This window comes from Tenacibaculum finnmarkense genomovar ulcerans (genome assembly GCF_900239495.1).
In the GTDB taxonomy this organism is placed as follows: domain Bacteria; phylum Bacteroidota; class Bacteroidia; order Flavobacteriales; family Flavobacteriaceae; genus Polaribacter; species Polaribacter ulcerans.
In genome coordinates this window covers 152,216-209,886 of the sequence record NZ_OENE01000048.1, presented here as the reverse complement: position 1 = coordinate 209,886, position 57,671 = coordinate 152,216, and the positions used below count along the sequence as shown (strand labels likewise).

Annotated in this window: 52 protein-coding genes (2 of these 52 running past the window's edge); 25 read left to right on the top strand and 27 right to left on the bottom strand. The window is 31.0% G+C overall.

Translation table 11 applies throughout. The features are described 5' to 3' along the window. Both DPIF8902391_RS11325 and typA read left to right on the top strand, forming a co-directional pair. A protein-coding gene (locus DPIF8902391_RS11325; RefSeq protein WP_058885250.1) for a proline dehydrogenase family protein crosses the window boundary here: on the top strand, nt 1-633 show its 3' portion. 531 nt of this gene lie to the left of the window's left edge; the window shows 633 of its 1,164 coding nt (coding positions 532-1,164); its start codon lies beyond the left edge, outside the window; it ends in the stop codon at nt 631-633. 148 nt (nt 634-781) lie between these two features. Next, nucleotides 782-2,554 carry a translational GTPase TypA gene (typA, locus tag DPIF8902391_RS11320; RefSeq protein WP_058885249.1) on the top strand — a complete coding sequence of 591 codons (1,773 nt, stop codon included), beginning with the start codon at nt 782-784 and terminating at the stop codon, nt 2,552-2,554. A 47-nt stretch (nt 2,555-2,601) separates the two neighbouring features. On the opposite strand, the gene DPIF8902391_RS11315 is transcribed toward typA, so the two are convergent. Then, nucleotides 2,602-3,840 (bottom strand): AbiH family protein, encoded by a 1,239-nt coding sequence (locus DPIF8902391_RS11315; protein WP_172505887.1) that lies wholly within the window; start codon nt 3,838-3,840, stop codon nt 2,602-2,604. Nucleotides 3,841-4,127: 287 nt separating this feature from the next. Between DPIF8902391_RS11315 and hisG the strand changes: the two genes are divergently transcribed. The 10 genes from hisG to DPIF8902391_RS11265 all read left to right on the top strand — a co-directional run bounded on the left by hisG (nt 4,128) and on the right by DPIF8902391_RS11265 (nt 13,520). Continuing rightward, nucleotides 4,128-4,985, top strand: coding sequence for an ATP phosphoribosyltransferase (gene hisG, locus DPIF8902391_RS11310; protein WP_172505886.1), 858 nt, complete (start codon nt 4,128-4,130; stop codon nt 4,983-4,985). 36 nt (nt 4,986-5,021) lie between these two features. Beyond that, complete coding sequence (gene hisD / locus DPIF8902391_RS11305; protein WP_172505885.1) at nt 5,022-6,311, top strand: histidinol dehydrogenase; 1,290 nt, start codon at nt 5,022-5,024, stop codon at nt 6,309-6,311. Between the two features lie 14 nt (nt 6,312-6,325). After that, the gene (gene hisC, locus DPIF8902391_RS11300; protein WP_172505884.1) at nt 6,326-7,360 is read left to right on the top strand and encodes a histidinol-phosphate transaminase; all 1,035 of its coding nucleotides are present in this window, start codon (nt 6,326-6,328) and stop codon (nt 7,358-7,360) included. Nucleotides 7,361-7,397: 37 nt separating this feature from the next. Further along, nucleotides 7,398-8,531, top strand: a complete 1,134-nt coding sequence (hisB, locus tag DPIF8902391_RS11295) for a bifunctional histidinol-phosphatase/imidazoleglycerol-phosphate dehydratase HisB (protein WP_172505883.1) — start codon at nt 7,398-7,400, stop codon at nt 8,529-8,531. Nucleotides 8,532-8,543: 12 nt separating this feature from the next. Beyond that, complete coding sequence (gene hisH / locus DPIF8902391_RS11290) at nt 8,544-9,125, top strand: imidazole glycerol phosphate synthase subunit HisH (RefSeq protein WP_172505882.1); 582 nt, start codon at nt 8,544-8,546, stop codon at nt 9,123-9,125. Nucleotides 9,126-9,135: 10 nt separating this feature from the next. Further along, entirely contained in the window at nt 9,136-9,849 is a 714-nt protein-coding gene (gene hisA / locus DPIF8902391_RS11285) for a 1-(5-phosphoribosyl)-5-[(5-phosphoribosylamino)methylideneamino]imidazole-4-carboxamide isomerase (RefSeq protein ID WP_172505881.1), read from the top strand. Then, complete coding sequence (gene hisF, locus DPIF8902391_RS11280; RefSeq protein WP_172505880.1) at nt 9,843-10,595, top strand: imidazole glycerol phosphate synthase subunit HisF; 753 nt, start codon at nt 9,843-9,845, stop codon at nt 10,593-10,595. The genes hisA and hisF overlap by 7 nt, the downstream gene beginning before the upstream one ends. A gap of 2 nt (nt 10,596-10,597) precedes the next feature. Then, on the top strand, nt 10,598-11,188 hold the full coding sequence (gene hisIE, locus DPIF8902391_RS11275) for a bifunctional phosphoribosyl-AMP cyclohydrolase/phosphoribosyl-ATP diphosphatase HisIE (RefSeq protein ID WP_244951354.1): 591 nt from the start codon (nt 10,598-10,600) through the stop codon (nt 11,186-11,188). A 23-nt stretch (nt 11,189-11,211) separates the two neighbouring features. Next, entirely contained in the window at nt 11,212-12,363 is a 1,152-nt protein-coding gene (locus DPIF8902391_RS11270; RefSeq protein WP_172505878.1) for a class I SAM-dependent methyltransferase, read from the top strand. A gap of 239 nt (nt 12,364-12,602) precedes the next feature. Further along, the gene (locus DPIF8902391_RS11265) at nt 12,603-13,520 is read left to right on the top strand and encodes an EamA family transporter (protein ID WP_172505877.1); all 918 of its coding nucleotides are present in this window, start codon (nt 12,603-12,605) and stop codon (nt 13,518-13,520) included. 158 nt (nt 13,521-13,678) lie between these two features. Here DPIF8902391_RS11265 and DPIF8902391_RS11260 read toward each other — a convergent pair whose 3' ends face one another. Genes DPIF8902391_RS11260 through DPIF8902391_RS11220 form a run of 9 tightly spaced genes read right to left on the bottom strand, consistent with a single transcriptional unit; the run spans nt 13,679 to nt 22,612 of the window. After that, nucleotides 13,679-14,515, bottom strand: coding sequence for a DUF1853 family protein (locus DPIF8902391_RS11260; RefSeq protein ID WP_172505876.1), 837 nt, complete (start codon nt 14,513-14,515; stop codon nt 13,679-13,681). 14 nt (nt 14,516-14,529) lie between these two features. Then, the gene (gene miaA / locus DPIF8902391_RS11255; protein ID WP_172505875.1) at nt 14,530-15,432 is read right to left on the bottom strand and encodes a tRNA (adenosine(37)-N6)-dimethylallyltransferase MiaA; all 903 of its coding nucleotides are present in this window, start codon (nt 15,430-15,432) and stop codon (nt 14,530-14,532) included. Nucleotides 15,433-15,447: 15 nt separating this feature from the next. Beyond that, nucleotides 15,448-16,266, bottom strand: coding sequence for an ion transporter (locus DPIF8902391_RS11250; RefSeq protein WP_172505874.1), 819 nt, complete (start codon nt 16,264-16,266; stop codon nt 15,448-15,450). A gap of 38 nt (nt 16,267-16,304) precedes the next feature. Next, the gene (locus DPIF8902391_RS11245; RefSeq protein WP_058885236.1) at nt 16,305-17,399 is read right to left on the bottom strand and encodes an exonuclease domain-containing protein; all 1,095 of its coding nucleotides are present in this window, start codon (nt 17,397-17,399) and stop codon (nt 16,305-16,307) included. A gap of 30 nt (nt 17,400-17,429) precedes the next feature. Beyond that, a complete protein-coding gene (locus tag DPIF8902391_RS11240) occupies nt 17,430-18,095 on the bottom strand; it encodes a YggS family pyridoxal phosphate-dependent enzyme (RefSeq protein ID WP_058885235.1) in 666 nt (221 codons plus the stop codon). Nucleotides 18,096-18,148: 53 nt separating this feature from the next. Then, a complete protein-coding gene (locus DPIF8902391_RS11235) occupies nt 18,149-19,387 on the bottom strand; it encodes a DUF1015 domain-containing protein (RefSeq protein ID WP_058885234.1) in 1,239 nt (412 codons plus the stop codon). Nucleotides 19,388-19,400: 13 nt separating this feature from the next. Further along, nucleotides 19,401-20,357: an NAD(P)-dependent oxidoreductase gene (locus tag DPIF8902391_RS11230; protein WP_058885233.1), complete on the bottom strand. Its 957-nt coding sequence runs from the start codon at nt 20,355-20,357 to the stop codon at nt 19,401-19,403. A gap of 60 nt (nt 20,358-20,417) precedes the next feature. Further along, nucleotides 20,418-21,494, bottom strand: coding sequence for a 3-phosphoserine/phosphohydroxythreonine transaminase (serC, locus tag DPIF8902391_RS11225; protein ID WP_172505873.1), 1,077 nt, complete (start codon nt 21,492-21,494; stop codon nt 20,418-20,420). A 56-nt stretch (nt 21,495-21,550) separates the two neighbouring features. Next, nucleotides 21,551-22,612, bottom strand: a complete 1,062-nt coding sequence (locus DPIF8902391_RS11220) for an acyl-CoA reductase (protein ID WP_172505872.1) — start codon at nt 22,610-22,612, stop codon at nt 21,551-21,553. Nucleotides 22,613-22,683: 71 nt separating this feature from the next. Between DPIF8902391_RS11220 and DPIF8902391_RS11215 the strand changes: the two genes are divergently transcribed. Beyond that, a complete protein-coding gene (locus tag DPIF8902391_RS11215; RefSeq protein WP_172505871.1) occupies nt 22,684-23,034 on the top strand; it encodes a 4Fe-4S binding protein in 351 nt (116 codons plus the stop codon). A 493-nt stretch (nt 23,035-23,527) separates the two neighbouring features. On the opposite strand, the gene DPIF8902391_RS11210 is transcribed toward DPIF8902391_RS11215, so the two are convergent. Both DPIF8902391_RS11210 and DPIF8902391_RS11205 read right to left on the bottom strand, forming a co-directional pair. Continuing rightward, on the bottom strand, nt 23,528-26,383 hold the full coding sequence (locus DPIF8902391_RS11210; RefSeq protein WP_058885229.1) for a TonB-dependent receptor: 2,856 nt from the start codon (nt 26,381-26,383) through the stop codon (nt 23,528-23,530). A 388-nt stretch (nt 26,384-26,771) separates the two neighbouring features. Continuing rightward, nucleotides 26,772-27,638: an alpha/beta fold hydrolase gene (locus DPIF8902391_RS11205; protein ID WP_172505870.1), complete on the bottom strand. Its 867-nt coding sequence runs from the start codon at nt 27,636-27,638 to the stop codon at nt 26,772-26,774. A 123-nt stretch (nt 27,639-27,761) separates the two neighbouring features. Between DPIF8902391_RS11205 and DPIF8902391_RS11200 the strand changes: the two genes are divergently transcribed. Beyond that, nucleotides 27,762-28,571 carry a M48 family metallopeptidase gene (locus tag DPIF8902391_RS11200; protein ID WP_058885226.1) on the top strand — a complete coding sequence of 270 codons (810 nt, stop codon included), beginning with the start codon at nt 27,762-27,764 and terminating at the stop codon, nt 28,569-28,571. A 66-nt stretch (nt 28,572-28,637) separates the two neighbouring features. Next, on the top strand, nt 28,638-29,933 hold the full coding sequence (locus tag DPIF8902391_RS11195; protein WP_058885225.1) for an MFS transporter: 1,296 nt from the start codon (nt 28,638-28,640) through the stop codon (nt 29,931-29,933). 221 nt (nt 29,934-30,154) lie between these two features. Here DPIF8902391_RS11195 and DPIF8902391_RS11190 read toward each other — a convergent pair whose 3' ends face one another. From DPIF8902391_RS11190 to DPIF8902391_RS11140, 13 genes are all read right to left on the bottom strand, one after another. Further along, nucleotides 30,155-31,807 carry an RluA family pseudouridine synthase gene (locus DPIF8902391_RS11190; RefSeq protein WP_172505869.1) on the bottom strand — a complete coding sequence of 551 codons (1,653 nt, stop codon included), beginning with the start codon at nt 31,805-31,807 and terminating at the stop codon, nt 30,155-30,157. A gap of 105 nt (nt 31,808-31,912) precedes the next feature. Continuing rightward, complete coding sequence (locus DPIF8902391_RS11185; protein WP_058885223.1) at nt 31,913-33,685, bottom strand: AMP-dependent synthetase/ligase; 1,773 nt, start codon at nt 33,683-33,685, stop codon at nt 31,913-31,915. Nucleotides 33,686-34,227: 542 nt separating this feature from the next. Further along, the gene (thrC, locus tag DPIF8902391_RS11180) at nt 34,228-35,544 is read right to left on the bottom strand and encodes a threonine synthase (protein WP_058885222.1); all 1,317 of its coding nucleotides are present in this window, start codon (nt 35,542-35,544) and stop codon (nt 34,228-34,230) included. Between the two features lie 68 nt (nt 35,545-35,612). Further along, entirely contained in the window at nt 35,613-36,545 is a 933-nt protein-coding gene (locus tag DPIF8902391_RS11175; protein WP_172505868.1) for a homoserine kinase, read from the bottom strand. Nucleotides 36,546-36,584: 39 nt separating this feature from the next. After that, a complete protein-coding gene (gene thrA / locus DPIF8902391_RS11170; RefSeq protein WP_172505867.1) occupies nt 36,585-39,026 on the bottom strand; it encodes a bifunctional aspartate kinase/homoserine dehydrogenase I in 2,442 nt (813 codons plus the stop codon). Between the two features lie 286 nt (nt 39,027-39,312). Then, nucleotides 39,313-39,693: a YchJ family protein gene (locus tag DPIF8902391_RS11165; RefSeq protein WP_172505866.1), complete on the bottom strand. Its 381-nt coding sequence runs from the start codon at nt 39,691-39,693 to the stop codon at nt 39,313-39,315. 18 nt (nt 39,694-39,711) lie between these two features. Next, nucleotides 39,712-40,080 carry a hypothetical protein gene (locus tag DPIF8902391_RS11160; protein WP_172505865.1) on the bottom strand — a complete coding sequence of 123 codons (369 nt, stop codon included), beginning with the start codon at nt 40,078-40,080 and terminating at the stop codon, nt 39,712-39,714. Nucleotides 40,081-40,202: 122 nt separating this feature from the next. Beyond that, nucleotides 40,203-41,420 (bottom strand): sulfate reduction electron transfer complex DsrMKJOP subunit DsrP, encoded by a 1,218-nt coding sequence (gene dsrP, locus DPIF8902391_RS11155; RefSeq protein ID WP_172505864.1) that lies wholly within the window; start codon nt 41,418-41,420, stop codon nt 40,203-40,205. Between the two features lie 202 nt (nt 41,421-41,622). Continuing rightward, nucleotides 41,623-41,772 (bottom strand): 4Fe-4S dicluster domain-containing protein, encoded by a 150-nt coding sequence (locus DPIF8902391_RS12530; RefSeq protein WP_244951353.1) that lies wholly within the window; start codon nt 41,770-41,772, stop codon nt 41,623-41,625. Next, on the bottom strand, nt 41,724-42,455 hold the full coding sequence (locus DPIF8902391_RS11150; RefSeq protein WP_244951352.1) for a 4Fe-4S dicluster domain-containing protein: 732 nt from the start codon (nt 42,453-42,455) through the stop codon (nt 41,724-41,726). The genes DPIF8902391_RS12530 and DPIF8902391_RS11150 overlap by 49 nt, the downstream gene beginning before the upstream one ends. A 37-nt stretch (nt 42,456-42,492) precedes the next feature. Next, a complete protein-coding gene (locus tag DPIF8902391_RS12525) occupies nt 42,493-42,852 on the bottom strand; it encodes a molybdopterin-dependent oxidoreductase (protein WP_242037281.1) in 360 nt (119 codons plus the stop codon). Then, nucleotides 42,849-43,325 carry a twin-arginine translocation signal domain-containing protein gene (locus tag DPIF8902391_RS12520; RefSeq protein ID WP_242037280.1) on the bottom strand — a complete coding sequence of 159 codons (477 nt, stop codon included), beginning with the start codon at nt 43,323-43,325 and terminating at the stop codon, nt 42,849-42,851. Before DPIF8902391_RS12520 ends, DPIF8902391_RS12525 begins: the two co-directional genes overlap by 4 nt. 7 nt (nt 43,326-43,332) lie before the next feature. Next, nucleotides 43,333-43,569: a hypothetical protein gene (locus DPIF8902391_RS11140; protein WP_058885215.1), complete on the bottom strand. Its 237-nt coding sequence runs from the start codon at nt 43,567-43,569 to the stop codon at nt 43,333-43,335. A 470-nt stretch (nt 43,570-44,039) separates the two neighbouring features. Here DPIF8902391_RS11140 and DPIF8902391_RS11135 point away from each other — a divergent pair, with 470 nt between their 5' ends. Together DPIF8902391_RS11135 and DPIF8902391_RS11130 are read left to right on the top strand one after the other, a co-directional pair. Beyond that, nucleotides 44,040-44,543, top strand: coding sequence for a c-type cytochrome (locus tag DPIF8902391_RS11135; protein ID WP_058885214.1), 504 nt, complete (start codon nt 44,040-44,042; stop codon nt 44,541-44,543). A 188-nt stretch (nt 44,544-44,731) separates the two neighbouring features. Beyond that, the gene (locus DPIF8902391_RS11130; RefSeq protein ID WP_172505863.1) at nt 44,732-46,528 is read left to right on the top strand and encodes a hypothetical protein; all 1,797 of its coding nucleotides are present in this window, start codon (nt 44,732-44,734) and stop codon (nt 46,526-46,528) included. Nucleotides 46,529-46,676: 148 nt separating this feature from the next. On the opposite strand, the gene DPIF8902391_RS11125 is transcribed toward DPIF8902391_RS11130, so the two are convergent. Together DPIF8902391_RS11125 and DPIF8902391_RS11120 are read right to left on the bottom strand one after the other, a co-directional pair. Beyond that, nucleotides 46,677-47,918, bottom strand: coding sequence for a hypothetical protein (locus tag DPIF8902391_RS11125; RefSeq protein WP_172505862.1), 1,242 nt, complete (start codon nt 47,916-47,918; stop codon nt 46,677-46,679). Nucleotides 47,919-48,095: 177 nt separating this feature from the next. Next, nucleotides 48,096-49,328: an alginate export family protein gene (locus DPIF8902391_RS11120; protein ID WP_172505861.1), complete on the bottom strand. Its 1,233-nt coding sequence runs from the start codon at nt 49,326-49,328 to the stop codon at nt 48,096-48,098. A 210-nt stretch (nt 49,329-49,538) separates the two neighbouring features. Between DPIF8902391_RS11120 and DPIF8902391_RS11115 the strand changes: the two genes are divergently transcribed. The 8 genes from DPIF8902391_RS11115 to DPIF8902391_RS11080 form a co-directional block, all read left to right on the top strand. Continuing rightward, nucleotides 49,539-49,952: a response regulator gene (locus DPIF8902391_RS11115; protein ID WP_058885211.1), complete on the top strand. Its 414-nt coding sequence runs from the start codon at nt 49,539-49,541 to the stop codon at nt 49,950-49,952. Between the two features lie 7 nt (nt 49,953-49,959). Further along, complete coding sequence (locus DPIF8902391_RS11110; RefSeq protein WP_058885210.1) at nt 49,960-50,499, top strand: heme NO-binding domain-containing protein; 540 nt, start codon at nt 49,960-49,962, stop codon at nt 50,497-50,499. Then, nucleotides 50,499-52,589, top strand: a complete 2,091-nt coding sequence (locus DPIF8902391_RS11105) for a PAS domain S-box protein (protein WP_172505860.1) — start codon at nt 50,499-50,501, stop codon at nt 52,587-52,589. The genes DPIF8902391_RS11110 and DPIF8902391_RS11105 overlap by 1 nt, the downstream gene beginning before the upstream one ends. Before the next feature lie 3 nt (nt 52,590-52,592). Beyond that, complete coding sequence (locus DPIF8902391_RS11100; protein ID WP_172505859.1) at nt 52,593-53,729, top strand: FIST signal transduction protein; 1,137 nt, start codon at nt 52,593-52,595, stop codon at nt 53,727-53,729. Then, nucleotides 53,729-54,772: a sensor histidine kinase gene (locus DPIF8902391_RS11095; protein WP_172505858.1), complete on the top strand. Its 1,044-nt coding sequence runs from the start codon at nt 53,729-53,731 to the stop codon at nt 54,770-54,772. Before DPIF8902391_RS11100 ends, DPIF8902391_RS11095 begins: the two co-directional genes overlap by 1 nt. Nucleotides 54,773-54,774: 2 nt before the next feature. Beyond that, nucleotides 54,775-55,092, top strand: coding sequence for a hypothetical protein (locus DPIF8902391_RS11090; protein WP_058885206.1), 318 nt, complete (start codon nt 54,775-54,777; stop codon nt 55,090-55,092). 4 nt (nt 55,093-55,096) lie between these two features. Next, nucleotides 55,097-55,813, top strand: a complete 717-nt coding sequence (locus DPIF8902391_RS11085) for a LytR/AlgR family response regulator transcription factor (protein WP_058885205.1) — start codon at nt 55,097-55,099, stop codon at nt 55,811-55,813. Nucleotides 55,814-55,977: 164 nt separating this feature from the next. After that, nucleotides 55,978-57,671, top strand: partial view of a T9SS type A sorting domain-containing protein gene (locus DPIF8902391_RS11080; protein WP_244951351.1) — the 5' portion only. It continues 856 nt past the right edge of the window; only the first 1,694 of its 2,550 coding nucleotides appear in the window; the start codon lies at nt 55,978-55,980; its stop codon lies off the right edge, out of view.

Here is a 57,671-nt window from a genome sequence, read left to right as displayed (position 1 = left end):
TTAATTGACGCAGAAGAAAGTTGGATGCAAGATGCCGCCGATGATTTAATTGAAGAATTAATGGAAACGTATAATAAAGACAAAGCAATTGTTTTTAATACGCTACAAATGTATCGCCATGATCGTATGGATTATTTACGTGGTTTACATCAAAGAGCCCACCAAAAAGGATACCATATTGGTTTGAAAATAGTACGTGGTGCTTACATGGAAAAAGAACGTGAAAGAGCGGAAGAAAAAGGCTATAAATCGCCAATATGTAAAGACAAACAAGCTACTGATGACAACTATAACGAAGCAGTTCGTTTTATGATGGAGCACAAAAATATGGCTATTTTTGCAGGAACTCATAATGAAGAGAGTTCTTATTTATTGATGAATTTGGCAAAAGAATACAGTATAAAAGCAACGGATAATCGCATGTGGTTTGGGCAGTTATACGGTATGAGCGATCATATTAGTTTTAACTTATCTAAAGAAGGTTATAATGTAGCAAAGTATGTTCCTTTTGGCCCGGTACGTGACGTGATGCCTTATTTAATCCGTAGAGCCGAAGAAAATACTTCGGTAGCAGGGCAAACATCAAGAGAGCTTAATTTGATAAAAATAGAGCGAAAACGACGTAAGTTGTAAAGTTATTAATAGAATTAATTCCAAATATATTACCTAGTGCTTTTAGAGAATATGAGCAATATTTAGACAAAGAATAATAATTCATCGACTATTTACAGTATATTTATATATAAAACACTAGTTTTGCAACTTTAAAAAACGACCAAGAATGCAACCAATTAGAAATATTGCTATTATAGCCCACGTTGACCACGGTAAGACCACTTTGGTAGATAAAATTATAGATCAAGCAAAAATATTAGACGATCGTAAAGAACGTACTGATTTATTGTTAGATAATAACGATTTAGAACGTGAAAGAGGGATTACAATTCTTTCTAAAAACGTATCAGTAAACTATAAGAACACAAAAATCAACGTAATTGATACCCCTGGTCACGCCGATTTCGGAGGTGAAGTAGAGCGTGTATTAAAAATGGCTGATGGTGTTTTATTATTAGTTGATGCATTTGAAGGACCAATGCCACAAACTCGTTTTGTATTAGGTAAGGCCTTAGAATTAGGATTAACTCCTATTGTTGTAGTTAACAAAGTAGATAAAGAAAACTGTACTCCTGACATCGTACACGAAAAAGTTTTTGACTTAATGTTTGCTTTAGAAGCTACTGAAGAGCAATTAGATTTTACTACTATTTACGGTTCTGCAAAGAACAACTGGATGAGTACTGACTGGAAAAATGAAACTGATAACATCGTACCTTTATTAGATGCTGTATTAGAATCTATTCCTGCAACTAAGTATAACGAAGGAACACCACAAATGCAAATTACTTCTTTAGATTTTTCTTCTTTTACAGGAAGAATTGCTATTGGACGTATTTTCCGTGGAGATTTAGAAGCTGGTAAAGATTACATGTTATGTAAAGCTGACGGTACTACTAAAAAAGTAAGAATTAAAGAATTACACGTATTCGAAGGAATGGGTAAAGTTCAGGTAGATAAAGTTCCTTGTGGAGATATTTGTGCAATTACAGGTATTGATGGATTCGAAATTGGTGATACGATTGCTGATTTAGAAAACCCAGAAGCATTACCAAGAACAGAAATTGACCAACCTACTATGAGTATGTTGTTTACAATTAATAACTCTCCTTTCTTCGGAAAAGAAGGTAAATTTGTAACTTCTCGTCATATTCGTGACAGACTGTTTAAAGAATTAGAAAAGAATTTAGCTTTAAAAGTTGAAACTACTGATTCTGAAGATAAATTTAACGTTTTTGGACGTGGAGTATTACATTTATCTGTATTAATAGAAACAATGCGTCGTGAAGGATATGAATTACAAGTGGGAAGACCACAAGTAATTATCAAAATGATTGATGGTAAGAAACATGAGCCAATGGAAACATTGTCTATCGATGTACCAGAAGATGTTGCTTCAAAAGCGATTAACTTAGTATCTTTAAGAAAAGGAGATATGTTAGTTATGGAGCCAAAAGGAGATTTACAACATTTAGAATTTTCTATCCCTTCTCGTGGATTAATTGGTTTAAGAAACAAGATTTTAACAGCAACTGGAGGTGCAGCAATTATCAACCACAGATTTAGTGAATATGGTCCTTATAAAGGAGACTTTACTGAAGAAGTAAAAGGAGCTATCGTTTCTGCTGCAACTGGTAAAGCTACTGCTTATGCGTTAAACCGTTTACAAGATAGAGGTAAGTTTTTTATTGATGTAAATCAAGAAATTTATGTTGGACAGGTAATTGGTGAAAACAGTAAATCTGATGAGATGGCTGTAAACTTAATTAAAGGAAAGCAATTAACAAACATGCGTAAATCTGGTACAGATGATGCTATGAAAATTGCTCCGAAAATTGATTTTTCTTTAGAGGAAAACATGGAATACATTAAAGCTGATGAGTACTTAGAAGTTACTCCATTAAGTTTACGTATGCGTAAAATTAACTTTAAAGCATAATTTTAAAAATTATATTTTAAAATTTTTATATAAAAAACCACCTATTTTTAGGTGGTTTTTCGTTTTCGTGTTTTAAGAGTAATGTGATTACTTTTTATTATAAATAACTCTTTTTCTCTTTTTTGAATTTTAGTATAATCATAATTAGCCATTACAGGAAAATTAATAGACCATTCAAAAGGAATCACTTTTTCTCTTAAAGAAGCTTCTGAATCAAATATTCTAGCAAGATTTGCGTATAATTCAAATAAATTATCTTCTTTTAATTGTTCAGTTTCTAAGTCGGAACGTTTTAATAATTCAATATTTTCACAAGAATCAGTATCTAAAATGGTTTTTAAAATAGTTTTATCTGTTCCTCCTAATGAATGACCGATTACTAAAACATCATATCCATCTTTAAAAGTAGCTAATTGATTAAGTACTTTTCTGTAATTTTTGCTTTTTAAATAATCAAAAGTTTTAAAATATTTTAGAAAATTATTATTTTTACTAGCTTTCATTTGTTGATACATTTCGTCTGTATCATCTCCGTAACCAAAAATAATATCTTCGGATAAACTATTGTGAATGTGTATGTTATTTCTGCCTAAAGAAGAGTTTGTATAGTTTTCTATTGTATTTGTATAATTAAAATTAATGAAAGAGACATTTTTTCTGTCTATAAAATGATTTTCAAAAGAATTACTTACAGAAGTATTACGTGTTGGTTTTATTTTATCTTTTAAATATTTTTTTAAAGCTTCTTTTATTTCTTGGAAATCAAGATTTAAAGCATCAATTCTTTCTACAAAAAGAGGCTGATCTTCATCATTGTATTTATCATGGAATATATTTAAAAGCTCATCGTAATATGCTTGTTCAATATCGAACCAGTTTTCAAAGGAATTTGAATATAGTTTCGCTAAAAAGGAATTTGTTAATATATTTTGTAATAAATATAATTTATCATTAATACTTTTTTTAATTTCTTGGTTTTTTTTAGTTATTAATATTTTAATAAAAATCTGTAATTCAGTGTCTTTTTTATCTTTTATTAAATTTATTGATAGCTTTTTTTGAAAACTCTCCATACTTGGATTTTCTTTTAAAAAGGTAACCTCTTTTATTTTTTTCTTAAAATTATTGTTAATAATGGTAGATTTATCTATGTTTTTTGTAATTTCATTAAGAATAACTTCTTCTAAATAATAATTTGCAAAATCATTATAACTTGTTTTTAATCCGTGGGCTAAATCAAAGCCATTACCGATAATTACAATTAAATTTCTACTCTTTTCTTTCATAATTTTTTAAGTAAATATAATTAACAATTACCAACATTTTGTTTAATTTTAATTTTTCCTTGTGAGATAAAAAAAAAAGACAAATATTTGTAGTATCAAAATAAGAACATGAATTTTAATCAATTACATCATCATCATCATATTTGCACTCAAGCGAACTGAAGATGTATTGACTAAAAACAACACATATTTTAAACCCGTTTGAGTAAATCAAACGGGTTTTTTCATTTCTAAAAATAGAAGTTTACTACACCTTATACATTTACTCAAACTAATTAATCAACAAAATGAGTAAATTAAAAATTGCAATTCAGAAATCAGGAAGATTAAACGAAGATTCATTAAGTCTTTTAAAAAGTTGTGGTATTTCTATCGATAATGGAAAAGATCAGCTAAAAGCTTCTGCAAGTAACTTTCCTTTAGAAGTTTTTTATCTTCGAAATGGCGATATTCCACAGTATTTAAAAGATGGCGTTATTGATATTGCTATTATCGGTGAAAATTTATTAATCGAAAAAGGAGGCGATATTGAGTTTATTGAAAAATTAGGATTTTCTAAATGTAAAGTGTCGTTGGCAATTCCAAAATCAGAGGAATATACAGGATTGTCTTATTTTCAAGATAAGAGAATTGCTACTTCATATCCAAAAACTGTTCAACGTTTTTTAGCTTCAAAAAATATTACTTCTCAATTACATATTATTAACGGTTCTGTTGAAATTGCTCCAAATATCGGCTTGGCAGACGGTATTTGTGATATTGTATCAAGCGGATCTACTTTATTTAAAAATAACTTAAAAGAAGTAGAAGTTATCTTAAAATCGGAAGCTGTTTTAGCGGTTTCTCCAAAATTAGAAGCATCCCAAAAAGAAATTTTAGACAAGTTACAATTCAGAATTCAATCGGTTTTAAAAGCAAGACGCTCAAAATATATTTTATTAAACGCTCCTAATGATAAACTAGAAAAAATCATCAATATTTTACCAGGAATGAGAAGCCCAACGGTATTGCCTTTATCAGAAAAAGGCTGGAGTTCGGTACATTCAGTTTTAGATAAAAATGAATTTTGGGAGGTTATAGACGAACTTAAAAAGAATGGAGCAGAAGGTATTTTAGTATGCCCGATTGAAAAAATGGTTGTTTAAAAAGGGGTGTTTAATAAAAATTCAAGAAGAGATAACATGAAAATTATAAAATATCCAGCAAAAAAAGATTGGGCATCGTTGTGTAAAAGAGCGATTTTAAATCAAAATAATTTACAAGAAACGGTTCAAACTGTTTTAAATGATGTCAAAATCAATCAAAATAAAGCCTTAACAAAATATGCAAAATTATTTGATAAAGTTTCTTTAACATCTTTTGAAATAAATCAACAAGAAATTGAAGAAGCTGATAAATTAGTCAGTTCAGCGTTAAAAGAAGCAATTCAATTAGCAAAAAGTAATATTGAAATTTTTCATACTTCTCAAAAAGAAGAAGAAAAGAAAGTAATAACCACCAAAGGTGTTACTTGTTGGCGTAAAAGTGTGGCTATTGAAAAAGTTGGTTTGTATATTCCTGGAGGTTCTGCGCCGTTATTTTCAACAATTTTGATGCTCGCCATTCCTGCAAAAATAGCAGGTTGTAAAGAAATCGTATTGTGTACGCCTCCAAATAAAGAAGGAAAAGTGCATCCTGCAATTTTATATACGGCTCAATTAGTTGGCGTTACCAAAATTTTTAAAGTTGGCGGGGCTCAGGCAATCGGAGCAATGGCGTATGGTACAGAAACAATTCCTAGTGTGTATAAAATTTTAGGGCCGGGAAATCAGTATGTAACCAAGGCGAAAGAATTAGTGCAACAACAAGGAATTGCCATTGATATGCCCGCAGGACCAAGTGAAGTTTTAGTAATTGCAGACCAAACTTCAAACGCTAAATTTGTGGCTTCTGATTTATTATCGCAAGCCGAACACGGAGCGGATAGTCAAACGGTTTTACTAACAACTTCAACAGAAATTGCTCAAAATATACTTATTGAAGTAAACACACAATTAAAAGAATTATCTCGAAGAGAAATTGCCGAAAAAGCACTCGAAAATAGCTTTGTCATCATTTTAAATTCTTCCGATGAAATGATTTCTTTTAGTAATGAATATGCGCCTGAACATTTAATTATAGCTTCTGAAAATGCATCAACATATATTGATAAAATTAGCAATGCAGGTTCGGTTTTTTTAGGAAATTATAGCTGTGAAAGTGCAGGAGATTATGCTAGTGGAACAAATCATACGTTACCAACAAACGGATATGCAAAAAATTATAGCGGTGTTTCTTTAGATAGTTTTATCAAAAAAATTACGTTTCAACAAGTAACAAAACAAGGAATAGCTACTATCGGAAAAGCAATAGAATTAATGGCAGAAGCCGAAGGTTTACAAGCACACAAAAATGCTGTTACTTTACGATTAAAAGATATTGAGAGAAATTAAAATAAGAAAATAAGATGTTTAATTTAGATAAAATAGTTCGCCAAAATATAAAGAAATTAAAAGCATACTCATCAGCAAGAGATGAATTTAAAGGAATTGCAGAAGTGTATTTAGATGCAAATGAAAATCCTTTTGGCGATTTAAATAGATATCCAGACCCAAAGCAAACAAAAATTAAAAAACGATTATCAGAGATTAAAAAAGTTGCTGAAAATCAAATTTTTATAGGAAATGGTAGTGATGAAGTAATTGATTTAGCCTTCAGGATTTTCTGTGAACCATCAAAAGATAAAGCCTTAACATTTTCGCCTACGTATGGAATGTACGATGTTTCTGCAGGTATTAATGATGTTGAGTTGATTAAACAACTTTTGGTAAATGATTTTCAAATAAGTTTGAACCAATTAGAACCATATTTAGATATGGAGGATGTGAAAATTATATTTATTTGTTCGCCAAATAATCCAACAGGTAACTGTTTTGATGATGAAACGATTGAATATATATTAGAAAATTTTAATGGAGTAGTACTAATTGATGAAGCTTATATTGATTTTAGCTCAAGAGCTTCTTATAGTACTAAATTAGAGAAATATCCAAATTTAATTGTCAGTCAAACTTTCAGTAAAGCTTGGGGATTGGCAGGAGTAAGAGTAGGTGCAGCATACGCAAATCGGCAGGTTATCGATTTGTATAATAAAGTAAAACCACCGTATAATGTGAGTGCTTTAAATCAAGAAGCTGTAATAGCATCTTTAGATAATTTAGCTCAGTTTGAAATCAATAAAAATAATATTATCAACGAAAAAGAAACGTTGATAAATGAATTGAAAAAGATTGATTTTGTAAAAAAAATATATCCAACTGAAGCTAATTTTATTTTAATCGAAGTAACAAATGCAGATTTAATTTATAATAAATTAGTTTCTGAAAAAATAATTATCAGAAATAGAACAACATTAATTGATAATTGTTTGCGAATTACCGTAGGAAAATCCGAAGAAAATCGAAAACTAATAAAAACATTAGCAAACCTCACAGGTTTTTAAAACCTGTAAGGTTTCTTATCAGAATAGAAGAAAAAACATGAAAAAAGTATTATTTATAGATAGAGACGGAACTTTAATTAAAGAACCAGCAGACCAGCAAACAGATTCATTCGAGAAATTAGAATTTTATCCGAAGGTATTTCAAGGATTAAGTAAAATAGCCAAAGAATTAGATTTCGAATTAGTTTTAGTTACAAATCAAGATGGATTAGGAACAGAAGTATATCCAGAAAATACTTTTTGGCCAGTACATAACTTTGTTATGAGAACTTTAAAAGAAGAAGGAATTGTTTTTTCAGAAGAAATTATTGATATCACTTTTGCAAAAGACAATCAGCCAACAAGAAAACCAAACACAGGTTTGTTAACTAAGTTTTTTTCTGAAGAATATGACTTGTCAAACTCATTTGTTATTGGAGATCGTTTAACAGATGTTGAATTAGCTAAAAATTTAGGAGCAAAAGGGATTTATATCAATGATGAAACTTTTTTAGGTACTGATGAAATTACCGTTAAAAGAAGTGAATTAGATGATTTTATCGCTCTAGAAAGTAGCGATTGGAATGCTATTTATGAGTTTTTAAAATTAGAAGAAAGAACTTCTGAAATTGTTAGAAATACCAATGAAACTAAGATTGATATTAAATTAAATCTTGATGGAACAGGTAAAAGTAACATTAGTACAGGAATTGATTTTTTCGATCATATGTTAGATCAAATTGCACGTCATGGGCAAATGGATTTAGATATTCAAGTTAAAGGAGATTTAGAAGTTGATGAACACCATACTATTGAAGATACTGCAATTGCGTTAGGGGAAGTTTTTAATACTGCTTTAGGTAACAAATTAGGAATAGAACGTTACGGATTTTGTTTACCAATGGATGATTGTTTAGCACAAGTAGCTATTGATTTTGGTGGTAGAAATTGGTTAGTTTGGGAAGCTGATTTTAAAAGAGAAATGATTGGTAAAATGCCAACAGAAATGTTTTTTCACTTTTTTAAATCGTTTACTGACGGTGCAAAATGTAATTTAAATATAAAGGCCGAAGGTGATAATGAACATCATAAAATAGAAGCCATTTTTAAAACATTTGCCAAAGCAATAAAAGTAGCTGTAAAAAGAGACAGTAGTAAAATGATTTTACCATCAACAAAAGGAATGCTATAATTCATAATTAATATGATTGCAATAATAAAATATAACGCCGGTAATATACGATCGGTTCAAAATGCGATTACTCGTTTAGGGTATGATAGCATTATAACCGATAATCCTTCGGAAATTTTAAAGGCTGATAAAGTAATTTTTCCTGGTGTTGGTGAAGCTAGTTCAGCAATGGCATATTTAAAAGAGCGTAAATTAGACGAGCTTTTAGTATCGTTAAAACAACCTGTATTAGGTATTTGTTTAGGGTTACAGTTAATGGGAGCTTCATCAGAAGAAGGAAATACCACTTGTTTAGGAATTTTTAATACGGTAACAAAACAATTTCCTCCTTTAAAAAAAGTTCCGCATATGGGATGGAATAGTTTTTCAGAAATAAAATCATCAAAAATAATAGAAAACTTAACTATTACTGATGATGTTTATTACGTACACGGTTTTTATGCAGAAGTTTGTGAAAACACTATAGCAACCTGTAATTATATACAGCCTTTTAGTTCAATAATGCAAAAAGATAATTTTTATGCAATGCAATTTCACCCAGAAAAATCAGCAAGTGTGGGTGAAAAATTATTGAAAAATTTTTTAGAATTATAAAATAGTAAAGATGAGAATTATACCAGCTATAGATATTATTGAAGGAAAATGTGTACGCTTAACTAAAGGTGATTACGCAACCAAAAAAGTATATAACGAAAACCCTATTGAAGTAGCAAAGGAGTTTGAAGACAACGGAATAGAATATTTACATTTAGTTGATTTAGACGGAGCAAAATCACAACATATTGTAAATTATAAGATTTTAGAACAAATAGCAGCCAAAACAAATTTAAAAATAGATTTTGGTGGAGGTTTAAAATCTGATGAAGATTTACGTATTGCTTTTGATAACGGAGCAAATCAAATAACTGGAGGTAGTATTGCAGTTAAAAATCCTGATGTTTTTACAGGATGGATAAATAAGTATGGAGGTGATAAAATTATTTTAGGTGCCGATTGTATCAACAGAAAAATAGCAACTCACGGATGGTTAGAAACATCAGAAGTTGATGTTGTTGATTTTATCAAACAATACGAAGAAATAGGTGTAAAAAATACTATTTGTACAGATGTTGCTAAAGATGGAATGTTACAAGGAGCATCAGTTGATTTGTATAAAGAAATTTTAAGTAAAAGTGATGTAAATTTAATTGCTAGTGGAGGTGTTGCTAGTATTGATGATTTAATTCAGTTAAAAGAAATAGGTTGCGAAGGTACTATTTTAGGAAAAGCAATTTATGAGGGGTATGTAACTTTAAAAGAATTACAAAAGTTATGTTAAAAAAAAGAATAATACCTTGTTTAGATATTAAAAACGGAAGAACTGTAAAAGGTGTTAATTTTGTTGATATTAAAGATGCTGGAGATCCGATTGAATTAGCAAAACAATATGTAAAAGATGGCGCTGATGAGTTAGTATTTTTAGATATTACAGCTACTTTAGAAAATCGAAAAACATTAGTTGATTTAGTTGAGCAAATAGCACAAGAAATAAACATACCATTTACAGTTGGAGGAGGAATTAGTACTGTTGAAGATGCATCGAAATTAATTCAAGCAGGAGCTGATAAGGTGAGTATTAACTCATCGGCAGTAAAAAATCCGCAGTTAATTACTGATTTAAAAAACAGATTCGGTAGTCAGTTTGTAGTAGTTGCTATTGATACTAAACATGTAAATGATACATGGAAAGTATTTACTAAAGGAGGTACTCATGAAACCGAATTAGAAACCGTATCGTGGGTTAAAGAAGTTGAAAAATTAGGCGCAGGCGAAATTTTATTAACTTCAATGAATAGTGATGGAACTAAGGCAGGTTTCGCCTTAGATATTACAAATTCGGTTAGTAAAGCAGTAAATATTCCTGTAATTGCTTCAGGAGGCGCAGGGAAAGAAGTACATTTTAAAGATGTATTTACAAAAACTCAAGCAAGTGCAGGACTGGCCGCAAGTATTTTTCACTTCGCAGAAATACCGATTCCAAAATTAAAAAAATATTTAAAAGAACAAAATATAGCAGTAAGATGAATATAGAATTGAATATAGATTTTACAAAATCAGACGGATTAGTGCCTGTAATAATTCAGAATGATACCACATTACAAGTGTTAATGTTAGGGTATATGAACGAAGAAGCGTTCTTAAAAACAAAAGACACAAATAAAGTTACTTTTTTTAGCAGGAGCAAAAACAGGTTGTGGACAAAAGGAGAGGAGTCTGGTAATTTTTTATCCGTAAAAGATATTCAAATCGATTGCGATAACGACACTATTTTAATAAAAGCAATACCAGCAGGACCAACTTGTCATAAAGGAACGACTTCTTGCTTTGCAGATGAAACTCCAAAAGGTTTTTTATATGAATTAGAGCGTATTGTTTCTGATAGAATTGATACAGATCATCCAACATCTTACACCAATAAATTGTATAAAAGAGGGATTAATAAAGTGGCTCAAAAAGTTGGTGAAGAAGCTGTAGAGCTTGTTATTGAAGCAAAAGATAATGATGCCAATTTATTTAAAAATGAAGCTGCCGACTTATTTTATCATATTGTAATTCTTTTAAAAGCAAAAGGTTTTACGTTAAGTGAAATTGAAGCAGTTTTAAAAGAAAGGAATTAAATGATTTATAGTATTTTTGCAAAATGAATGAATTTCAACAACTAAGAGATACTTTAAACGAAAGCGTTTTAAATAATAATTTTGTAAAATTAACTTTAAGCAAACCTATCAAAAAAAGTGATGGATTACCAAACGTATATGTTCGATTGGTAAAGATAAAAGGCGCAGAAATGTTCCAATTTACCTATCATTATAATACCAATGATAAGGTTCAAAATTATACAATTTCTGAAGCTATTACCGAAATAGAAATTCTATTGATGGATAACTTTAGAGCGGCAACTTTGTTTACCTTAACCAAAGATTTATTGATATTTATCTCTAAAAGAAAATTAGTTTCTTACCGAGAAAATATGGCGAGTTTCAAAAATAAATTACCTGAAACCCACGATAAACCAAAAGAACGCTTAGCCGAAGCAGGGAGTTATTTGCATCATTTAGGAATTACAGATAAACAAGGAAAGGTAATTCATAAAATGGCTGATAAATACCGTCAAATCAATAAATATTTAGAAATTATTGAAGGCTTATTAAAATCTACACGATTACCAAAACATATTAATATTGTTGATATGGGATCGGGTAAAGGCTATTTAACCTTTGCTTTGTACGATTATTTGGTAAATCAAAAAAAGTACAGCGCAACTGTTACAGGTATTGAATTGCGTAAAGAATTGGTCGATTATTGTAATGATGTTGCCGAAAAATCAGCCTTTACAAAATTATCGTTTGTAGCACAGCCAATTCAAGAATACGACAACAATAAAATTGATATTTTAATCGCTTTGCATGCCTGCGATACCGCTACTGACGATGCTATTTATAAAGGATTATCGGCAAAAGCAGAACTGATTATTTGTGCACCTTGTTGTCATAAACAAATCCGTCAGCAAGTAAAAGGAAAAGAGCAAGAAAGCCCGTTATTAAAATACGGAATTTTTAAAGAACGTCAGTTTGAAATGGTTACCGATACCATTCGTGCGTTAATTTTAGAAAAAAGTAATTATAATACCAAAGTATTCGAATTTATAAGCAACGAACATACGCGTAAAAACGTAATGTTAGTGGCAAGCAAATCGATAAAAAAGAACGATATTTCTAAAATTGATGCTAAAATAGCAGGTTTAAAAGATGCCTATGCTATTGAAAGTCATTATTTAGAAACACTTGTTTAATCGTATTTATTTTTGATGTTTTATAGATGAAAAACCACCATTATTGGTGGTTTTTTTAGGTTTTAAATAAGGCTGTATTTTTAAAATTAGCACAAATTCTTAGCCCCGATTGACGCTTTGTTTGAGCTCCTTTTTGTTTTTTTCTTTTAAAAAAATAAAAAGAGCGAGTGCGGAAAGCGGGAAATAGCTCCTAAAAAATCAAAAAATATTGTAGTACATTTACGTTTTAAAACCCCAGCATGAAAAATTCAAAACTCTTAATTATAGCCGCATTTTTTTCAATATATATAATTTGGGGTTCTACCTATTTATTTAACAAAATTGCCGTTACCGAAATACCACCATTATTTTTAGCGTCGATACGTTTTTCAATTGCAGGCGTTTTAATTATGATGTTGGCTAAAATCATGAAATTACCCTTAAAAATTAGTAGAAATCAGCTTGTAAATTCAGGAATTGCAGGGTTTTTATTTTTGGTGTATGGAAATGGTGTTTTTGTGTGGGCATTAAAATATGTCGATAGCGGTTTTGCAGCTTTATTAGCCTCGACACAGCCGTTATTTGTGCTATTTTTATTGCGTTTAATCGATGGAAAAAGATTGCAAAAAAAATCGATAATAGGTGTTTTACTAGGTTTAATAGGAATGTATTTATTGGTCAGTCAGCAAGAAATAACTACTTCGGAAGGCAGTGTTTTAGGGATTTTTATGATTTTAACCTGCGTACTAAGTTGGAGTTACGGAAGCGTATTTGTGTCAAAAGCCGATTTACCAAAAAATCATTTAGTAAGCACGGGTTATCAGATGTTATTAGCAGGTTTTATGTTGGCAATAGCAAGTTTAGTTTTTAAAGAAACTTGGATTTCGCCATTAAATTGGTCGTCAAAAACCCAAGGAGCTATGTTTTTTCTAATCATTTTTGGCGGAATTGTGGCTTTTACGGCATTCAATTATTTATTAAAATCAGTTTCTCCCGAAAAAGTAGCAACATCGGCGTATGTAAACCCGATAATCGCCTTATTTTTAGGGTGGAGCTTGTTAAATGAACAACTAACAAGCCAATCAATCGTAGCGTCTGCGGTTTTATTATTGGGTGTTTATTTTATAAATTCAAGAAAAAAAGTAGTAAAAGTATTGCCTAAAAAAGGAAGTTTTTAAGTGTTGTTTGTAATTTATTTGTTTATTATTTGAAGCAATTTCCCGCTTTCCGCACTCGCTTTTTTTTGAAGAAAAATCAAAAAAAGAGCTCAAACAAAGCTTCAATCGGGGCTAGGGTTTCTTACACAAAACATTATTTTTGCTATTAAAAGAACAAGTTACCACCAAATAACAAAAAACTTCAACAATTCACCATTTGACTTTTTCAACCAACAAAGTGGCGCTCTTTCTTGGTTTAAAAGTGGTTGAAGATTTGTGATAAAATCATTAAAATTTAACCAGTTTGTATTGCTGTGAGGCTGTACGAGCCAATTATGTTTTGTTGGAATATAAAATTTATAATCTTTAAATTGATTTAATTGCTGTAAAGTAACATAAAAACCAATAATACAATCATTATTAATTAGCGGAAATTTAATATTTTCTTTGTGATGTTCTTGCTTAAAATCATTCAAAGGAACAAATAACTGTGCTTTAAAATAAAGTTGTTGTTCCAGATTTTTAGCTTCTAAATTTAGTGTTTTTAAGTAGTTTTCACATTGTTTAGAATAGAGCAGTGGCAGTTGTTTTTCTTTAAGTTTGGTTAATTTTTGAACCAAAGAATCTTTTTTATTAGGACCAATCCAGCGTTCAATTTCTGTATTACTGGCTGAAATATCATACAAATAAAACTTATAGATAATTTCTACATGAATTGGTTTTTCATCTTTTAAAAGCAAGCAATCTAATTCGCCAAGGGTAATTTTTTCTTGTTGAATTTGAATATTTTCGGCAATAATTTGAAGGCGTTTATCTTGTTTAAATTCAAAAGAAACAAAACGTTCCACTAATTTTCCTAAGCGTGGGATTTTTGTAATTTCTACTAAAAAAGAAGCTGTTTTTGTAGCATTTATTTCAAATTGCTGTAAACCAAAAACACCTTTTCCATTCCATAGAAAAGGTGTTTTTAAAAAGCCTTCATATTGTAATTGTAAGTCTTTTAATTGTTGATGCATCTGTTAAAAATAGTTTATATTTTATCTTCTAAACAAGTAATAATTTGTTGAATATCATCTTGAAAATCGAACCAATTAATTTGGGTATCTCTACGAAACCAAGTTCCTTGTCGTTTTGCAAAACGGCGGGTATTTTTCTTAATTTCTTCAATGGCAAATTCTTTGGTAAAATTCCCTTCAAAATATTCAAATAATTCGCGATATCCAACAGTTTTTAAAGCGGTTAAACCTTTATGAGCTTGCATTTTTTTAGCCTCTTCAAGCAAACCGTTTTCTAACATAATATCAACACGTTTATTAATTCGGTCGTACATAATTTGTCTGTCGGCAGTTAAACCGATTTTGATAACTTCAAAATTACGAGGCGCTTTGGGTTTGTTTTTAAAAGAACTGTATGTTTTGCCCGAACCAATACAAACCTCTAAAGCACGCATTACCCGATGCGGATTATCAATCGTAATAGTATTATAAGTTTCAATATCGAGTTCTTTGAGTTGTTCTTGAAGTTTTTCGATGCCATTTTCTTCAAGCTCTTTGGTTAGTTTTTCTCTGATACTAGCATCAACTTCAGGAAAATAATCTAAGCCTTTTAAAACGGCATCAATATATAATCCGCTACCGCCAACCATAATTTGCACAGGATTTTCAGTAAACAATTCGTCTAATTTAGCGAGTGCATCTTTTTCAAATTGTCCGACAGAATATTCTTCAAAAACACTTCTATTTTGAATAAAATGATGTGGTGCAGCTTCCAATTCTTCCGAAGAAGGAACCGCAGTTCCGATGCTCATTTCTTTAAAAAACTGACGAGAATCACAAGAAATAATACTGCAATTAAAATGCTGTGCAAGTTTTATACTTAATGCTGTTTTTCCGATTGCCGTAGCACCAACAATGGTAATTAGGGTGTTTTTCATTTTAATTGTGTAAATTTAATCGTGTAATTTATTTCCGCAGTGATTGCAAAAAAGTGCATCATCATCATGCCCTTCATACGAACAGTTTGGGCATGATTGTGTGTTTAAATCAAGCTCGTTTACTTTGACCATTTCAGCACTTACAATTCCTGTGGGAACGGCAATAATTCCGTATCCTAAAATCATAATAATACTCGCTACAAACTGCCCAAAAGGTGTGTGTGGCGCAATGTCGCCATAACCAACCGTGGTTAAGGTTACTACCGCCCAGTAAACGCTTCGAGGAATGCTTGTAAAACCGTTTTCTCCGCCTTCAATTAAGTACATAATAGTTCCTAAAATAACGCATAAAATCAATACAAAAAATAAGAAAACGGTAATTTTTGTTCTGCTTGCTTTTAAGGCTTTCATAAAATTATTAGACTCTCCAACAAAGCGAGCGAGTTTTAAAATTCTAAAAACCCGTAGCAATCGCAAGGCTCTTAAAGCGACTAAACTGTGTGTTCCTGTAAAGAAAATTGCCAAATATTTTGGTAAAGTTGACAGTAAATCAATAATTCCATAGAAACTAAAAATATATTTCGATGGTTTTTTTATCGAAACAATTCGAGCAATATATTCGATTGAAAATAACCCTGTAATAATCCATTCAGAAATATTTAAAAGCGTTCCGTGTTTTGCATTAATACTTTCCACACTTTCGAGCATCACTAGTAAAATACTCGCAAGTATGGCAATTAATAAAACGATATCAAATAATTTACCACCTGAGGTATCGGCTTCATAAATTACTTCATGAAGAGTTTCTTTCCAGTTTTTAATGTTTTTTTTCAAGTGTTTTTTTTTAACAGTTTTAACGATTTTAATGGTTTTTATTGATTTTCAACGGCTAATCGTACTATTTTTGATACCTTATTTTTAAGTAAATAATTTTTAATAATCGTTTTCGCTAATTCCGTATTTTCAATAGGTGTTAGCATGGGTTTTAAAATAGCCAATTGATTTTCTTGAAAAGCCAAACTGGTATATGTATAGCCTACAACCATATTATTTTCAATTAAAATAACGGCATTTTCTTCAGGAGTTCTTCCTTTATCAATCACTAATAAATTATCGTGATTAAAGTTTTTAGTAGAAATTTTTGGCTTACGGATAACATTATACTTAGGTTTTAATTTAAGCAGTTCTAAATGATATTTTAAGCGGGTAAAAAGTAAATTCCCTGTTTCTTGATAGGTAATTTCGTGTATTCTTTTTATTATTTTTAGCCCTTTAGGACTGTCTTTTAAAAGAAGTTTATTTACTTCATGTTTTATATTTTTACCCCTACCGATAAAAATAATAACACCTTGTTCACTATGCACATAAAAAAGCCCTTCTTTTTCGGGTAATTTATCTAAAATTTTTAAATAACGTTGTTTTACGTGCCTGTTATCGGCATATTTTATAGATTTCTGAATAATACTTTTATCCGTATCTTTTTCTAGTAACAATTTGAACAATTGTATGGTTGCCAAGGCATCACCATTGGCTCTATGTCTGTCGCTCATTGGAATACCGATAAACCTACATAATTTACCTAAACTATGTGAAGGTGCTTCCGGAATTAGCTTTTTACTAAGGGCAACCGTACAAAGGGTATTTCTTTGGTAATCATATCCTAAGCGGTCAAATTCTGTGCGTAAAATTCGATAATCAAAACTCGCATTATGTGCTATAATAATACAGTCTTCTGTAATTTCAAGAATGCGTTTTGCTACCTCATAAAATTTAGGAGCATTGCGAAGCATATTACTGTTAATCCCTGTTAATTTAACAACAAACTCTTGTATTTCTCGTTCAGGATTAACCAAACTAATAAACTGGTCAACAACTTGATGACCGTCAAATTTATGAATGGCAATTTCTGTAATACCTTCTTCGTTAAATTTTCCTCCTGTGGTTTCAATATCTAAAATTGCGTACAAATCTTTTTTTTTAAACTGATAAATGTAAAACTAAACAATATAATTTCGAACGCCAAAAATAGCGCTACCAATTCGCACCATAGTACTGCCATTTTTTATAGCTAGCTGATAATCACCACTCATTCCCATTGATAATATTTTTAAATCAGTATGTTGTTTTTTACTTTGGTTGAAAAAGTGTGCTAAAGCTGTAAATTCATCCGTTAATTGTTCTTGGTTTTGGGTAAAAGTAGCCATTCCCATAAAGCCTACAATCTTTATATTTTGAAGAGCTAAAAGTTCTTCGGATGAAATAATAGTGTCAATATCTAAAAATGACAAGCCAAATTTTGTTTCTTCCTTGGCAATACGAGCTTGTAATAAACAATTAATTACACGGTCGTGTTTTTTTGCTTGTTTGTTAATTTCTTTTAAGGTTTTAAAGCTGTCAACACCATGAATTAAATTTACAAAATGCGCCATATATTTAACTTTGTTACTTTGTAAATGCCCAATCATATGCCATTCGATGTCTTTTGGCAACGCATCAAATTTTGCCGCCATTTCTTGAATTTTATTCTCACCAAATATTCGTTGCCCAGCATCGTAAGCTTCTTGAATATCGGCAATAGGCTTGGTTTTTGAAACAGCAACTAAAGTTACATTTGCTGGAATTGTTTTTTTTATTTCGATAAGATTTTCTTTAATTCCTGTCATTTTATTGTTTTTTCAAGATATTTCTTGCTATTATTTTGATGTTTTTTAATGGGCTAAAACTCGTAAATAGTTAAAGCACTTCTTAACTTAGGCTCTATATAGGTTGTTTTTGGTGGCATTAACATATCGGCATCTACAATTTGCTTAAGCTCATTAATAGCGGTTGGTAGCATTCCGAAGGAAACTTTAAATTTACCGCTATCAACTTTTGTTTTTAATTCTAAACCATCCGATTTATCTTGAGAATATAAAATTTTAGACGCATTTCGAATATCATCGATGCCTAAAATAGGTTTTAAAACAGTAGTATATAAAACTTGCGCATCTAATTTACTTAAAGCATCTGTAAATTTATATCTTGATAAGCGTAAATTTAAGGCATAAAATTCGCCATTTAAATACATGCTAAATTGATGCTTTTCTTTGGGTTTGTATAATTCTTGTCCCCTGTTTTCTATTCTAAAAAAAGTATCTAATTCAATTAAAAATTCTTCAGGAGTTAGGCCGTTTAAATCAGTAATAAATCGATTAAATTCATAAATACTCAATTGACTTTCAGGCAATAAATAACTCATAAAAAAGTTATATTTTTCATTTCCTGTATGATTCGGGTTTTCTTTGGCTAAGTTTTTAGCCAATAAACAAGCAGAGGTAGACCGATGATGCCCATCGGCTATATACAAGGTATCGATTGCTTGAAAAGCAGTGGTTATTTGTGCAATATCCTCTTTATTATCAACCAGCCATAACAAATGATGCTCTTTATCGGTGGTTGAAAATTCATATTCGGCTCTAGTTGCTTTATATTTTTTAATAATAGCGGTAATAACACTATTATCAGGATAAGTAAGCAATACAGGTTCGGTATTAAACCCCGTATTTTTTAAATAATTTTCAAATAATAACTCTCTTTCCTGAAGCGTTCCTTCGTGTTTTTTAATGACATTATTATGATAATCATCCACAGAAGTTGCTGCAATAATACCACAAAAAGATGCCGTTGCGGTTGTTTTTTGATAAATATAAAACCCCGCAACCTTATCTTTGGTAAAAATACCATCATCTTTAAATTCTAAATACCGATTGTGTACCAATTTAAAGCGTTGTTCGCCTGTAATATCTTGTTTATGATATTTATAACCAGGGTTTAAAACATGTAAAAATGTATAAGGATTAAACGCTAATTTAGCATTTAACATTTCTGGGCTATAAATTTCATACGATTTTGACGAAACCAACCCCACCTTGTCTCTAGTAGCTCTAACAGCTTTAAACGGTTTTACAATTGCCATTAATAATTTAAATTTATACGTGTAATGAATTAATAATTTTATTTGCCAATTCCGTTCCTATTTTATGCTGTGATTCTACGGTAAAAGAAGCGATATTAGGGCTTAAAGACAGCTCAGGATTCATTAATAATTGAATCTCTGGCGTAGGCTGATTTTCAAAAGTATCTAAACCAGCATACTGTACTTTTCCACTTTCAATAGCATTTACAAGGGCAATTTCATCGACCAAACCACTTTGGGAAACGTTGATAAAACCAACACCTTTTTTCATTTTTTCAAACTCTTTAACACCAATAACATGATTTTCTTCGGATGCTAAATGTACCGTAATAAAATCAGCTTCTTTTAATAAGTCATCAGCTGAGGTAAAATCGATTTCAATGTCAATAGCCTGCCCGTTGTAAAATTCAATAGGAATTGTAATTGAATCACCAAATTCAACATCGTAGGCAATAACTTTCATCCCTAAACCTAAGGCAAGTTTTGCTACCTGTTGCCCTTCGGTACTCATTCCTATAATCCCTAGAGTTTTTCCACGAACTTCAGTTCCTGCTGAAAATTGTTTCTTTAAAGCATTAAAACTCGTATCACCTTCTAAAGGCATTTCTCTATTGGCTTGGTGTAAAAAACGAGCCATTGTTAATAAGTGTGCAAAAACCAATTCGGCAACAGCATTGGCACTTGCATCTGAAACATTAATAATTTGCACACCACATTCTTGGGCGTAAACAACATCAATATTATCGTTCGTTGTGCTTGCGTTTGCAATCAGTTTTAAGGTAGGGCAATTATCGATCAGTTCGGCATGAATTTCTGTGCTGTTTTTAATAACAACAACATTAATTTGCTCTTCATTGATAAAATTGTCTAACTGTTCTTGCGCAACTTTGGTTGTTATTACTTCAAATCCTGCATTTTCTAGGGTAGTTGTTCCACCGTCTAAGATTCCGTCGTTTACTAATATTTTCATTTAAAGTATATTTCTTTTAATTGGTAATTTCAATTGATAAATTAATCGGTAATTTTATAATTAACTTGTTCTTTCGAGTTCTTGCATCACATCGACCAAAGCCTGAACACTGTATAAAGGCAAGGCATTGTACATACTTGCACGGTATCCGCCAATACTTCTATGACCATCTAAACCATTAATATTTGCTTGTCTCCAAAGTGTATCAAATTTATTTTTTAAAGCTTCGGATGCGATACTCGATGTAATAGTAAAGGTCGCATTCATATGGCTACGATCTTCTTTTATGGCACTTCCTGTAAATAAAGGATTTCTATCGATTTCAGCATATAAAAGTGCCGATTTTTGTTCGTTTACTTTTTCAATAAACGGAATTCCACCTAATTTTTTTAACCATTCTAGGGTTAGCATTGAGGTATAAACCGCAAAAACAGGAGGCGTATTAAACATGCTATCTTTGTCGATAAACGTTTGATAATTTAACATTGAAGGAATAATACGTTCCACTTTTCCTAAAATATCATCTTTTACAATAACAAGCGTTGTTCCCGCCGGACCCATGTTTTTTTGTGCGCCTGCATAAATTAAATCAAATTTTGAAAAATCTAATTCACGCGAAAAAATATCGGAACTCATATCACATATTAAAGGAACTTCGGTTTCCGGGAAACTTTTCATTTGCGTTCCGTAAATAGTATTATTGCTCGTACAATGAAAATAATCGGCATCGCTAGGAATGCTATAATTTTTAGGAATGTAATTAAAGTTTTTATCTTCGGATGAAGCAACGGTAACAATTTCGCCGAATAATTTTGCTTCTTTTATGGCTTTTGAACTCCAAGTTCCAGTATTTAAGTACGCCGCTTTTTTGTTTAATAAATTATACGCCGTCATTAAAAACTGATTGCTTGCACCACCTTGTAAAAACAATGCCGTATAGCCTTTGTTTTCTAAACCTAGTAATTCTAAGGCTAAACTACGCGCATTTTCAATCACATTTACAAAAGAGGTACTTCTGTGAGAAATTTCAACTAACGATAAATCATCATCATTAAAATTAATAATAGCTTCGGATGCTTTTTGTAAAACTTCTTCAGGTAAAATACAAGGACCTGCGCTAAAGTTATGTTTTTTCATGGCTGATGTTGTTTTTATGAGCTAACAAAGGTGCAAAATTTATAGGAAGTTAAACTTTAAATTTTTGATAAAAAAGCTAAGGTATTTACGCCATCGGCATAATCGGATAATGTAGGATGCTGAGTTTGCCCAAAAGCAATTTCATTTTCCATAAAATTACGGGCAACAATACACTGCATTTTTTCTTTTTCGATTTCAAGTTTTGTTTTCAGCTCGGCAATAGTATCGTAATATTCATAAAAAATAGTGGCAATAGGCGAGGTGTAGCTTGGGTCTTCTTTAATCATTAAAAAACCATTTTCTAAAATATCAAACTCGCTCATTAAATACACCGTTTTGTTATAATCGTAATTATTGGCGTATTTGGCGTTGTTAATAATATCTTGTTTGTTGTACATTCCTTTAAAAAATGATTCGAAATCATAATTTTTAGGGACAAATAATTTTGAAACCGAACGACAACCCAATCCAAAATAATGAAAAATATCATTGCTTAAATTCTCAAAATCTTCAGCAGTTTCGTTTCCTGTTAAAACGGCTACAGAATTTCTACTTTTTCGAATAATACTCGGCTTATTTTTAAAATAATATTCAAAATAACGGGCTGTATTATTGCTTCCTGTAGCAATAACGGCATCAAAATCAGTTAGTTTTTCTTGGGTGAAAGTGATTTTTCCTTTTAGTTGAGGTGCAACATATTCTAAATATTTTGCTAAAAAAGGCATTAAATGTTTATCGTTTGATGATTGTTTTACCAAAACCGAATGCCCCGAAATTAATACTGATAAAAAATCATGAAAACCAACCAACGGAATATTTCCCGCCATAATAATCGCTACATTTTTAGGCGTATTTTTACCTAAATTTTCGTTAGCAATCCATTGCTGAATATTTTCTTCGGATAAAGCTTCTGCCCAACTTTTTATGGCAAATAATAAATTTTGACGGGTAAACCATTTATTATTTTCTTCGGCTATTTTTAATTGATGTTTAAAACCATCAAAAAATAAGTCGTTATGGGGAATGTTTTCTTTCTTTTGAATATCCTCATGAGAAAACTGTTCTAAAAAGACTCCTAATTTAATAAAAGCATCGATTCTGTTTTGGATTGTATCCATTTATATTGTTTCTAAATTAATTTGGAACTATTTTTGCAACTGCAAAGTTACAAAACTGAAATAGATTAATTATGGCTATTATTATAACAGATGAGTGTATAAATTGTGGAGCCTGTGAACCAGAGTGTCCGAATACGGCAATTTATGAAGGCGCTGATGATTGGAAATATGCAGATGGTACTGATTTAAAAGGGGATTTAGTATTGCCTAGCGGACAAAAAGCCAATGCAGATACCGATCAAGAGCCTATTTCTGATGAAATATATTTTATCGTAGCAGATAAATGTACAGAGTGTAAAGGTTTTCATGAAGAGCCACAATGTGCGGCAGTTTGCCCAGTAGATTGTTGTGTTCCTGATGACGATAACGTAGAAACAGATCAAGAGTTGTTAGCAAAACAGCGTTTTATGCATAACGAATAAGATATTTTATTAGTAAAATAAAAAAATCCTGAGTTTTCACTTAGGATTTTTTTTGTGCCTAAAAAAACGTAATGTTAAAATAAAATAGAAAGGCAAGGGGTTGAAACTCCTTGTTTAAAAAAAATACTTAGACAAATTCGATTTCTTATTTTTCTGTTACAAATTTCACTTAAAAAATATATCGGCAAAAGACCTCACAGGTTTTTAAAACCTGTGAGGTCTAAGTTTTAATTATATAATCTATCTTTTTTGTACAATTATTAAAAAAAAAGCACAAATTCCTAGCCCCGATTGAAGCAATTGTTTGAGCTCTTTTTTGTTTTTTTTCTTCAAAAAAATAAAAAAAGCGAGTGCGCAAAGCGGGAAATAGCTTCTAATAATTAAAATAAAGTAAAAATAAGAAAGCCGAAATCAGTACGATTTCGGCTTTCTATCAAAATAATAAACGATTAATGAGAGTTAATAGTTTGCGTTGATTTTTTATATTAATTGTTTAAAACTGATAATTTACAGATAAATTAAACATGGTTCCTAATTGACTAAAATGATAACCATCATAAGTCATTTGAGAATAACGTTGGTTAAAGGTAATTAAGTTTGATGGCGAATTGCTAACAGCTGCACCGTTTAAAATTGCTTGCCCTGTTGGGGTTGCTTCTGTAAATTTCCATTCTGGTAATACATTTAAAATATTATTTACGTTTAAAGCAATGGTAATTCTGTCGGTTGCGCTAAAATTAATTCCTAAATCGGTTACTACTTTTGGAATAAACTCGGTTCTTAAATCTGAACTTCCGTCAGAAACTGCTCCAGCAGGAATATCAGAAAGATTGGTAAATAATCCTTCTAAATCTTGCAGTCCTTGTTGTGCAAATTTTGTTTTACCAAAATAAGTGTTGTTTAATGATATTCCGAATTTACCGATATCGTAGGTAGTTCCTAAAATCCATTTTGTTTGCGGTCTTGAGGTAAAAAATAAGGCTTCTTGTGTATCATTTACTACCGATTGATTTGATGCTGTAACAAAAGCAGGGTTTTTAACTGCGCCAACTCGCTTGTTTTCAATAGTGTAATTACCCGATAAGTTAAAGCCTAATTTACCATCAGCAACTTCAATATTTTTGTAACCAATAACCACATCTAAACCAGAAGTTTTAGTGTCAATAGCGTTTAAAAAGAAACTAACGTCTGATAATCCGCTAAAAGTAGGGGTGTTTGGTGGTTTTACTTCGGTACTTAAAATTACTCTGTCGTCAACTTTAATATTGTAATAATCTAGTGTGAAAGAGAAATTTCTAAAAGGTTTTGCTCCAATACCAACAGTTATATTAGTAGATTCTTCGGCGGTTAAATCAGGCAATCCTAATAATCCTTTTTGCGATGATACATTATTTACCAAACCTCCAACTTGTATTCCTTGTCCTGGTACAAAGCTATATTGTGCTTTTTGTGTATAAATTTGATGTAAAGTAGGTGCTCTAAATCCTGTAGAAACCGAACCTCTTACGGTATATTTATCATCAGAAAATTTATAACGAGAACTTAATTTCCATACAAAAGTACTTCCAAAATCAGAATAGTTTTCAACTCTTGCAGTTCCGCTAAGTAAAAAATCTTCATTAACATCGTAATCTAAACTTGCGTATCCTCCTAAATTGTAACGGCTAAATTTACCGGCATTTTCAAGGCTGTTTCCTGCAAATGAATCGGCACCACCACCGTCATAAGAACCTAATTCACCAGCGATTACTTCAAATTCTTCTGACCTAAATTCCGTACCAAAAGCAACACTTACTTTATCGGAAAGTATTCTTGAAACATCAATGTTTCCTACTTTATGAGAAAAAGCTGTTCCTCCCGGATCAAAAGACTTTTTACTATTTGCTCTGTATAATTCAGAACCTTCGGTTATTTCGCCAGTATCAACAATTCCATTTTTATTTGCATCAATCCAAGTAGAAGCAGAGTGGACAATATTTCTGTTATGAGATTCACTAACTCTATAAGTTTGTGAATTCCCTCCCGTGGTAAAGCTTACGTCAATATTCCAATCATTTTTCTTGGTTTTAAAACCAATTGTAGCATTATAATCACTTAAATCTCCTTCAAAAGTTGGGGTATAACCGTCATATCCACCTGCATTTGTCGGATGACTTCCAGGATAAAAATCAGCCAAATAAGGATAGCCTGTTTTTTTATCTAACGTTCTCCAATAAGGTGTTCTGTGGTTTGCAAACGAATTTACTTTTTTAAACACGTATGCTGCATTGGCATAAATATCGGTAGTTTCACTAAGTGTATATCCTGCGTTAATTGAAAATTTAGAAGCCGCTAACTGTGGTGATCCATTAATATTAGCCGCATCAGGATGTCTTTTTAAATAGTTTTGAACATCGGTAAGTGTAATTGGATTTTGAGCATCGGGGTCGTAAAAATCGGCAAATTCACCCGCTGCATCAACAGTACCAGGTCTGTTTGATAATGCTGTTTTAGAAATATCAGCCGTATAGTTTACAAAACCTTTATCATCACCAATTGTAGTTCCATTATTTATGCTTACACCCAACATTTCACCATCACCTTGCCCTGTAATTCCTGACCTTAATGTTGCTGAACCATTTTTGGCATCATCTTTTAAAATAATATTAATAACCCCTGCAATAGCATCAGAACCATACTGAGCCGAAGCGCCATCTCTAAGAACTTGTACTGTTTTAATGGCATCGGTAGGGATTCCCGAAATATCAGAACCTGTTTCACCACGTCCTGGCGAAGTTTGGGTATATAATAAAGAACTTAAATTTTTACGTTTACCGTTAATTAAAATTAAAGTTCTACTAGGTCCCATATTTCTAATTTCATACGGATCTAATAAAGAAGTTGCATCATTAACAGGTGTTTGAACCGTATTAAAAGATGGAATTTTATATTGTAAAGCTTTATCAAAAGTAGCCTGCCCGGTAGATTGTAAATCTTTAGCAGACACCACATCAATAGGTAAAGCACTTGTGGTATTACTTCGTGATGGCGTTCGCGAACCTGTAATAACAACTTCGTCTAACTCTAAACCTTCTTTTAAAATAATTTTAATATTCTTTTTACCTTTTAAGGCAATTTCTTGGGTTTCAAACCCCGAAAAACTAATGACTAAAACCGCATTATTTTGAACGGTCAAGTTAAAAGCCCCGTTAAAATCAGAATTAGCGCCGTTAGCAGTTCCTTTTTCAATAATATTTGCACCAGGCAACGGTTGATTGGCGCTATCTACAATAGTTCCTGAAATTTTTGATTGAGCCCAAATAAGACTACTACACAACATAGCGAAAAATAAAAGTGTAATTTTTTTCATAAAAATGTATTTAATTAATAATAGTTTTGGTTAAAAATTACAGTTAATAGTGTAATTTTAGTTTTTGGTTATATTATTAATAAGTGTACTGTTAAAATATTATACTCGTTATTTTAACATTTTTTTTAGAAAATTTTAAAAATTAATTGTTTTGCTGTTTTTTATAGTTTAATTATTTGAAGCAATTTCCCGCTTTCCGCACTCGCTCTTTTTATTTTTTTTAAAGGAAAAAACAAAAAGGAGCTCAAACAATTGCTACAATCGGGGCTAGGGTTTTGTATAATTATTGTTTATGTATTGCTATTATTTTAAAGAAAGTGTTTTTCAAAACAGCTAAACGTCCTGCTGAATTTATTTCAGCATCGCGTCCAGATTTGCTTTTTTACAATTAATTGGTAATAAATTTAACAATTTCAGTAGTTACTTTTTTATTGCGTAGTATTTTGGTATGCCCTAATCCTTGGGTCATTAAAAGCGTTCCTTTTTGTAGATTTTTACGAATATTTACAGCACAATTAACAGATACATCACCATCGGCAGTATCATGCACAACCAATGTTGGAATGGTAATTTTTTTAGCCACTACGCTAGCGGAATGCTGTTCAATATCTACTTGCCATTTTTTATCAAAAAACTGTTTCATTTTAATAGCAATACGGGGTTTTACGTTTAAGTTTTTTGAAAAATTAAGCAATACCTCCGAAATACGATCAGGTGCACCAACAGTAACTAATTTATTAATTTTAAACCCGTCAGCAACACTATTATATAAACACATACCACCAAAAGAATGCCCGACAGCGGCTTCAAAAGGACCAAATTGCTTGTCAAGAAGAGTAATGGTATCTATAAATTCGGGCATTGCTGTGGTTTTTCCTGAGGAATTTCCATGTGCCGGACCATCAAAAGAGATAACCATATAACCTTGTTCTAGTAATTTATCAGCTATCATAAATAACTGGGTACTTCTACCAGCCCAACCGTGTACCAATAATACTTTTTTCTGAGAATATCCGTAGGATAAAACTTCAATATTTTTACCAATACTTTCTACAAAAATTGTTTTCTTTTGGGCGCTATCCAACATTACTTTTTCTCGTTTTGGAATTGGAAATTTTACAGGGGTACTAAAAAGAAGTGCCGCAAACTTAGCCGTTAAATGTGTTGAAAAAAATTGCGTAAATTTCGCTAAAAAAATAATAGGTTTAGGAATTGTTAAGCTTGGAGGTAGTAGGTGTATATTTATTAAATTCATGATATTATTTTAATATAAAAATATAATTTGTAAAGATAAACAAACAAATTGTTTCCTACTTTTGTGACATTATTATTTATAATGTGTCATATATAATGACCAAAACAACTAAAAACATTAAAAATGAAAAAAATTATAGCTTTAGGAATTGTTGCCCTATTTTTAGTACAATGTAGTACGGTGCCAATTACAGGAAGAAAACGACTTAATTTTGTAAGTGATGCGCAAGTATTACCTGCAAGTTTTGCACAATATAAAGGTTTTTTGCAGGAAAATAAATTATCTACAAACGCTACAAAATCAAACCAAATAAAAAGAGTTGGTAAAAAGATTTCAGCAGCAGTAGATCGTTTTATGAGAGCCAACGGAATGACATCCGAAGCAAATTCATATCGATGGGAATTTAATTTAGTAGAAGATAAAACATTAAATGCTTGGTGTATGCCAGGAGGTAAAGTAGTTTTTTATACGGGTATTTTACCAGTTTGTGCTAACGAAGATGGCGTTGCCGCTGTTATGGGGCATGAGGTAGCACATGCTTTTGCTAAACACGGACAAGAGCGTATGTCAACAGGAAAAATACAACAATTAGGTGGTGCAGCAGTAGCTTTAGGAACAGCAAATAGTAAAAATGCACAACTTTTTAATATGGCGTATGGTTTAGGAAGTCAAACTCTTGTAATGTTACCATTTAGTAGAAGTCATGAAACAGAAGCCGATAAATTAGGATTGGTTTTTATGCTAATGGCAGGCTATAATGGTAGCGAAGCAGCTGAGGTTTGGGTACGAATGAGTCAAATATCAAAAGGTAAAGCACCTGCTGAATTTATGAGTACACACCCTTCAAACCAAACACGTATTCGAACACTTAGGGCTTTTTTACCAGAAGCAAAAAAATTAGCAGCAAAATATAATGTTCCAGTAAGAAAATAGCAGCATAAATTATTTATATTGCCAACCGTTCATTTTTATGAGCGGTTTTTTTTATTTTAAGAAGATATGTATAAAAGAGGAGATAAGAAGTTAATTAATGCCTGGGCATTTTACGATTGGGCAAATTCGGTATATTCATTAGTAATAAGCACGGCGGTTTTTCCGTTATATTATAGTGCGGTAACCAAAGGAAAAACCGTTCGTTTTTTAGGAATGGATTGGGAACATCCCGATAGTTTATATAGCTATGCCTTGTCATTTTCTTTTTTAGTAGTGGCATTTATTTCGCCTATTTTATCAGGAATTGCCGATTATACCGGAAGCAAGAAAAAATTCATGAAATTTTTCTGTTGGATGGGTGGTTTATCGGTAATCGCTTTGTATTTTTTTAAAGGAGTAGATACCGTTTGGATTGGTATTTTATTCACCATTTTAGCAAGTATTGGTTTTTGGGCTAGCTGGGTTTTTTACAACGCTTATTTACCCGAAGTAGCTTTGCCTGAACAACAAGATAAGGCTAGCGCTAAAGGTTTTATGTATGGCTATGTAGGTTCTGTAATATTATTGATTATCAATTTAATACTGATTCAAAAGCCTGATTTATTTGGTATTACAACAGGTATGGCATCGCGTATTTCTTTTGTAATGGTGGGGCTTTGGTGGCTTGGTTTTGCACAAATTACCTTTAAAAAACTACCCGATGATATTTACAATAAACAGCCCGATAACGATTATATCTGGAAAGGCTACAGAGAATTGAAAATTGTATATAAAGAACTGTTAAATTACCCAACATTAAAACGTTTTTTAATCTCTTTTTTCTTTTTAAGTATCGGTGTACAAACCATTATTTTAATGGCGGCTATTTTTGGTTCATCAGAATTGAATTTACCTACTTTTAATATGATTTTAACGATCTTATTAGTGCAGATAATCGCTATTTTTGGGGCTTATATTTTTTCAAGAATCTCAGGTAAATTTGGTAATATTACTGCCTTAAAAATAACTATCATTATTTGGATGCTTGTTTGTTTCTTTGCCTTTTCGTTAGATAAAACACAAGAAAACGTTGGTATATATTTTTATGGACTAGGCGGTTTATTAGGCTTGGTTCAAGGGGCAATACAAACACTAACACGCTCTACATATTCAAAGTTATTGCCAGACACACAAGACCATGCTACTTATTTTAGTTTTTATGACGTTACCGAAAAAATAGCCATCGTTCTAGGAACATCAGTTTACGGTGTGTTATATGCTATTACAGATTCTATGCAATGGTCTGTATTGTGTTTAGCGGTTTTCTTTTTAGCTTCTTTTGTGGTGTTAAGTACCATGAAAAAAACAAAATATGTTGCTTAATTATTTTCTAGAATTTTAAAAAAAGTTTTATAGCCTAAAAATAGAAAATTGAATCGGTCAAGGGAATTTATTTCAGTTTCTCATGCTGATTTACCGTGTTTATTTTCTTTTTTTTGATGATTATTGTCAGTTCGAGTGATTTTAATAACTAAAAGGAACTTGAAGGAAAAAATCACTCGAACTGACGTTTATTTATTTTTTAAACAGGCTCTAAGAAATAATTAAAAAGGTGTAGGGCTTTTAAAAGTTACTATTTTTTTTAAAACAGGATGTATAAAGCTAATTTTTTGAGCATGTAAATGCAATCTATTAGCGGTAACACCATATAAAACATCGCCAATAATCGGTGAATTTAAGCCTAAACAGTGTGCTGCATGAACACGTAATTGATGTGTTCTTCCTGTAATTGGATAAAAATAAACGTAGGTTTTATCATTTTTTATTTTGATAATTTCCCATTTTGTAAGTGCTTTTTTTCCGTGAAGTTCACAAACCAACTGCTTAGGTCTGTCTTCTAAATTGACTCTTAATGGTAAGTTTATTTCGCCATTTTCTTCAGATAAAACACCATCTAAAACCGCTAGGTAACGCTTTTTAATTGTTTTGTTGACAAACTGATCTTGTAAATTTTTATAAACTTCAAGGTTCTTTGCAACCAATAAAATTCCAGAAGTAGCCATGTCTAACCGATGCACAACAAGGGCATTTGGATGTTTTTTTTGAATACGGCTATTTACCGAATCTTCCGTTATTTTTCCAGCGACAGACAGCAATCCTGAAGGCTTATTAATAACTAATAAATGGGGATCTTCAAAAATAATTTCTAGTGTTTTTGCTGTTTTTTCTTGCTTTTGAAGTTGCACAATTAACGGATTTTGATGCACCAAAATTCCTTGAAGCATGTGTTTTAAAATCGGTTTGCATTTCCCGGAACAAGCATCGTAATAATTTTTATGTTTTCGAACGGATGTCGCTAACGGATTTCCCCACCAAAACTCCGCCATACAAATAGGCGTAAACTGGTTTAAAAACGCATATTGTAATAATTTTGGTGCGCAACAATCGCCTGCTCCTGCGGGAATATTTTGTGGTGAGTTTTCAAAAATAGCAATTAAATTTTGCGTTTCATTATTCGCATTTAAAAACTGATATTGCTTAAATATCTCTTGCTGTGACGATGATGAAAGTTCTTTTCGCTGTTGTTTTAATTGCTCAATCTGTTCTTGAAAATTGCTGTATTTTTTTTTAAAAGGACGAATTTTATCCTGTAAATAAACATCATATTCTCGAAGATAAAACTCTTCATTAATATTTAGTTGATTATTTTGTTTTCCTTCTGTTTTTCTTAAAAATCTTCTTTGTTTAAGTGTTTTTTGCGCTTCTTGAAGTAATTTTTCAGTTGATTTTAGTAAAATAAAATAGTCTTTTTTTATTTTTAAATAGGCGCTACTATTTTCTAAATTGATAATTTCCTGATTAATCTGATTGTTTATTTTTTCAGTTTTCAAGAAAACACCATCTTCTTTTAAAACATCATAAACGGGCGGAACAAAATGCTTGTGCTGTGTGCTTTGCGCTATCTTCCCTGAAAAAGCCGTTAAATACCCAAGTTTACCTTGTTTATTTTTAACCACTAAAACCCCAAACATTTTTCCTAAAGTAGTAGTATTTTGCTTTTTTTTAGTAGTTTCTATATTTCTCAAGTTTTTTAATCCGAAGTTATGCGTAAAATCTGTTTGAGTTTTTAGATACTCCTGTAATTCTTCCGAAGCAATTTTAGCTAAAGAATGTGGCGTGTAATTATGCGGATAATCAAATTTTTCAGGAATAGCAATTTGACTAATATCCGAAGTGAAAGCAATAAATTTAGGCATGTTTTTAAAATAAATAAGAATAATAAAAGTAATTTAAAAGAAAAAAGTGTTGCTTTCACAACACTTTTAAATATAATTAGCAGTATAACCTCGATAAATAGAAGGTTAACTTCTATAAATTTTATCGTATAAATCTTTATACATTTCTTTAATAATTTTACGTTTCATTTTCATGGTAGGAGTAAGGTGTCCACCTTCAATCGACCATTCTTCAGGAGTTAATTCAAACTTTTTAATGGTTTCCCATTTCCCGAAATTAGCATTACAAATAATAACCTCTTCTTCAATACGATCAATTACTTTTTGGTTTTTAACCAACTCTTGATTTGTTTCTAGTTTTAGCCCATGTCTTGAAGCCCATTCTTTAACAAAATCAAAATTAGGTTGAATAAAAGCAGCTGCCATTTTTTCCCCCTCACCAATTACCATTACCTGCTCTATAAAACGCGATTGTTTTAGTTGGCCCTCTAATAATGGCGGCACAATATATTTACCACCAGAAGTTTTAAACATTTCTTTGGTACGCCCTGTAATTTTCAAAAATCCATCGGCATCTAATTCCCCTTTATCACCAGTATAAAAATAGCCATCTTTTATAACTTCCGCTGTTTTTTCAGGGTCTTTATAGTAGCCTAACATTACATTAGGACCTTTTACTAAAATTTCACCAGTACTTGCAAATTTTAATTCAATGCCGTCTAACATTTTACCAACAGTTCCTACTTTAAAACCACCATTTCTAACATCGTTAACACTAAGAACAGGTGAGGTTTCGGTAAGTCCATAACCTTCCATAACAGGCATTCCTGCGGCAGTAAAAACTCTTGTTAATCGCGATTGTAAAGCAGCCGAACCAGAAACCATTAATTTAAGCTCCCCTCCTAAAGCTTCTTGCCATTTCGAAAAAATTAATTTACGAGCAATGCTTAATTTTTTTTCGTACCACCATCCGTTAGCACCATACGGCTCATATTGAAGCCCTAATTCAATTGCCCAGAAGAACAATCGTTTTTTTATTCCTGTTAAATCTGCTCCTTTGGCATAAATTTTATCGTAAATTTTTTCATACAAACGAGGAACCGCTGTCATTACATGCGGTTTAATTTCTTTTGCATTATCGCTTAGTTTTTCAATAGATTCGGCGAAGTAGATCGAAACACCACAGTATTGATATAAATATAAAATCATGCGTTCAAAAACATGGCAAACCGGTAAAAAACTCAATCCACGTTCTTCGCCATATAATAACGGCACTCTTTTTTCACTAGCCAATACATCAGAAACAATATTTCCGTGTGAAAGCATAACACCTTTAGGTCTTCCGGTAGTTCCAGAAGTATAAATTAAGGTGGCTAAATCGTCCGATTTAACGGCATTTTTTCTAGCTTCAACTTCCGCTTGATTGCTTTTATCTTCCCCGAGTTTTAAAAGATCCTTCCAACTTTTTTCATTGGCAATATCATCAAAAGTAAAAACACCTTTCAGCTTTGTATTTCCTTTAATTTGATTTAGTTTATCTAAAATAGATTGATCAGAAACAATACAATAAATAGCCTCAGAATGATTTAAAACATACTCATAATCCTCCTTTGAAATAGTCGGATAAATAGGTACATTTTGCGCTCCAGTCTGTAAAATTCCGATATCACAAATGTTCCATTCCGTACGATTTGTGGTTGAAATTACGGCAATTTTATCGTTAGGCTGTATGCCTAAACGAAGCAAACCCCTACTAATAGTATTGGCTTTATCAATATATTCTTGAGTAGAGATAGACTCCCATTTACCATTATATTTGGTGGTAAAAGCTTTCTCTAAATTATAGGTTTCTTGCAGATGATATGGAAAGTCAAAAAGACGGGTGATTTCAATCGACATAAAGTTGTTGTTTTTTTTGCGTATTGCAAATTAGGTAAATTCCATCGATTGCACAAGTTTCATTTTATTATTTGATTAATAGTTGATTAGGGCTTGGTGGCGGTATTTTTAACTGCTGCTTTTTAGTGGTATATGCAACATAAAGGGTGCTTTTTTTTGAATTCCATAAAAATTAAGAAAAATAATTTGAAGCAATTTCCCGCTTTCCGCACTCGCTCTTTTTTGAAAAAAATCAAAAAAGGAGCTCAAACAATTGCTTCAATCGGGGCTAGGCATTTGTGCTAATTTTTGAAATTTAGAAATTATATATAGTTTGAGCTATCTAAGCATCTTGCTCGTGCCGATATTAATGAGTATCAAAGCACAAGCGAGAGCCTTACGTTAGTTGTAGAATCATAATCGGTCAACGATATTTTAGTTCAGTTTCACAGCCTAATTTCCCCAAATTTCTCCTGTTGATGCGATGCTGAACTAAATTCAGCATGACGTTTCTTAACGTTTATCTGTTTTGAAATACACTTTCTTTAAAAGATTATAAAACCTTACGAATTTAAAAAGTTTTTTAAATCATTATAAGTACTCATTTTAATCGCTTTTTTTTCTTTATCCATAACCGATTTAATTTGTTCAGGAATGGCAATTTTCACATTTAAAGTACTTTCAACAACCTCTAAAAATTTAACAGGATGTGCAGTTTCTAAGAAAATACAAAAAGCTTCTGGATTATTCTTTTGAAACTCTTTCGCTCCTAAATATCCAACAGCACCATGTGGGTCGGCAATATAACCGCTATTTTTCTGGATTAATTTCATAGCCTCACGAGTTTGTTCATCAGAAAAAGAATACGAAGAAAAAGAATTTTTTAAAGCCTCTATATTATTTTCAAAAATTTCTTGAATACGGATAAAATTACTAGGATTTCCAACATCCATCGCATTTGAAATTGTGGATTTTGATGGTTTTGGCGTGTAAATTCCATCTTTTAAATAATTAGGAACCGTATCATTTATATTGGTTGATGCAACAAAATGTTTAATAGGTAAGCCTAATTTTTGCGCCATCATTCCTGCACAAATATTTCCAAAATTACCGCTAGGAACAGAAAAAACAAGGTTTTCTAAAGCATTTTTTTTATTTTTTTCTTGTTGAAATGTTTGTTTAATTTGCTTATAAGCTAAGAAAAAGTAAAACATTTGTGGCAACCAACGCGCTACATTTATCGAATTTGCAGAGGTTAAAGTTCGTTTAATTTCAGTATCTAAAAAAGCCGTTTTTACCATATCTTGACAATCATCAAAAACGCCATCAACTTCTAAAGCAGTAATGTTTTTTCCTAAAGTGGTCAATTGTTTTTCTTGCACATCGCTCACTTTTCCGCTAGGATATAAAATAACAACATCCACGCCTTTTACATCTAAAAAACCATCGGCAACCGCACCGCCAGTATCGCCAGAAGTGGCAACTAAAACGGTTAATTGGTCGTTGTTATTTCTGTTAAAATAGCCTAAACAACGTGCCATAAAACGAGCACCAACATCTTTAAAAGCCATCGTTGGACCATGAAAAAGTTCTAAAGTTGCTACATTTTCTTCCACAGAAACAACAGGGAAATCAAAGCAAAGTGTTTCTTTAATAATTTGCTGTAAAACATCCGAAGGAATTTCATCGCCAACAAATTGTTTAATTACTTCAAAAGCAATTTCATGATTTGAATAATTTTCGATATTCGTAATGAAATCTTTTGAAAGTGGTGTAATATTTTCAGGAAAATACAAACCTCTATCAGGAGCTAAACCATTAACTACGGCTTCTTTAAAACTTACATTTTTCGATTTTTTATTAAGGCTATAATAGTTCATTTTTATTTTTTTTATTTTTTATGAAAAGCATTATTAATAAAGTGAAAATATTTTTTGTGCTATTATTTTTATTTAGTTTCTAAAATTTTTATTCCTTGGGTATTTATTTTTGATGAAAATAAGGTGAAATCAATATTTTTATCGGCGTAGGCATTTTGTATTGCTTCTTTAACTTTTTTAGCTGTTTTTTTACCTTTGCATAAGGCAAAAATAGTTGGACCTGAACCTGAAATTCCTGCACCTAAAGCACCTGCTTTTATGGCTTCATTTTTAACCAAATCGAAATGAGGAATTAAATGTTTTCTGGCAGGTTCGGCAATTGCATCGGTTAAAGAATCACTAATTAATTGATAATTATTTGTGTGTAAACCACTGACCAATCCGCCGAGATTTGACCATTGGATAACTGCCGTTTTTAAAGGAATATCTTTGGGTAAAACTTCCCGAGCATCTTTTGTTTTTATTTCAATTTGCGGATGAATTGCCACTAATCGCAGTTTTTTTGGTACGGGTAACTTTACAATATCGAGTGGTTCATAATTTCGAACCAACACAAAACCGCCATAAATTGCGGCAGAAACATTATCAACAATTGCTGTTCCACAAGCGGCTTGTTCGCCAAGCATCGAAAATTTTGTAATTTCTAATTGTGAAAATGGTTTGTTCAAAAGTTCATTAACACCAAAAGCCGCACCCGCCGAACTCGCAGCACTACTTCCTAAGCCGCTTCCTGGTGAAAAACCTTTGTGCATGGTAATTTCAATGCCAAAATCAACAGGATGTTTTTCAAGCATCGCCAAGGCAACTACACCCGCAGCGTTTTTTGTAGCATCAAAAGTTAGGTTTTTAGCCCCCGTAATTTCTGTTATTTTTACGCCTTTTTCAGCGGTTTTTGTAAAGGTCATTTCATCGCCCATTTTTTCGACAGCAAAACCCATCGCATCAAATCCGCAAGAAACATTAGCCACGGTAGCAGGCGCAAATATTTTTATATAATTCATCTTTTTTCTTTTTTATCCGAAGTTGAAATTTTTAAGGTTTTAACTATTTCCAATGCGTATTACATCCGCAAAAATCCCCGAAGCGGTAACGTCTGCACCAGCTCCAGCACCTTTTATTAACAACGGATTTACAGGGTATCTATCCGTAAAAAACAACACAATATTATCGCTTCCTTCTAAATTATAAAAAGGATGATCGGCAGGGATATGTTGCAAACCAACTTTTGCTTTTCCATCAACAAATTCGGCAACGTATTTTAAACGACAATTTTTATCGTTTGCTTCTTTAAATATATTTTGAAAATGTGCTTCAAATTCGGTTAAACTAGCGTAAAAATCTTCATTATTAGTCGTTTTTAAACTTTTTTCAGGTAAAAAAGAATCGTTTTCAATATCTGATAATTCTAATTCATAACCACTTTCACGGGCTAGAATTAATATTTTTCGAGCCACATCGACACCGCTTAAATCAATTTTTGGGTCGGGTTCAGTATATCCTTCTTTTTGAGCCTCGGTAACGACATTGTGAAACGTAGTGTTTTCATCGAAATTATTAAAAACAAAGTTTAAACTTCCCGATAAAACAGCTTGTATTTTTTGAACTCTATCGCCAGAGGCAATTAAATTTTTAAGCGTATCAATAACAGGCAAACCGGCACCAACATTGGTTTCAAATAAGAAAGGTGCATTGTATTGTCTAGAAACGGCTTTTAATGTTTTATAATTTTCTAGGCTAGAGGCACAGGCGATTTTATTGCAAGTAACCACCGAAATACTGTTGCGTAAATACTGCTCATAAATTTCAGAAACTTTCTGATTTGCCGTGTTATCAACAAAAACCGAATTGCGTAAATTATAGCTTTTTGTTTTATTAAAAAAAGCCTCTAAAGTTGCCGATTCTCCTAGTTTTAAAGCGTCTTTCCAGTTATTTAAATCGATACCGTTAGCATCAAAAGTCATTTTTTTAGAATTTGCGATACCAACTACGCGAATATTCATTTTTAAATGTTCTTTCAAATACTTTTTTTGCTGATGTATTTGTGCTAAAAAGCGTTCACCAACATTTCCGACACCTGTTACAAATAAATTAAGTTGTTTTAATTTTTCTTCAAAAAATTGCTCATGTAAAGTATTTAAACCTTTTTTAGCGTCTTTACTGTCGATAACTGCCGAAATATTTTTTTGAGATGCTCCTTGTGCAATGGCTCTAATATTTACGTTATTTTTACCTAAAGCACTAAACATTTGTCCGCTTAACCCTTGATGATTTTTCATGTTATCGCCCACCAAAGCTAAAATAGCCAAGCCTTGCTCAATAATAACAGGTTTTATTTTTTTGCGTTCTATTTCAATTTCAAAAGCATTGTTAATCGCTTTGCTTGCTTTTTGGGCATCTTGATCGTAAATTCCAACGCAAATTGAATGTTCTGATGAGGCCTGAGTTATTAAAACCACGCTAATATCTTGGTTCGAAAGTGTTTCAAACAAACGTTTTGAAATACCCGATACACCAATCATTCCTGTACCTTCTAAGGTTAATAGGGTAATATCTTCAATATGGCTAATTCCTTTTACAAGGTTGGTGCTTTTTACATTTTTGGCAATTAAAGTTCCTGGATTACCTGGTTCAAAAGTATTTTTGATAACAATAGGAATTTCCTTTTCTAAGGCTGGTTGTATGGTTGGAGGATAAATAACTTTTGCGCCAAAATGGGATAATTCCATGGCTTCTTGATACGAAATTTCAGGAATCGGAAACGCCTGTTTTACAATACTTGGGTTTGCGGTGTACATTCCGCTTACGTCTGTCCAAATTTGAAGTTCGTTTACTTGCAACGCCGCCGCGTAAATAGCAGCAGTATAATCGGAACCGCCTCTTCCTAGAGTGGTGGTTAAGCCATTTTCAGATTTGGCAATAAAACCTGGTAAAACGGTAACTTGATGCGTATTATTTTGAAAATATTCTTGACAATTTTTATTGGTAAGGGTAAACTTAACCTGTGCTTTATCAAAAATATTTGAGGTAATAATAAGCTCTCTACTGTCTTTATAGGTTGCGTTTAAAGTGTTTTTTGCAACTTCAGAAATTATATAAGAAGATACTAATTCGCCAAAACCACTAATTCGAGCCATGGCCTTTGGGGTTGCTTCTTTTAGTAAAAAACAGCCTTCTAATAAGGTGTTTAATTGCCCAAATAATATGGTTACCTTTTCTTGAACTTCGGCTTGTTTTTCTTTAAAAATTAAATCGGAAATTACCTGTGCATGATGCTCGGTAACTTCGTTAAAAAGTACCATATACGACCGGTCATTATTTGCCGCTTTGTTTGCTGCAGCGATTAATTTGTTGGTTGTTTTTCCAAATGCTGAAACTACAACGGCTACTTTTTCTTTTGCCGAAGCTGCTGAAACAATTTGAATTACTTTTTGAATGTTTTGACTACTAGCGACTGATGAGCCACCGAATTTTAAAATTTTCATCTTAAAAAAAGTTTTTAATGTTTTAATAATATGGTAAAAAAATATAAGGTGTTATTTACTGTTTTTCAAGTGTTTGAAAAATGTAAATAGAGTCGGAACGATATGTGTATAGATAACCCCTAAAGGGTAATAATGCGAATAATAATAGAAGTGGTAATAGTGCCAACAAAAACCATCGTAAAGTTTACGATGGTTAAATAGTTGTTATTTGCTTTGTTGTTTAACACGGTATCAAATGTAAACTTTTTTTTTAATAATCAGTATTTTTTATCAAAAAAAATCAATTTCATTTTAAATATACCCAATGATTATCTTCTTTACAGAAAGAAGAGTTCTCTTTTATGCTATTAATTTTATCATTTTCTTTAAAAAATGCTTCAAAGGTTACATTTCCTGTAATATCGGAAGCTGTGCCTTTATTTGTATTGCTGATTTCTAATTGCATCCACTCAACAGATTTTGTCCAAAGTAAAATTTCTTTATTTTCAGTTTCTGATGGGCGAGTGCTCGAATGATGGCTTTTATGTAAATAATCAATATTTGCTAAGGCAAAAGCACTGTAACGAGAACGCATTAATTGCTCCGCTGTTACCACATTTTGGATGTTTTTATGTGCTATTTCACAGCAATCAGTATAATTTTTGCTAGGATTACAAGGACATTTCATAGTATTTATTTAGTATTATTAATTTAGAAAAGTGTTTTTTGTATCAATTCTAAAACAACGTTCTTTTCCTAAAAACAAAGGGTTTCCATGTTTTTCAGACCAAAATCCATCTAAAATATCTTTAGAAATACATCTGTAAACCACAACGCCTTTATAAGTATTATTATCTTCTCCTTGATATTCAAAATTGATAACTAATATATTATCATTAAAAAAACCTGAACCAGTTTGTTCTTGTTCATTATTGATTAACCATTTAGCAATTATTCGATTATTCATATCAAGTTTCAAGGAAAGCACTCCTTTATAAGAATGTTCTTCGGCGTCTTGATTAGTACCAATTATGGAATAAGTACCCACTAAGTTTTGTATATTTTGTACTGTCATTTTATCATTATAAAAGGTAAAATTACGTCATTTTAAATGATATGCAAAACAAGAAAAATCCGCAGAAAATTTACAAGAATTTTTACTGCGGATTTTCTTATCAAAATATAAACTAAAAAATATTATTTTTTATACCTCATTTTACCAAGTTCAATTTCAATAGCTGTTCTGGCTAAAATGGTAAAAATAAGCGCACCCATTGCCCAAATACCTACGGTAACTCCAATTTCGATTCCAGTAGGTGTATATTCTGCTATTTTACCATAAGGACCAGGGATAAATCCAGGAACAATTAAACCAAAACCTTTTTCAATCCAAATAGCAATAAATAAAATACTACAAGCAAAAAATAATACTTTAAAATTATTACGGAGTTTATGAAAAGTTAATAAAACGGTTGCTAAAACATTTAAGGTAATAGCTGTCCAAATCCATGGTAATAAAGCTGTTTTTCCATCTAATCCGAAAAATAAATAATAGGCACTTTCACTATGATGTGTTGGTGCATAAAATTCTTTGAATAATTCAGAAACTAACATAATTAAGTTAATTTGAGCAGCAACGGTAACTACTAAGGCTAACTTTTTAATAGTTTTATTTTCTATTTTAAACTCGGTATAAGTCCTAATAATAGCTAACACTAAAATAATTAATGCAGGACCAGCGGCAAAAGCAGATGCTAAAAAACGAGGTCCTAATAATGCAGTATTCCAAAAAGGTTTAGCTTGTAATCCTTGGTATAAAAAAGCAGTTACTAAATGAATACCAACAGCCCAAAAAACAGAAATTATAGCACCTGGTAAATACACACTTTTTTTAGATTCTTTCCCTTGATAATGCCTGAATAAAATATAAAAAGGAATACTAATATTGATAAATAAATAGCCATTTAAAGCAATAACATCCCAAGTTAACATTGAATTAGGAAAGTTAAAAACACCAATAATCGGCATCATATGCCATAAAACTGCAGGGCCTCCCATATCAGCAACCACAAAAGCCAAACACATTATAAGTGCGGCAACGGCTAAACCTTCTCCTATAAGTACGGCTTGTTTAAAATCGACATCTTTTAAAACATAGGTTGGCATTACTAGCATAACGGCAGCTGCAGCAACTCCAACTAAAAAGGTAAAGTTAGAAATATATAATCCCCAACTAACTCGATCTGTCATACCGGTAACACTCAATCCATGTTCTATTTGAATCGAATAACAATACATTCCAATCAACATTATTAAGGTTAAAAAAGCCATCCATAAATGATACTTTTTTGAACCATGAGTAATAATATCTAGACTGTCTTTAATTAAACTTGTAAAAACCTTAAGTCTTCTCATTTTATTTTTTATTATAATGCTTAGTATATCTATTATTTAGGGCGTTTCCCAAAAGGGTCGGGCTTTGCGTTAAATCTTTTTAAAATTTAATATCTACTATATTAAGTACTTATTTTAATAAGCTTTGTTACACTAAAATAGTGTGCTTATTTATTAAAAAATTTTAAAAAGGATACCACTGCAATCCCTAACGCAAAAGAAGTTAGTCCATAAAATACCAAAACTTAGGTTCTGTACCTAAATCTTCTTTTAATCTGAATACTTTTTTATTTTCTAAAACCCATCGAATAGTGCTTTCAGGATCTAATAAATTTCCAAAAATACGAGCACCAGTAGGCAGGCTTCTACACAAGCAGGATTTTTACCCGCTCTAGAACGTTGCACACAGAAAGTACATTTTTCCATCACACCTTGTTTACGCATTCTATTTCCTAAATAATGCTGATTTTTGTTTACTTCTTCTTCAGGAACTTCGGGTTTACTCCAGTTAAAACGACGACCATCGTAAGGGCAAGCTGCCATACAATATCTACAACCAACACACCAATCGTAATCAACTACCACAATACCATCTTCTTCTCTCCAAGTAGCTTGAACAGGACAAACTTCTACACAAGGCGGATTATCACAATGAAAACATTGCGTTCCCATGTAAAAATGTCCTTCGGCAGGAACTTCATGATAATAATTATCATCAGCTTCATGGAAATTAAAACCTTTTCCGTCTTTCATTTCATGAATACGGATATATTCCATTTGCGAATTTCTATCCTGATTATTTTCTTCCACACAAGCGCTTACACAATCCATATATCGCTGACATTTAGAAATATTGAAAGCATAACCAAATAATACATCTTCTTCGGCATTTTTTGATGACATACTCACGTTTTTACCTGTACGTAATTGATAAGAACGTACTAATCTATCAACGGTGGCATTTTTTTCTTTATCGTCCATCAATTTATAGTTTCCTTTAAATTGTTCTTCCCAATCTATTTGTGCTTTTTCTTTTGAATCATCACTAGAAACCACACTTGTACATGATGAAACTGCGCCTGCACCCTAGCGGTTAGTTTTTTAAAGGCAGATCTACGATTTCATAACAAATAGCATTTGCAACTGCTAAATCGGTTTGAGGTTCAAATAGAATAGATTTATCTGAAGCCATACTAGAACGTGTTGTTCTGGTAGCAAAATCGATAATTTTAGCACCTCTTTTATTTTTTTGAGATAACATTCTCGAAAACAAAACAGGGTGCATTTCTGCCATATTGTTTCCCCAAGTGATAAAATAATCAGCATATTCAATATCTTCATAACAACCCATTGGTTCATCAGCTCCAAATGATGTTAAAAACCCAGCTACAGCACTCGCCATACATAAACGAGCGTTGCAATCTAAATTATTCGTACCAATAGCACCTTTCATAAATTTAGAGGCGATATATCCTTCGGGAATGAAGTGTACATTGCTACCGAATCTTTACCATGTTTTTCAATGGTTTCTTTCATTTTATTGGCAACAATATCTAAGGCATCGCTTATGGGAGTTTTTACATATTTACCGTTCTTTTTAACCAAAGCGTGTGTTAATCTATCGTTAGATTGAATACACATGGTTTGATGATAGCCTTTTACACAAAGTAATCCTTTGTTTACTGCTGAATTTGGGTCTCCTTTTACGGCAATTGCTTTTCCATTTTCGACACCTACCAAAATACCGCAACCTACACCGCAAAAACGACAAGGTCCTTTTTTCCAATCTAAATCTCCTTCAGGTATTCCTGCTTCTTGTTCATTTGCAAAAATAATTCCAGGAAAGATGGTCATTGCCGCTGTCATTGCTGCTGCCGCTGCCATTTTTTTTATAAAACTTCGTCTACTTGTTAAAGAGGCGCTCATATCTTGTTTATTTTATAGGTGTATTAAATCCAGAAACTAAGGCTAGTAATTTTAAGCTAGGTAAATTTTCTATGGATTCTTTTAAAATTTTATCAGTGTCGTTATCAATGGTATTTGTAACAAGGACGATTACATTTTTATTTTCTGCGGAAATAATTTCACAGCCATCAATAATAATTAATGCTTTTTGTAATTCCTCCTTTTTTCCTTGATGAGGATGCGCTAAATAACTTTTAATTGGCATGTGAAAATGGGTGTTTAGTTTTTCGCAAATTAAAGCGCGGGGTGGTTCTTTTACATGATAATTATCAGTGTTTGAATATATTGTGTTTTAATCAATTCAGTTTTTTTGAAAAAAAATCTTAACCTCTTGCTTGTTAGTGATTTTAAAATTTATCATTGTTAATGAAATAACCAAAAGACACTTAGTTTGTATTTATTCTAAATAACATTGCGTTTTTTGCAACATATTTATCATTTTTTCATTAAAAACAGTGTTTTTTAGTACGTATAGTAATACTTATGCCATTTAATTATACAAAGTGAAATTAGTGTAGTATATAAAAACAATGATTTTTAAAAGGATAATAGCGAGTTATATTTCTATGACATTTGTCATGTTTTTAGGGTGTTTGGTTTTTTAAATTTGAGGTATGAAAGCATGACGAGCTCTTTTAAAACATCAAAAATTAACATAACATAAAACAAAATCAGATGAAATTACAAAATGTATTTTTACTACTATTAGTAGCCTTATTTATCAGTTGTGGAGGAACAGAGAAAAAAGCACCTTCATATAGTTCAGGAAAATCAGTACAAAAAACAGTTGAAAAAGCACCTGAAAAAAAACTTAAAAAAAAGCTGGAAAAACCAGAAATTATTGATTTAAAAAATAAAGGAATTGGTTCTGTGAAATCGGTAACATTAGCGGCTACTATAGATCAAGATATGGTCGCAAAAGGTGCTAAAACATTTAAAAACAAGTGTTCAGCTTGTCATAGAACCAATAGGAAATTTATAGGACCAAATCCGACGGGAGTTTTAAAAAGACGTTCGCCAGAATGGGTGATGAATATGATTTTAAATCCTGGGGAAATGGTTAAAAAAGATCCAATAGCAAAAGCATTGTTACTTAAATTTAATGGGTCGCCAATGGCAAATCAGCATTTAACAAAAGAACAAGCAAGAGAGGTTCTTGAATATTTTAGAACATTATAATTTATCAAAAAAAACAAATTTTTTCGATAAATTGACAAAACTCACAAAATGTAAAATACCTTTTCAATTATAGTTGCGCTTTTGCAATTTTTATTGAAAAGGTGTTTTTGTGTTTTTAAATGATATTTATCATATTATAAAACTTTAAGTACAAGTAGATTGCGTTTTTAAATTATAATTTATAAACTATGTTAAAAACACATTCATTTCATATTCCTGTTATGGGAATAGGATTTACTATAGATTCTCCATTAAAAGTTTCCCGATTCGGAATCGATTCTGTTATTTCATTAGTCGATGATATTTTATTAGAAAAGATACGAAAAATGTATTCGTTGAAATTTAAAATTCCATACGATGAAATCACCGAAAAAATGGACGATTTTAGAGCCGAAAGAGTTACTTCTTACTTGAATTTGATCAAATCACTTTCAGAAGAGAAGTTTGAAGAATTTAAGAAGAATATTACCCAAACAAAGCAAGATATTGTTGATTTTTTTGAAGATCTTCCTGATTCGTCATCATTAAAACAAGAATTTGTAAAGGTAACGAGCAGTAATTTTGATGTAAAAAAAGTTGCTGATTGGTTAAAAGAAAATTTATCGATGGGGCAAATTGATGTAAATATCATGACCAAAGTTGATAAAGATAATTATACTAAAACCGATAAATTAGCTATTGAATATAACGATGCACACGCCGCTTTAAGAGGTTTTGCAAAGAGCGATGTTAATTCGTCAGTGGTATTTTCGGCAGGTATGAATCCTCGGTTATATACTTATTTAGAGAATTTTAAAGGCTTTTATCCTGATAAAAATGGGCGTATCAACAAGAAAATTATCTTAAAAGTAAGTGATTACCGTTCGGCATTAATCCAAGGGAAATTTTTAGCGAAAAAAGGAATTTGGGTATCGGAATACCGCATAGAATCGGGCTTAAATTGTGGCGGACATGCTTTCGCAACCGATGGATATTTATTAGGACCTGTTTTAGAAGAATTTAAAATAAAACGAGCAGAATTACAAGAGTCAATTCAAAGTTTGCTTTTTTCTGCTTTAGATAAAAAAGAATATGTAGTTCCAGAAACCGATTTAACTTTTAAAATATCGGCACAAGGAGGCGTTGGTACTGCCGATGAGCATCAATTTTTATTAAATTATTACAATATAGATTCTGTGGGTTGGGGAACGCCTTTTTTATTAGTCCCTGAAGCCACAACGGTTGATAAAAACACGTTAAATAAATTAATTAAAGCCACTGAAAAGGATGTTTATTTGAGTGATATTTCGCCATTAGGCGTGCCGTTTTATAACTTAAAAGGAAACACAAAAGACTTAGAAAAGCAATCTTTTATTGATAAAGGGCGCCCTGGAAGTGCCTGCCCTAAAAAATTTATCGCTTTAAATAAAGAGTTTAACGAAAAAGGGGTTTGTACGGCTTCAAGGCAATTTCAGCATTTAAAAATAAAAGAATTAACGGCTAAAAACTTATCAAAAGAAGCTTATTACAAAGAATATTCAAAAATAATAGCCAAAAGTTGTACCTGTGTTGGCTTAGGAACTTCGGCTTTATTGGCGTACGGTTTAGATACCAAAACAGAAGGTGCTGGTGTGTCGGTTTGTCCTAGCCCTAATATTGCTTATTTTTCTAAAAAGATGAGTTTAAAGGAAATTACAAAAACAATTTACGGACAATCGGCAAGTGTTACAAGCTTAGAAAGACCTAATTTATTTATCAAAGAATTGACTATTTATATTGATTATTTAAAAGATAAATTAAAAGAAACCACCGCAGAGGCTTCGCCGAAAGAAATTAAATATTTAAAAACTTTTGCCAAGAATTTAAAAGAAGGTTTGTTGTATTATAAAAACTTATTTAATACCGAATATCAAAGTGCAATATTACATTACCCAGCTGTTTTAGCCGATTTAGAATTAAGTAGCCAAAACATCGATAAAGTAGCTTTAGCTATAGAAAAATTATAAAAACAGTAAATGAAATTCATATATCTATTGATGATATATGAGTTTTTAGTGTTTTAGAGTCTGTTTAAAAATAAAATTTATGTAGTTAAATACTAGCTCTCACAGTTTTTTAAAACCTGTGAGAGCTGTTTATTTTTGGGAGAATATTTTATATTTTAACAGCTTGTTTCTTTTTAAATTGCTGGCTGAAAATTAGTGCTATTGCTAGTGAAAAAAGTAGGCTAACTGCAACTAAATATTCAGGGTAATAATTGATTAAATTAAGATTTAACCAAACAACAATTCCTTTGTAAAAAATTACAATTTCTGTTAATAAAAAGCCTACTATATAAAAGAGTAGGCTTTTTTTTGATAGCTGTATTAATTGAAATTGCTGTAAAAAAACAAGCAATGAAATACTTACAATTCCTAAAAAATTAAAATGTAAATAGCCGATTATAAAATCGATATTTGAAAAAATAACAGCTGAAAAATAAGGAAGTGTTCCTGTAAATTGAAAAATTAATTTCATCATAAAAAGTAGCACAACAACTTTTAATCCTTTAAAAAGAACTGGTGAGAAAATATTTTTTATCTTTTGATAATCAGCAAGTAAATGCTTGCTTAAAATATAAAAAGCAATTCCTTGTAATAAAGCACCAAAACTAGCAATTAAATAGAGTATAAAACTTGGTTTGTTCCATAACAAGGAAATCCCGAAGGTTAGTACAACGCCTATGTTTAGCGTCCAAAAAAAGCGGTTAAATATCTTTTTAGGAAGGGTGATTTTATGTTTTTCTAAAATATAAAAAAACACGCCGAAAAGTGCTAAAATAAACCAGCCGTTGTATTGAAAATGCAGGTAAAAATAAATGGCATTTCGGTATAAACTTGAGCCACTTCCTACTGTTTTTATAATAATTCCTAAAGCCCAAGGTCCTAAGCTTGAAATAATCATAAACCATAAGGCGATGCGAATACATTTGTATGAATTTGTTTGTTTTTGTATCGTTGAACTGTGTTTGAAAAAGAGGTATCCGAAGAAATAAGAAGCTATTAAAAATAGGGTGGAAAATACAATCGAAAAAAATGCGTAGCCTGCAAATGGAAAGCTAATCAGCATGCCAATAATGGTTATTTGGGTTGCCCAAAATAATTGCTTGTAACGAGTGTGAAGTGTTTTTTTATCTAAATATAATTTAAAAATAAGCGTAGTTAAAGCAGTATAAACCCAACCTAATAAAGCAACATGAGAATGTGCATGTACCATAAAACGATAATTTATTGGCAGGTCAATTACTGCAAAAACACGAAGTAAAACGCCTAAAAAAGCAATTAAAATAAAATATCCTATGGCTATTTTACTGTGTTTTTGTAATAAATTAAAAGAAGTATTTAACGAGGTTTTCATACAGATAAAAGTACGTAAAAAGCACGTAAAAATTATGTAAAAATAGTTGAAAAATCATCTAAAAATAGAAGAGAATAAAAGGAGAATATTGTAAAATGAAGAATATCCGAAGAAAAAAAACGCATTTATTCGTTAAAATAAATACGTTGCTAAGTGTATTGAAAAAGGTTGTTTTTATTATTTAGAGGTAAATAAAGTTGGTTTGATAGTAACCATTAACCAAGCCCAATTATTAGTATTGTTGTCAGATGTTCCTTTTAAAACTTCCATTCCTTGTGAAGCAAACATTTGAGAATATCCTGCTTTAAAACCGATTTGTTTGGTGAAGTTATATCGGTAAACAAGGTCAATTTCTGTACCTAATTGCTTAGAAACATTTGCATTAATATCGGCTGCTGCTGAAAAATTATGAACAAATGCCGTTAAGCCTGATTTTTCATTTAATTTGAAATTAGCTTTTGCATAAATATCTAATAAACCAACATTATTTCCGTGGTTTCCTACGTAAAAATAATCCATAAATCCATTGAATTTATGATTTGTTCCATATAAAGGGGTAAAAGCATTGTTGTCAACAGTATTAGAATCGTAATCATTACCACTTTGTAATTCAATTCCTAGACCTAATTTGATTTTGCTTGAAACTTTATAATTACCTTCTAAACCTACTAAATAAGCACTTAAATCCCTGTTCATTTTATCAGTACCAAATTGATAATATAAATTTGCAGCTACTTGTAAATTATTTTGCTTACTTTTTAAATGTGTACCAACAGTTTGACTGTATTTAATTCCATCAGTAGTTTCTAAACCATTATTTAATAGTAAAAAACTTGCTGATAAAGTACTCCAATCTTTATGTAACCAAGCATATTGCATAGCTTTATAGGTTTTTTCAGTTTCTAAAGTTCTTCCTGTTACATTTTCTTTTGATTGATTAAAAGCCAAACCTAAATCTAACTTAATTCCGTCTCTTTTGTATTTAAAAACGGCAATATCATGGCTACGAGCTTGTTGCGCCCAACCTACGTTACCTAAAATTCTGCTATCGTCATACAGGACTTCTTGACGTCCTAATTTTAACGAGTAATTTGGGCTTAATAACACTTCTGCCCAAGCTTGATGTAAGCTTAATCCGTTGGCATCGGTGGTGTTTAATTGAGGCACATCTCCCCAAACCCTAATATCTTGTACGCTTACATAAAAATTTAATTTTTCAATAGATTGAGAAAAATTTAAACGGGTTCTTTGTGAGGTAAATAAACCAGCGCTTTGATTGTCTTTGATTAGGGTTTTAAAACCGTGTCGATATTCTGAACGAGTACGAAGTTCAGCAGCTACTTTTAATTGTCCGTATGATATTGTTGTAATAAGAATTAATAATGCACTAAAAAGTTTATTTGTTTTCATAATCGTTTTGATTTCTTCAACAAATTACAGCACAAAGTAGTTTATAAAAAATGATAAAAGTCATAGTATGTAAATAGTGTTCGTTAATAAGAATTACAGTTTATCGACACTTATTGTTTACATAACGATATATTAAGTAAATTTAACTTGTTTAAGATGAAATGTAAACGACTATGCTATACATTAGAACTAAATTTTATTAAATATTAGATGGAAAAAATAATGAACGTTTTATTAATTGAAGATACTATTATTGAAATAATGAAAATGAAGCGTACTGTTTCATTTTTAAAATTACAACATACTATTACAGAGGCGAAAGATGCAGAAATAGCACTTAAAATTTTAGAAGAAAAAAGTAATTTACCTGATTTAATTTTACTAGATTTAAACATGCCAAAAATTAGTGGCATTGAATTTTTATCAATAATAAAAAATGATGATACTTTAAAACACATACCAACGGTTATTTTAACAACTTCGGATAACCAAAAAGATTTAGAAGAGTGTTATAAAATAGGCGTTTCAGGATATATTTTAAAGCCTTTAAAATATGAGGATTATGTGGCTAAAATTGAAGTCGTTTTGTCTTATTGGAGCATCAATGAATTGAAAAAGTATTAAAAAAAATATGAAAGGAATCGTTTTTACAGAATTTTTAGATTTAGTAGAAGAAAAATTTGGGCTAGAGGTTGTTGATAAAATTATATCACAATCAACCTTAGATTCCCAAGGAATATATACAGCAATAGGAACCTATAGTTTTTCTGAAATGTTACAGTTATTACAACATTTAAGTAAATATAGTGGAATTTCTATAGATGATTTATTATTGCTATATGCAGAACATTTTTTTAGCGTTATTGAAAATAGTTACCCAGGACTTTTAGCAACCTACAAAGAACCGATCGAAATGTTGGCTTCTATTGAAAATCATATTCATGTAGAGGTACAAAAAATATATCCTGATGCTGAATTGCCAACCTTTATTGTAAAAGAAAGAACCGAAAACTCGTTAGTAATGATTTATAAATCGAGTAGGGCGATGCATCATTTTGGCTTAGGATTAATGAATAAAACATTTGAACATTTTAATACAAGTGCGACCATTGTTTTAGAAAAAATAAAACAAGATGGTACGGAAGTTAAATTTATCATTCATAAAAATTAATGAGTAATCATCGAATAGATATATTAGAACGCGCTTTAAAAAGACAGAAAGCAGCAAGGAAAATAGCCGAGAAAATATTAGAAGATAAATCAAGAGAATTATATTTAATATCCGAAGAATTAAAGGCAGCAAATATAAGATTAGAAGCATCATTAATAGAAAAATCATCGCAATTAAAAGGTGTTTTTGATAATATTAATGATTCTTATTTAATAATGAGTTTATCGGGCGATGTTCTTAAAATGAACGATGCTGCAATTGCTCTTTTTGGATACGATATTTCAAAAGAAAAATTAAATGCAAAAAATTTAATATATCCTGAAGATGCTACCTATGCTTTTGAATCGTTTTATAAATTGTACAATACAGGTTCTTTTTCTAATTATATAGCAAGGGTTTTAACGAAGAAAAAAGAAGTTAAATGGGTGCAAATAAATGCAAGTTTAATTTATGATAAAAATGATAAAAAAATTGCAGCCCAAGGAATTATCAGAGATATAACAGCAACAAAACGAACAACAGAACTTATAGCAGAACAAAAAAAAGAGTTGGATGTTATTGTTGAAAATTCTTCTTTAGGAATTGCGCTTATACAGCAAGGTCGTTTTTTAAAAACGAATCGAATGTTTCAAGAGCTTTTAGGGTATTCAGTAGCTGAATTTTCTAAATTAACAATTAAAGATATTTTTTTTAAAGGAGATTATGCTTTTTCTAAAGAGTATTTAGATAAAATGAATAGTGGCGCTATTGATAATTTTGTGTTAGAAAAAAAATATAAAAGAAAAAATGGTACTGTTTTGTGGGTAAAAGCAAATGTAAATGCCGTAAGAAATGCTGTTGGATCCATAAAATATGAGGTGGTACTTGTTGAAGATGTTACTTTAAAAAGAGAAAGAAAGCTGATTATTAATATGATTAATGATTTGGCTAAATCTATTTTAGGAAAAGATACTATTTATGAAATAGCTTGGGAGGTAACTCAAAAAATAGCGACGTATTTAGATTCTGAAGATTGTGTGATTTTTTTAGTAAATCATAAAAATAATACTTTAGAACAAGTTGCTTCACATTATTTGAAGCTTGATAAGAAAAATATCAAAAAAAACAGTTTAGAAATAGGTAAAGGAATAGCAGGAAATGTAGCCAAATCGGGTAAGGCAGAGATTATAAAAGACACCTCTAAAGATGCTCGATATGTTGTAGAAGGCGAGCGTCGGTTTTCTGAAATATCAGTACCTATAATAAGTGAAGGAAAGGTAATCGGTGTTATCGATTCGGAACATATCGATAAAAATCACTATACCCAAGAGCATTTACATGTTTTAGAAAATATTGCTAGTTTAGTTTCGATGCAATTAAAAAGTGCTATAAATAGAAGACAACGAGAGAAAGCAGAAATAGAAAACTTAGAACTTTTAAGTCAGTTAGAAAAAAGTAATGATGAGTTAAACGAGTACGCACATATTGTTTCTCACGATTTAAAATCGCCATTAAGAAGTATTGATGCCTTGGTTTCTTGGATAAAAACAGATAATAAAGGAAGTTTTGATACCGCTACTTTAGCTAATTTTAAGCTAATAGAAGGTACTTTGCAAACCATGGAAAATTTGATTTCTAATATTTTAGAGTATTCAAGTGCAGGTACAGAAACAAGTGAAAAAAAACAGGTCGATTTAAACTTGATTATTAATACTTTAAGAGGATTGTTATTTATTCCGGATCATATTTTGATTAAAGTACCACGAAAATTACCAACGATTAATGGTGATGCAACGAAGTTTCAGCAACTTTTTCAGAATTTAATTAGTAATGCTGTTAAATTTAACGATAAAGAAAAAGGATTGATTGAAATAGAATTTATAGAGCAAACGTCTTTTTATCAATTTTCAGTAAAAGATAATGGTATTGGAATTGACAAGAAATATCATGATAAAATTTTTAAAATTTTTCAAGCGCTTAATAAAAGAGAAGATTCTACGGGTATTGGGCTGTCTATTGTTAAAAAAATCATACAATTATATGAAGGAACTATCTGGTTAGTGAGTAAGCCTGGTGTAGGAACTACCTTTTATTTTACCATTAAAAAATAATATATGAAAACAGTTCAATTGCAAAAAATAAATGGAAATTGGGAATATTTAACCGCTAAAATAGTTTTAAAGAACCCGCTAGTATTGGTTTTTGGAAATCGATTTTTATTGGAAGATAAAAATATTTACAACGAAATTAGGGCTATTTTTAAGCAGGGTCATTTGGTTTTTGGATCAACTGCTGGTGATATATCTTCTAAAACAGTAGCTGATCAAAGTATTACAATTACAGCGATCGAATTTGAAAAAAGCACCTACGTAATTAAAAGAGCGAATGTTTTAAGTTCGGTAAATAAAACAGGTAGTTTTCAAATAGGAAAAGAACTAATACAGCAGTTTGCTCAAGAAGGCTTAAGGTATGTTTTTTTAGTTTCAGAAGGGAGTTTTATCAACGCAAGCCAGTTAACAAAAGGGATGAATGCTGCTACAAATAATAATTTATTAATAACAGGTGCTTTATGTGCAGATGCTGCTAGGTTTGAAAAAACAGTTTCATCTTACAATGAAAATCCAATATCGGGCGAAATAATAGCAATCGGTTTGTATGGCGAATCTTTAGAGGTTTCTTTTGCTATTAATGGTGGTTGGACACCTTTTGGTCCTGAACGAATTGTAACAAAATCAAAAGGAAATATTTTATATGAGTTAGATAATAAACCAGCCTTGAATTTATATAAAAAATATTTAGGTGATAAATCAAAAGAATTACCTGGTGCGGCGTTGTTATATCCACTAAAAGTAAAATCTACCAATAATAAACAATCTATTGTTAGAACTATTTTAAATATTAATGAAGCGGATAATTCAATGATTTTAGCAGGCGATATTTTAGAGAATTCGAAAGTGCAATTAATGATGACCAATGTTGATAATATTGTTAATGCCGCCGAATTAGCTGCTATAAATGCAAGTGAATTAAGAACTAAAAAACCTGAATTAGCTATTTTAGTTAGTTGTATTGGGCGTAAATTAGTTTTAGATCAAAGAGTAGAAGAAGAAGTGGAAGAGGTTGTAGAAGTGATAGGAACTCAAACGACTGTTTGCGGTTTGTATTCTTATGGCGAAATTGCTCCGTTTAATGGAGAAAATAATTGTCAATTACATAATCAAACAATGACGATAACATTAATTAGTGAATAATGAACTCTCTTTTAAAAAGACAAATTAGAAAATATTTACCTGAAAATTTACATTCGAATAAAGAATTAGCAGCATTTTTAGATGCTATTGATAGGTCATATACCACTTCGGATGATCAATTTTTAATGCTGCAAAGAGCCACTGCAATAAGTTCAGAAGAACTTTTTGATGCAGGTGAAAAATTAAAAGAAGAAACAAATTCTCAGCGCAAGGTTATTGGTAAACTAAAAGGTGTTATTGATACGCTTAAATTTTATGATTTAGAAGATGGGTATTCTATAGAAAACACAGACTCCTTAAAATTAGTCGATTTAATTGATAATCAAACCAAAGAAATTATAAAAATAAATCAACAGAAAGATTTTTTATTGAAAAGTTTAGCACAACAAAATAAGGAGTTAAACGATTATGCACATATGATTTCTCATGATTTAAAAACACCTTTGCAAAGTATTGAGGCTTTATCTGCTTGGTTTTTGGAAGATTATGGCAGTGTTTTAGGCAAACAAGGAGAAGAAAGAATAGCCCTTATAAGAGATAACATTGAAAAAATAGACACCTTAGTAAGCGCAATTCATAAATATGCAACTATTGATAAAGCAATAGCAAAAGCTGCTGTTTTAAAAATGGATAATTTACTAGCTACCATAATTAATCAGCTAAATGTTTCTAAAAAAACAATCATAAATATCCCTGAAAAACTTCCAGTTATAAAAGGAAATAAAAAATTATTAGAAGAATTGTTTTCGAATTTAATTGAAAATGCTATTAAATTTAATGATAAAGAAGTTAAAGAAATAACAATAGGTTTTTCTGAAAATACTGATTTTTGGGAGTTTTATGTAAAAGATAACGGCAACGGAATAGCTGAAAAGTATTTTGATAAAATTTTTACTGCTTTTTTTAAATTGGAAAATGATTATAAGTCAGCAGGTATTGGCTTAGCAATTGTTAAAAAAATTATACACGTTTATAACGGAAAAATTTGGGTAGTATCTCAATTAAATGTGGGAACTACTTTTAATTTTATAATTAAAAAATAATGATGGAAACACCTAATTTAGAATATATAGAAAAATTAGCAAGAGGAGATCAAGCTATTCGGAAAATACTCATAGGGGTAATAAAAGAAGAGTTTCCTGCCGAAAAAATAGCCTATTATAAAAGCTTAAAAAGTAAGGAATACAAAAAAATTGAAGAAAATGTACATAAAATTAAACATAAAATTAGTATTTTAGGTCTTGAAAAAAGTTATAAAATAGCGAATGAATTTGAACATAATCTAAGAGCGCTTACGTTAGATAAAGCGCCAGATTTTGAGAAAATTTTAATAGTTATTTCAAATTACTTGAAAACTATTTAAAAGTATGAATTGTATAATTGTTGATGATGAAAAAATGGCAAGAGTAGTACTTGGTACGCTCTGTAATCAAATAAAAAATTTAAATGTAGTAGGTGAATTTTCAAACGCAATGCAAGCTATAAAATTTTTAAACTCGCATGAAGTCGATCTTATTTTTTCAGATATTCACATGCCTGATTTTAATGGTTTAGATTTTATAAAAACACTTAAAAATCCGCCAAAAATAATTTTAACTTCTTCTGATCCTAATTTTGCTATCCAAGCTTTTGAATATGATTTTATTGTTGATTATTTATTAAAACCGATTGAATTGCCTAGGTTTGAAAAAGCAATGATTAAAGCTCAAAATTATCAATTAAAAGAAGCAGTTTCAACTAATTCAAAGCACACAGAATCAGTAGCATCTTACAGCAATGATTTTTATATAAATATTGACAGACGACTTATTAAAATTGATTTACCAAGTATTTATTTGGTAGAAGCCAAGGGTGATTACATTCATATAAAAACAGAGACTAAAAACTATTTGGTACATTCTACCTTAAAAAAAATAGAAGAAAAACTGCCTGAATCGTTATTTTTAAAAGTACATCGTTCTTATATTATCAATCTTAAAAAAATTATTGATATTGAAGATAATAGCGTATTAATAAAAAGAGATGTAATTCCTGTTAGTAGATCAAAAAGACCAGAATTAATGAAGCGCTTAAATTTATTGTAAAAAGAGAACTTATCTAACGAAAATTACATTTCAACTACGCTAAGTTTGATTACAGCTAGTTTTTTGAAAGGAATAAAAAGAGGTTTGTATTTTAGGTTTGAACACATACCTACTATTATGAAAAAAAAAAAACTTTTTCAAAAAAAATACTAGCCATCTTTTTTGTGTTATATAGTTTTACTATTGCTGCGCAAAATATACCTTTTAATTGTACTTATGACGCTTATTTATTTCAATATAATGATGTTTATTCTATTGATTTAGCATCAGGGAATTCTTATTTAGTTGCAACGGATGTTACTCCAGGAAGTATAAATGCAGCAGCTTATAATCCTACGGATGGATATATTTGGGGGTCATTAAGCACACCATCAAAAACAATTGTACGAATTGGAAAAAATTTTTCAACCACTACTTTTTATGTCGATGAATTACCTAGCAGTGGAAGATATATTGGGGATATAAATACCAATGGTGTTTATTATCTTAAAGGCGGAGGTTCAACTTATTATAAAATAGATGTTGATCCTAACTCACCAACATATACGGAGCATTTAGCTACCGCAAATTTATCTCAAAATATAAGCATTCATGATTGGGCTTTTAATGCTGTTGACGGCAATTTATATGCTGTGGAAAAAAATACCAATATTTTATATAGAATAAATCCAACAACAAGTATAGTGGAATCTTTAGGAGTTGTTCCTATTTTATCAGGATTAAGCTACACTTACGGAGCAGTATATTTTGATGCTTCAGGACGTTTTTATGTATCAGCAAACCAAACAGGAACTATCTATGTAATACAAGCTGTACAAGATTTAAATGGTTCAAATGAAATGGATTCTAATTTATTTGCATTTGGTCCTTCAAGTGCTAGTAATGATGGAGCTCGTTGTCCGACAGCACCTGTGTTACAAGAAATTTGTGACAATGGAATAGATGATGATGGAGATGGTTTGATTGATTGTCAAGATCCTTCTTGTTCAGGATATGGAGAATGTGATGTTATTTTACCACCAACATCAGGAGGAAATGCAGGAGGTTTAGAAAGTAATAATAGATTATCAGAACAAATAAATAAACGAAATTATAATCGTACTAAAGGAAATTATAAATTTGATAAAAAGAAGGCTGCAAGGGTTATAAAATCTAAAAATTATAGAAAAAGAACAAGTGCTGTTTTTAATTTAAATAATTTTATTCCTTTAAATATTATTAATGAAGATGAAGTTATAGAATCGTCACCTACTGATTTAATCTCAATTACAAACGCTACAGAAATTTATGCGGTAGATTACATGAAAAGTGGTGTTTCAGTAGCTTCAGTTTTAGCATTGAAAACAGAAAATGGTGTATATGAACATACAAAATATATTTGCGATCGTTTACTTGGGGCTGAATTAATTTCGGTATCTACCATAGATATTAACGGTCAGCAATTTATTAAATCATTGATTAGAAATACCGATAATACAGTTGAGTTTGTATTAAGTCTTTCGGCTAAAATAGTAAATAATAATGCTAATTTTGAAATAGAAAGTCATTGGAATTTAGATAAATATCAAAGCGATATTCCTTTTTATAATTTTCAAATATGGTCTAATTCTTTAGATGATTTATATCTTTTAGCAAAAGAAGTTATTGATTTATTATCCATAGAAAAACCTATTTTATCTTATAAAATATCGCCACCGCCAAAAGTATTTGTTCGAAAAGGAAAATATATTAATGGAGCATTAGCTTTAGAAATTATAAATACGAACGCAAGTGAAAATATTGATTTTGATGCAGGTTTTAGAATCACAGAAACAAGTGATTTAAATAAAACCAATAAGAGAATAGGTTTAGAAAAAAA

Bases quoted from the DNA above. Each gene is read 5' to 3' on its own strand.
- typA (WP_058885249.1), top strand. From the start codon at position 782: ATGCAACCAATTAGAAATATTGCTATTATAGCCCACGTTGACCACGGT.
- DPIF8902391_RS11315 (WP_172505887.1), bottom strand. From the start codon at position 3,840: ATGAAAGAAAAGAGTAGAAATTTAATTGTAATTATCGGTAATGGCTTT.
- hisG (WP_172505886.1), top strand. From the start codon at position 4,128: ATGAGTAAATTAAAAATTGCAATTCAGAAATCAGGAAGATTAAACGAA.
- hisD (WP_172505885.1), top strand. From the start codon at position 5,022: ATGAAAATTATAAAATATCCAGCAAAAAAAGATTGGGCATCGTTGTGT.
- hisC (WP_172505884.1), top strand. From the start codon at position 6,326: ATGTTTAATTTAGATAAAATAGTTCGCCAAAATATAAAGAAATTAAAA.
- hisB (WP_172505883.1), top strand. From the start codon at position 7,398: ATGAAAAAAGTATTATTTATAGATAGAGACGGAACTTTAATTAAAGAA.
- hisH (WP_172505882.1), top strand. From the start codon at position 8,544: ATGATTGCAATAATAAAATATAACGCCGGTAATATACGATCGGTTCAA.
- hisA (WP_172505881.1), top strand. From the start codon at position 9,136: ATGAGAATTATACCAGCTATAGATATTATTGAAGGAAAATGTGTACGC.
- hisF (WP_172505880.1), top strand. From the start codon at position 9,843: ATGTTAAAAAAAAGAATAATACCTTGTTTAGATATTAAAAACGGAAGA.
- DPIF8902391_RS11270 (WP_172505878.1), top strand. From the start codon at position 11,212: ATGAATGAATTTCAACAACTAAGAGATACTTTAAACGAAAGCGTTTTA.
- DPIF8902391_RS11265 (WP_172505877.1), top strand. From the start codon at position 12,603: ATGAAAAATTCAAAACTCTTAATTATAGCCGCATTTTTTTCAATATAT.
- DPIF8902391_RS11260 (WP_172505876.1), bottom strand. From the start codon at position 14,515: ATGCATCAACAATTAAAAGACTTACAATTACAATATGAAGGCTTTTTA.
- miaA (WP_172505875.1), bottom strand. From the start codon at position 15,432: ATGAAAAACACCCTAATTACCATTGTTGGTGCTACGGCAATCGGAAAA.
- DPIF8902391_RS11240 (WP_058885235.1), bottom strand. From the start codon at position 18,095: ATGACAGGAATTAAAGAAAATCTTATCGAAATAAAAAAAACAATTCCA.
- DPIF8902391_RS11235 (WP_058885234.1), bottom strand. From the start codon at position 19,387: ATGGCAATTGTAAAACCGTTTAAAGCTGTTAGAGCTACTAGAGACAAG.
- DPIF8902391_RS11230 (WP_058885233.1), bottom strand. From the start codon at position 20,357: ATGAAAATATTAGTAAACGACGGAATCTTAGACGGTGGAACAACTACC.
- serC (WP_172505873.1), bottom strand. From the start codon at position 21,494: ATGAAAAAACATAACTTTAGCGCAGGTCCTTGTATTTTACCTGAAGAA.
- DPIF8902391_RS11220 (WP_172505872.1), bottom strand. From the start codon at position 22,612: ATGGATACAATCCAAAACAGAATCGATGCTTTTATTAAATTAGGAGTC.
- DPIF8902391_RS11215 (WP_172505871.1), top strand. From the start codon at position 22,684: ATGGCTATTATTATAACAGATGAGTGTATAAATTGTGGAGCCTGTGAA.
- DPIF8902391_RS11210 (WP_058885229.1), bottom strand. From the start codon at position 26,383: ATGAAAAAAATTACACTTTTATTTTTCGCTATGTTGTGTAGTAGTCTT.
- DPIF8902391_RS11205 (WP_172505870.1), bottom strand. From the start codon at position 27,638: ATGAATTTAATAAATATACACCTACTACCTCCAAGCTTAACAATTCCT.
- DPIF8902391_RS11200 (WP_058885226.1), top strand. From the start codon at position 27,762: ATGAAAAAAATTATAGCTTTAGGAATTGTTGCCCTATTTTTAGTACAA.
- DPIF8902391_RS11195 (WP_058885225.1), top strand. From the start codon at position 28,638: ATGTATAAAAGAGGAGATAAGAAGTTAATTAATGCCTGGGCATTTTAC.
- DPIF8902391_RS11190 (WP_172505869.1), bottom strand. From the start codon at position 31,807: ATGCCTAAATTTATTGCTTTCACTTCGGATATTAGTCAAATTGCTATT.
- DPIF8902391_RS11185 (WP_058885223.1), bottom strand. From the start codon at position 33,685: ATGTCGATTGAAATCACCCGTCTTTTTGACTTTCCATATCATCTGCAA.
- thrC (WP_058885222.1), bottom strand. From the start codon at position 35,544: ATGAACTATTATAGCCTTAATAAAAAATCGAAAAATGTAAGTTTTAAA.
- DPIF8902391_RS11175 (WP_172505868.1), bottom strand. From the start codon at position 36,545: ATGAATTATATAAAAATATTTGCGCCTGCTACCGTGGCTAATGTTTCT.
- thrA (WP_172505867.1), bottom strand. From the start codon at position 39,026: ATGAAAATTTTAAAATTCGGTGGCTCATCAGTCGCTAGTAGTCAAAAC.
- DPIF8902391_RS11165 (WP_172505866.1), bottom strand. From the start codon at position 39,693: ATGAAATGTCCTTGTAATCCTAGCAAAAATTATACTGATTGCTGTGAA.
- DPIF8902391_RS11160 (WP_172505865.1), bottom strand. From the start codon at position 40,080: ATGACAGTACAAAATATACAAAACTTAGTGGGTACTTATTCCATAATT.
- dsrP (WP_172505864.1), bottom strand. From the start codon at position 41,420: ATGAGAAGACTTAAGGTTTTTACAAGTTTAATTAAAGACAGTCTAGAT.
- DPIF8902391_RS12525 (WP_242037281.1), bottom strand. From the start codon at position 42,852: ATGAAAGGTGCTATTGGTACGAATAATTTAGATTGCAACGCTCGTTTA.
- DPIF8902391_RS12520 (WP_242037280.1), bottom strand. From the start codon at position 43,325: ATGAGCGCCTCTTTAACAAGTAGACGAAGTTTTATAAAAAAAATGGCA.
- DPIF8902391_RS11140 (WP_058885215.1), bottom strand. From the start codon at position 43,569: ATGCCAATTAAAAGTTATTTAGCGCATCCTCATCAAGGAAAAAAGGAG.
- DPIF8902391_RS11135 (WP_058885214.1), top strand. From the start codon at position 44,040: ATGAAATTACAAAATGTATTTTTACTACTATTAGTAGCCTTATTTATC.
- DPIF8902391_RS11130 (WP_172505863.1), top strand. From the start codon at position 44,732: ATGTTAAAAACACATTCATTTCATATTCCTGTTATGGGAATAGGATTT.
- DPIF8902391_RS11125 (WP_172505862.1), bottom strand. From the start codon at position 47,918: ATGAAAACCTCGTTAAATACTTCTTTTAATTTATTACAAAAACACAGT.
- DPIF8902391_RS11120 (WP_172505861.1), bottom strand. From the start codon at position 49,328: ATGAAAACAAATAAACTTTTTAGTGCATTATTAATTCTTATTACAACA.
- DPIF8902391_RS11115 (WP_058885211.1), top strand. From the start codon at position 49,539: ATGGAAAAAATAATGAACGTTTTATTAATTGAAGATACTATTATTGAA.
- DPIF8902391_RS11110 (WP_058885210.1), top strand. From the start codon at position 49,960: ATGAAAGGAATCGTTTTTACAGAATTTTTAGATTTAGTAGAAGAAAAA.
- DPIF8902391_RS11105 (WP_172505860.1), top strand. From the start codon at position 50,499: ATGAGTAATCATCGAATAGATATATTAGAACGCGCTTTAAAAAGACAG.
- DPIF8902391_RS11100 (WP_172505859.1), top strand. From the start codon at position 52,593: ATGAAAACAGTTCAATTGCAAAAAATAAATGGAAATTGGGAATATTTA.
- DPIF8902391_RS11095 (WP_172505858.1), top strand. From the start codon at position 53,729: ATGAACTCTCTTTTAAAAAGACAAATTAGAAAATATTTACCTGAAAAT.
- DPIF8902391_RS11090 (WP_058885206.1), top strand. From the start codon at position 54,775: ATGGAAACACCTAATTTAGAATATATAGAAAAATTAGCAAGAGGAGAT.
- DPIF8902391_RS11085 (WP_058885205.1), top strand. From the start codon at position 55,097: ATGAATTGTATAATTGTTGATGATGAAAAAATGGCAAGAGTAGTACTT.